Here is a 57,671-nt window from a genome sequence, read left to right as displayed (position 1 = left end):
TATCCAGCTCCAGCGGCTAGAACAGTCGGCCATTTCGCGCCTTCCTGTGAGGCAAAAAGCGCCTCTTCGTCAGGAGCTCCAATGACCTCCTGTTCTGAACGAGCCGCTTCCGCTTTTAATTAAAATACTTGTTCTACTTCGATAACGCCTGGTACTTCTTCAAGTAACGCGCGCTCGATACCAGCTTTTAGTGTGATTGTAGAACTTGGGCAGCTTCCGCATGCACCCATAAGGCGTAGTTTTACGATACCTTCTTCAATGTCTACTAATTCAACGTCTCCGCCATCGCGAAGTAAGAATGGACGTAATTTATCTAATACTTCTAATACTTGTTCTTCCATATGTGGGTTTTCCATTTTTATCGACTCCTTTCATCAGTTTTATTATAATCAAGATAGAGGGGAAAATCTATTTTTTCTCTTCTTGTTTTATTGTCGAAATTTTGTATCGTGTTTTTTCAGTATAGGGGTATGGAATAAGTTTGTAAAATGATGTGCTTATGTAATAAGACATCTGAATATACTGTTGGGACAAGAAGTGGGGGAGAAGAAATGGTTAATGTTCAAGTGTATGGAACGAAAGTAATTTGTGCGAGCTGCGTTGGAATGCCATCTTCAACAGAAACGTTTGAATGGTTACAAGCGGCAATTGGTCGTAAATATGAAGGACAAGAAGATAAATTTAATTTCGAGTATATTGATTTCCAGGAAGAACAAGAAGATGCGGATAAAAAAGCATTCGCAGAGCGCGTAGTGGAAGAAGATTTATTTTATCCGGTCGTTCTTGTAAATGGAGAAATTGTTGGAGAAGGAAATCCTCGTTTGAAGGATGTTTACGAAGAAATCGAGAAATATTTATAAAACAAGAAGTCTTTGCGAATTTGCAAAGGCTTTTTTTATTGGAGGGATAGATATGAAAAATGGAGTGAAGCATGCGTTACCAACGGAAGTAGAGCAGTTAATGGAGCGGTACACAGTAGAATTAAAAGAAATTTTTTTGGATGAAAAAATAGTCGGGGTATATATTTACGGATCCATCGCACTAGGTGCATTTCATAAGGAAACGAGCGATGTTGATTTTGTTACAGTGATAAATGATTCCGTGAATGAAGCTGAAAAACAGCAGCTTGTGGAACTACATAAGAAACTTAGTGATAATACGCTAGGTAAAAGAATGGACGGTATGTATATTTCGCTTGCTGACTTAGGGAAATACAATGATGAAATGAACGAGTATGTGTATTGTGCAGATGGTAAAGCTAATGTTGGTCATTGGGACATTAATGCGGTCACATGGTGGACGTTGAAAAATCAAGGCATTACAGTTACCGGAAAAGAAGCAGAAGATCTTCCACTGCAAATACAATGGAATGATGTAGTAAATACGATGAAATATAACGTAGAACAGTACTGGAGTGAAAAGGCGAAGAAGCCATATTTATTTTTTATAGAAGAGTGGGTAGAATCAGCTGTCGTTACGATGGGACGTATTTTATATACACTGGATCATAAAACAATCGTTTCAAAAGATAGAGGATTGCAATACTTGTCAGAACGTTCAGCGGAAGAATGGGAGATTTTATTAAAAGAAGTAGCGAGAATACGACAGAGTCCAAAAGAAAAGCGAATGCTCTCAAGGTGGGGAAGGGCAGATATGACGAAGAGGTACTTACTGCATTTAATTGAGATGTGTAGAGAGAAATGGTAGGGAAGAAAATGGACAATACAGTGGGGTGTATTGTCTTTTTTTATGTTAAATTTGGTATATAATGGTTTAAAAAGTTTAATTATACTGGAGGGGATAGGATGAATATAGAATTAGCTACATATGAAGAAAAGAATGAACAAATGAGTATGCGCCAAGTAATTAGCATTCTATTAATTATTTTTGGGGTCATGCATGGAATTGGTTTTTTGAACCTTTTATATGATTCTTCCTTATACCCATGGTATGTAGATCATCTTATTCCACCTTTAACATTTCTTACTATTATTTTTATATATTCACCAGCAAGAAATCACTGTGTACAGTTAGTAAAATCAATACAGTTCAATAATTTTAAACATTATGTAACGATAGTAATGACGATGATCGTACTGCTTATATATCTTGCAGTATTAAATTTAGTTTTACCACATGGGCTTCGTGTGGATGAACCTAATATAGCAATAGAGCCTACTAAAAATGAAATTATTTTATACGTAGTTGTACTCACGATTTTCGCACCGGTTTGGGAAGAGCTTGTATTCCGAGGTATGTTTTTTATGAAATTATCTCAGCGCTTCTCTATACTTAGTAGTGCCGTTATAAGTGCTTCTATATTTACTTTAGGGCATCCCCTTACAGTAGGGAGTGTTTTATATATTTTTGGTGGCGGTATATGTTTAGCTTATACGTATAAGAAAACAAATAACTTACTCGTCCCATGGGGGATTCATTTATTAAATAATGCATTTTTTATATTAGTAAATTTTCAATTGTAAAAAGACGCCTTTTTGAAAATGGCGTCTTTCGTATTTTGTAGCAGATAGAAAAGACTTTACAAGTATTATGTAGAGGAAAGATAATAGAAAAAATATGTGTATGGGGGAAGATTATGAGTAAATATAAATTACATATAAATAGAGAACAATTATGGAAAGGATGCGTTTTAAATTCGATTGCCCATGCAATTAATGTAGCGCATTGTCCAGATTTCTCACATGAAAGTTCATGGGACGGATTTAACTATAGTATGCAAGATACTCAAGGCGGACGAGGGACAATTACGTTTCATCCGAATTATACGATTGTATGTCTGCAAGATGTGAATAGCGAGAGAATAGATGAGTGGATTGATGCGGAAAATTACTTTGAAGGAGCACCTTCGGAAGTGATACATATTGCGAAAGAAGAAACTCTTCAATACATATTAGAAGAAGTAGAAGGTGAGACTGTACCTTTCATTACAACAGCATTTTGGATTGAGGATAGCGGTGCATATTCAATCGATTCATTTGAAGAGATGGAAGAGCATGGCGGATTTTTATTAGAAATCCCACTACTTGACCTGCAATCAGCAATAGAAAGATTAGAAGAAGAATATGAGCTGACAGAAGAGCAAATAGAGCTTTTACAACTCGTGTATGAGAGAAAAATTAAAAATCCAAACGAGGAAATTATGTTGTCTAAAGAAGAAGTGGCGATGATCGGAACGGATGATAGTGAAGGATTGGAAGTTAGTAAGGATTCTTTTGAAGAGATGAATATTACTTGGGCTTTGTAGGAGAGGATAAAATGTTTCCGATTGGTGAGCAGCCGAGGATTATAAAGGACTTGGAAAATGTTACTGCTAATTTAGAAGAATTAGCGATTGAGGGGAAAACAAAAAATATAGAACGACTAGCATCTTTACAAGTTAAGAAATTATGGATTTTCGCAGTAAATCAAAAACAGTTTGAACATATTCTTTCGTATGCTCGTCCCGATATATTATATGTTTACGAAATGCGGGTAGAGGATTTAAGTGGCCTTCAGAAGTTATCAGATTTACAACAGTTGTATATGTGCTGGAATACAAAAGCGAAGACGTTATGGGATATCGCGTATAATAAAAAACTCAAATCCTTATTAATTGATGATTTTTCTAAGCTAGAAGATTTAAGTGCTTTAAGTAAGTGTCCGCAACTCAATACCTTTTACATGGGCGGTGGGATAAATACAGCAATGAAAGTACAAACTTTACAACCACTCGCTGCATTACAGAATTTAAAAAAACTTACTCTTATGAACTTAAAGGTTAAAGATGATTCGTTAGAACCTTTAATCCAATTGAAAAATTTACGAGAGTTAAGTTTATCTAATCAATTTAAGGTGGAAGAGTATGCAAAATTATCTGTAGCATTGCCATATACGAAATGTGAATTTTTCAGACCTTACGTATATATGAACGATGCAATAGAGGGAAAGAATATAATGGTGATTGGGAGAAGAAGACCAATCCTTAATTCGAAAACGGATATGGTAAAGATGCAAAAGTATGAAGAACAATTTAAAAAGTTACAAGAGGAATATAAAGCACTAGTAGAAAGCACAATGTGAAATTACATTGTGCTTTCTACTAGTTTTTTCATAGACATATCAACTTCGTGAAAGAATACTTGCTCTTTTTCCTCGGTATTAAGATTTACAGCACAATGCAAATATTGCTGTAAATAGCGGTTAGCTTGTTCGTACTGTTTTAATTTGTAGAAAGAGAAACAAGTAAGAAGCAAGAATGCTTTTTCTTGTAATATTGGAACGACAGCTAGCACCGGAGTAATAGCGTGTATATTTGTTTTTGCTAAATTTTCATAAGACGCCCACACTTGAAACCAGTCGAAAATAGTAGAAAGGTAATTCGGAATGTTGATAGTTTCATGTGAAACATTATGCAATAACTGGTTCTGGTTCATATGTATAGGCTCTATTCTCGTTTGTAGAATGCAATCGAATATTGAAATGTTTTCTTGTATTTGTAACTGGTCTGTAATAAGCTGCGGGAGACCGATCGGGTGAACTCCGATGTTTATATAAAAACTATCTTCAAACTGGCTTTTTTGTATGTTAATGAGCTTATAAAATCCGTTTTCAGCTTTGCAAAATGTATGTCTTTTTTTCTTAAATCCAAGTGGTTTTAAAGCAGCGTGCAAATTTGTAATGAAATTTTTCTCCTCTTTAGAGTGAGGCTTACTCTTCGTCATATTCGTACGTAGTTAAGTTTTGTAAGAAACTCTCGAAATTAGGTGCTAATTCAATAATTTGCTCCATCTCATTATCGATAAATATAACTGGAGGATTTTCAGCAGTATTGCGATAGTCTAATGCAATCCACGTATGTCCGTCCCCAGATAAAAGTACGAGATTCTCAGGCATTTCCCATTCCTGAATTAAATAACGGCTCTCTAAAATACTAGATTCATTTTCATCAAAAGAAATGCCATATAAGCCAGAAACATTAACGTGATCGTCTGCCCAAGAATTCGGCTCTGAAGTAGGGTGAGCATCAAGGCGCAGTGTTCCTCCGTTTTGTTCTTTTAGCAGGTTTATGTACGATTCTGGAAGCTTTACGTTCAGTGCATCTTCTGCTTTTTTTATTAGTTCGTCGTTTATAGGTGCTAGTTTTAAATAATCATCTTCTGTCCAAATTGTAGTCTTCATATCGGAACTCCTCAAATAATAGTTTTAAGAATCTTATGTCATATATTATAGTTAGTTTAAATGCCGAGCGATAGAGGGAGAAATAAAATATGGATGTATTTGAATACCTTGATCATGTAAATTCTAAAGAAGACTTATTGAAATTTCTTGTACACCTTCAAAAAGATTTTAAAGTGAATAAAGATGAATGGGAGAACATAGAGGTAGAGAATTATTTAGATGCATTACACGGTTGGTTAGGTGCTTATGAAGGTGTTTATATAAATCAAGGGGAGAAGCTTCCAGAAAATATTCCATGGAAGTTTATTGCCCAGATGTTGTTCGTAGCAGCTTATTATGAATAAAATGGAATTTCCGAAAAATGGAATGGAGAAACTATTATGATGAACCACAATAAAATTAAACAACTTTTAGAACATGTAGATCGTGCTGAGGATAATGAAATTGAGTTAGAGTGTGAATTTGAATCAATCACAATAGAACTATTTAATAGTGAAGAGATAGAAGAAGGACAACTTGGTTATAGCGTGGATGGTGAAGGACAAAGTTTAATCGGAAATGAAGAAGGAGATTGGAAAGAAGGATGGATTGTAATTGGACTAGATTCATATCTTGGGGATCCAATCTTTGTAGATAGTAACACAGCTATGCATGGTGAGGGAGATTGGGAGCTGGAATGTATAGCGAAGCGTATAGAAGATATTATTGAGAAAGTGAAGGGGAATGTGCGAGAAATAAAATAGTATTTCAAAGTGATTAAGAGGGAGGAAATGTAGTATATATTCACTAAAAAAGATGTATAAAAATGATTTTGATGCATCCTTTTTAGTGAATATATAAAATAATTAACTTAGTGTATTAAAGATATGATACATGATTATTTTAATATATTTAAAAGTAAAATGAAATAAGAAACGGATAATTGTCGGAATATATTCGATTTCCGTTCATTTTTATGAAATATGTGTACTTTTTGTTAGATTCCTTCATTTTGTGCATATACAATAAATGTATATAGAAATAAGAAAAGGATGATGTACGTGAAGGACACTGTTTTACAAGAAACGATTTCTCCACAAGAATTACATAAAGTTGTTCAAAAGAATACAGCTTATTATGACTTTAAGTGGGGTAAAGTAGAAAATCCAGCGCAAGGGAATACATGGAATTGGGTAGCCTTTTTCTTCCCAACTTTTTGGTTAGCTTATCGAAAAATGTATAAGTTATTTATTATATTTGCGTTATTGGCTATACCTAGTATAGTTATACCCCCTTTTATAGATATTCCAGATGGGATTTATGTAACATTTAATTTAGCTCTTCAATTAGGAATGATGATATTTACTGGATGGCAAGGAAACCGTTTATATTACAAGCATGCTGTTCGTGTTTTTCGTAAGGGAGAAGATTCGTCTGATCATGAGAAGGCGTATTTCTTACAATCAAAGGGTGGCGTGAGTATTGCTGGTATGATTGGTTTACAGGTTATAGTCGGGATTGTGTTTGGGTTAGCTGCGTTCGGGCTGTCCTTTTTACCAACTGAACCGAATATTAAAAACGTTGTTCGTTCAAGCGGTGAAGGGGTTACTTTAGAGATTATGACTGATAATCCAACTTGGAAGTTTGTTAAGAAAGAAAAAGATTATGACGTAGTAGAGTTTACTGGTTATGATTATACAGAGAAGAAAAACGTGAAAATTAAATTTGCTGTTTATTTCGATGAAGATTATTTCGAGTGGCAAGAGATATATGAAAATAATAAGAAGTTAAGTGAAGAAGAATTAGAAGAATATCAAATTTACATTGAAGAAAATAATTGGGGGTTCTAGAGGGAACTCGTTCATTTTGAAAAGAAGAATCTTGCGAAGGTTCTTCTTTTGTTTATTAGGGGGAGAGAAATGATTTCAGCATTAATAGAAGCTCTAATAGGATCTATTAGTTTAAGTACGGGTTTACACACGAAAAAGATTGATGTTAACATACGTTACTTGCAGCAGTATGAATGGTTTCGAATGACATATGAAGACGAGAAGTATCGAAAGTTATTTATTACGAACTACAAAGTTCGCTAAGGGTTTGATTGCTCGTAAAAAAATAAAAATGCACAACGAAGATTTTTAAAATTAGTGGAAGAGCAAATAGAAAAACGGCATACGAATTGAAATTTTGTAAAATACAATAAAAAATGAGAATTTGAGGTAGGGTTGTCAATAACGTGAGACTATGGCACTATAAAGAAATGCTATACAAATTTTATTTATCGAGATGTAAACATCAATTTTGATTTTTACGTATAAATAATGAACGGAGGAAATAAATTTATGGCTACTTTACCAAATTGTCCAAAATGTAATTCAGAATATACGTATGAGGATGGCGTTCTTTTCGTATGTCCAGAATGTGCTCATGAGTGGGGCCAAGAAGCAGAAGCTGAAAATAATGATGGTGCAAAAGTTGTAAAAGATGCGAACGGAAACGTTCTTCAAGATGGCGACGCTGTTACTGTTATTAAAGATTTAAAAGTAAAAGGAACTTCTTCAGTTGTGAAGATCGGTACGAAAGTAAAGAGTATCCGTCTAGTTGATGGCGATCACGATATCGATTGCAAAATCGACGGTTTCGGAGCTATGAAGTTAAAATCACAGTTCGTTAAGAAGGCATAAGTAAATAGAAGAGGAGGCGAATAGCCTCCTCTTTTTATTATGTCACTTTTTGTCGGTAAGTCGATATTTCGTACAAAATCGTTGATATATTCTGAGTTATGATAGATATATTGAAAAAATCGTTAATATAATTTCATTCACCGTGAACTACGCACTATTTACCTCGCACCATAGTCAATTTCTTTCAATTGACATCGCTTATTAAAGAACGTTTTATATCCAAGCTGTAAAAAGATAATGACAGCAAAGGCAGTACTTCCAGAAATACCGAGTATGATGGCGATTTGATATTGAATGGCTGTGAATGGTGATACACCGGATAATATTTGACCAGTCATCATGCCTGGTAAGCTTATAATTCCCATTCCGACCATAGAATTAATTGTTGGTAAAATAGCAGAGTCAAAAGCGTCTCGAATGAGCGGAGCAGCAGCTTCTTTCGGTGTTGCGCCGAGCATAAGTGCACCTTCAATTTGACCTCTTTGCGATTTCATATTGTTTAAGAACGTATTTGCACCAAGAGAAACACCAGTCATGGCATTCCCAACTAACATTCCTGTAATAGGGACGATATATTGCGGAGCATACCAAGGGTCATGACCGATAATAACAAAGATAAATAGTAGAAGTGGCCCAATTGATCCGGCGACCATGGAAAGGGCGGCTACTCGTTTTAATTCTTTAGACATTGGGATGTTAACCCGTTTATAAATATTAAAAATTGCAAAGGTAGTAATAGAAGTGATGAGAGCGATTGTATAAAATGGATTACTGTTTTCAAATACGTATGTAAGGACATATGCAACAAGTACGAGCTGAATCGTCATACGGAATGTTGCGAGCGCGATTTGTTTTTCGCGAGGTATTCCTTTTAATTTTACAAGTCCAATTAAAATAAGAATGAAAATATAGGCAGCTGCAAGTTGCCAAATTTGGAGTTCAATAATGCCCTTCAACTGAGAGCACTTCCTTTCTAGTTGCACCCTTTGTTTTGCTAATTTCAATAATATCGTCTGCAATTTCTTTTGGAAGTTGTTGCGAGTGTGTGATGAAGATAACTGTTTTTTTCTTTTTTCGTGCTAGTTCAGTAAATTGTTTCATAACGCGGCGTTCTGTATCACTGTCTAATGCTGAAGTGGGTTCATCTAATAAATAGACAGGCGGATCCATAAGTACGATACGTGCAAAGGCAAGTCTTTGTTTTTCACCGCCGGATAATGAGGAGGTGCTATCTTCTAATTGCTTGTCTAAGCTAACGGTTTGTAATGCACTCCGCAGGGCATCATCATTTGGAAATGGTTTTTCAGAAAGACGAAGTCCCATTAATAGGTTGTCTTTAACGGTTCCATCAAAAATAGGTGGAGTTTGCCCAAGCATAACTACGTCACGACGTAATTGAATAGGGTGATAATCAGAAATTAACTTTCCGTTATATTCAATTGTACCGGATGTTGGGGATTGTAAATCGTTTAACATGCGAAGTAATGTGCTTTTTCCGCTTCCGCTTTCACCGATAATACAAGTAATCTTTTCTTTTTGAATCTGTAAATAAGGAATGTGTAGTATATCTTTATATATAACGTCTTTTAATATAAACATAAATCGCTCCTTTCTGATTCTAGTTATATCGTATCAAAAAAAGAGGGGAAAATGGTTATAACGAACAACGTTTTTTCTTCGTCTTGAGTTTTATTAATAAGTTAAGTAAACGATCTAATTCTTGGCTGAAAGAAATCACTTTATCATGAGTGAATCCGTATCGTTCAACGAGATAGATTAACTCTTTCTTTTTCGCTTCTATTCGATTGTTTAGTTTCGATAAGTTCATAAGTGGAATGTAATGCCTCCTACAAAAGTATTTATCACATAAAAAATAAGACCGAATGAATTCGGTCTTAAAGGAAATAATAAAACAACTTACAAATAGCATACAATGTTTATCAATATTTTTTAATATGAAAATGAAAAATAAATCATTATAAATATTGAGAAAGATGTGTCTGATAATTTTTAAAAACTGATGCAAAGAGGCTGCCTACATAGTAGACAGCCTGTAAAGTATTAACCTTTATGATATTTGTACATCCAAAGAAGACCAGATTTTAATAATCTCGGTACACGTCCCATTAATGGTTGGTTTGCTAGTAAACCAAAGCCGTGCTTCTTACCAAGAGATCCTAGAACACCTTTTAATTTAATAACAGGTAGTTCATCCGGGAGTGGTTCATTATTCCAACGTTTTAATAATATTTGGACAATTTGTTCTCCTTGACCTTCAGCCAGTTGGGCAGATGGTGCATGTGGAAGTGCTGCGCAATCTCCTACAACGTAAACATGATCGTTATTTGGAATATTATGATATTTAGTTAAGACAACCCGTCCGCTACCATCTTGTTCAACTGGAAGGTTTCGAACAACTTCATTTGCTTGAATACCAGCTGTCCAGACGATTGCATCACATTCAAGTGGTTCATCGTGGTTGTAGACAATATTTGGTTCTACTTTTGTAATGTTAGAGTTTCGTATAATGTTAACTTTATGCTTTACAAACCATTCTTCTACGTATCTACTTAATTTCTCTGGATATGGGAATAAAATTCTATCTTTTCGATCAAATAAATAGATTTTTAAATCAGAACGGCTTTCACGAAGTTCACTTGCTACTTCAACGCCACTTAAGCCAGCACCAACGACAGCTACTGTTGCATTTGGTTCTAGACTATTTAATTGTTCATATGTCTTACGTGTTTGTTCAATTGATTGTAGACTATGTGTATATTCTCTAGCTCCAGGAACGTTATGATATTTATCTTCACAGCCAAGTCCGATAATTAAATCATCATATTGGATCGCTTCGCCGCCATCAAGATGAACAGCTTTTTCTTCGAGGTCAATATTTGTTACTGTGCCGTATTGAATATTGAGGCGTGGGTGTTCAGGAAACGGTATACGAATATGCGTTTCTGAAATAGTACCCGCAACTAATGCATAATATTCAGTTTTGAAGCAATGATATGGTACTTTGTCGATTAATGTCACTTGTACATCATCTGGAAGTTGGTTGCTTGGAAGTAGCCTTTGCAGAATTCTCATTCCACCGTAGCCGCCACCTAGTATTACGAGGTGTTTCATGATGGATTACCCCTTTTCTGTTGAAATATCCCCTAATCATAAAATTTTATATTAATAAAATATTTTGACTTTACTCAATCAAATTATATCGAATTTGTGAACAAATAACAATGCATGAATGAATACTCTGTTGTACAATAAGAAGAAAAGTAAACTGTTATTCTTTTTAAGTTACTCTTTCATTGTAAGTAGCATGTTATATAGAAGAAATCATCTACTTTGAAGTGAAGTAATGAAGTAACTAAATAGTTTAGACTGTGTAACGAAAACAACAAGAAACAGCTTAGTTTTCTTCTTATAGATAAAGTGAAAAGGTAATTTGTTTTGTAGTACAGGGGGGAGAATTTTGATTAAACCATTAATTGAATTTTGTGTAGGTAACCTTGCAAGTGGTTCACAAGCAGCTCTAGAAAAATTAGAAAAAGATCCGAATTTAGATGTAATGGAGTATGGTTGTTTAGGATATTGTGGCATTTGTTTTGAAGGACCATTTGCACTTGTAAATGGTGAAGTTGTACAAGGTGCAACAGTAGAAGAGCTTGTTAATAATGTATATGAGTATTTGGATGAAAATCCAATGTTTTAAGGTGTTGCGAATTAGCAGCACCTTTTTCATTAGATAAAACTTTATTTCGTGGGGAAGACTAATACTGAGTATTAGTCTTCCCCAATCGAAAATAGTAGGATAAATAAAAAAAGGCCCTTTTTAGAAGGGCTTTTTTCTTACACAAATTGTGTAAGAGTGGCTCATCGCCAAACGTTGTCAAATATGAGAAACGGGGGACATTCATATTGTGTTCTAAAAGCATGCATTTTATACTTAACATAACAAATTATTTTTGGAGTGAATATAAATGAGCCAATTTTCTTTTACAAAAATGCATGGTCTTGGCAATAGTTATATATATGTAAATATGTTTGAAGAGCAAATTCCTGAAGAAGATTTAGCCCTTGTGGCCGAAAAGGTTTCAAATATTAATACTGGTATTGGAGCAGACGGGATGATTTTAATTTGCCCTTCAGACGTAGCTCCGGTGAAGATGCGTATGTTTAATAATGATGGTTCTGAAGGAAAGAGCTGTGGTAACGGTTTACGCTGCGTAGCGAAATATGCGTATGAGCATAAACTAGTAGAAGAAACAGTTTTCACAATTGAAACGTTAGCTGGTATTGTAACGGCTGAAGTAACAGTAGAAGCTGGTGTCGTGACATTAGCAAAAATCGATATGGGAGCACCGCGTCTAACACGTGCAGAAATACCGATGCTTGGTGAAGGTGAAACACCATTTATCCGTGAAAACTTCTTATACAATAATCATCGTTATGCATTTACAGCTGTTTCAATGGGAAATCCGCATGCGGTTATTTTTGTTGATGATGTAGAAAAAGCACCTCTTACAACACTTGGACCAGTTCTCGAGACACATGAAATGTTCCCAGAGCGAGTAAATGTTGAGTTTATCGAAATTTTGAATGATGACGAGATGAACTTCCGCGTTTGGGAACGTGGATCTGGTGTAACGCAAGCTTGCGGAACAGGAGCGTGCGCTGCAGTTGTAGCTGCTATTTTAAATGGAAAGATGGAACGTGGTAAGGAAATTACAGTCCATTTAGCTGGCGGCGATTTAATGATTGCGTGGACTGAAGAAGGAAACGTGTTGATGAAAGGACCTGCGGAAGTAATTTGCCGCGGAGTGTATGAGTACAAGATAGAAGCGTAAAGATGTATAATGGACTAAGAACAGAAAGGAAGGTGTATTTCATGATTGAAGTAACAGAACAAGCAGCTTTTCAAATTAAAGATATGTTAAAAGATGCTGAAGATGGAGAGAAGTATGTGCGCCTTGCTGTACACGGCGGCGGATGTAGCGGTCTTTCTTACGGCTTAGGATTTGAAGTAGAACCAAAAGAAGACGACACAGTTCTTGAGTTTTTCGGTGTTGAATTTGTTATCGATACAGAAAGTGCTCCAATTGTTAAAGGAGTAAAAATTGACTATAAACAATCTATGCTTGGCGGCGGATTCACAATCGACAATCCAAACGCAATCGCATCATGCGGATGTGGATCATCTTTCCGTACAGCATCGAATGCTGGTAAGCCAGAAGAGTGCTAAGTTTTTAGCCAAAAAAGAAAAGACCTTTTTAGCGATGGAATAAAATCGTTAGAAAGGTCTTTTCTTTTTGCGTTAAAACAGAAAATGCATGTAAAGTTACTTTGGATTTTAATTTAAATGTTATTATATATGGTATATATGATTAATGCTGTGAATTCGAGATTCATATTGTTCATTTTAAGATAAGATTATGTAGAAAAAATGTAAATGATTAGCAAAAATATACTATTTATTAGTTATATTTAATTTTAATATTTGTAACGAAGATGATTGGGGATTATGTTCGGACTAGTTGTAAATGCATCGGTTATTACTAATAGGTAGATTTATGCAGCACGATTGGTTCAACTAATAATCAGTGGGGAAGAAGAAAACCCCCCACTGATTAAAGTTTCACTTTATACAAAAAAGGTGCATGAGCGAGAAGGCTATAGCAAATTGTATAGAACTGAATAGTTCCGTATTAATTAAAATACGTTGATTACTAGATATAAAAAAACACCGGGGGGATTAGAGTGAAGTCATTTAAGAGAGTACTTATAGTAGGGATGGCGTTGACTACAGTATCGATTTTGGGAGCTTGTTCTAGCGATACAGACGTATTAACAAAAGCAGGAGCAAAGCAACCAGCGAAGGCGGAAGGTGAAGTACTAAAAGATCAGAAGAAAACACCTATGACTACGAGCAAACGTGAAAGTATTAAAAATGAGGATGCACCATCATCACAAAAGCGTTATATTTCTCATGATGAATTTCAACAGATTGAGGAAGGTATGACGTATACGGATATTCTTAATACGATTGACTATGGTGGTGAGAACATAAAACATTATAATAACCATGAAAAACGCGTATTTTATACTGAAAAAGATACGGATGGTACATATGAAATTATGGTTGAATTAAATACATATGGTTATGTTGTAAATATTGAACGTACTGCTATAAAGGATGAAGATAAAGATACAGATAAAGAGAATCAGGTATTTACGAAACGTAGTGAAGAGCCTGTAAAGGAATATGAAGAAAAAAACGATCGTGTACCGTGGTATAAAGATGTAAATAACAATTCGGCAGCAGTAAGTTACAATCATTATTTGAAAATCAAAAAAGGTATGGCCGCGAATCAGGTAAAAGCTGCAATTGGACAGCCACATGTGATTGAGAAATATAAATCTTATTCAGTATATGACTATACTGGTTATGGTGGAGAAGGATCATTACGTGTAATCTTTGAACCGAATGGAACTGTTACGGATGTAGTGGAAGACGGTTTACCACGATAATAAATTAGTTACGGGAAGAATTGTAGTAAAGTTGTCTTTGATTTTATAAAGTTTTTGGGAGCATCTCCGAATATAGGTGAAAAAATAATTCTCTTAGCTATGTTAACTACAGTATTAGTATTTACCGAAGTTTCTTCCAAATTCAATAGCGTTATCGTGGATGTTGTTGTCGTATTATCTTTGTTGATATATACCGCAGTAGGGCAGCAATTGTAACTGGACGTAAAAGGACACGGAGGAGTAGCAGCCTCCTTTTGAAAGAAGGAGGAAAATATGATGGAGGATATTCTTGAATTCATAAGGAGATACGTAATTAAACCTATTATTAGTTTAGTAAGATATCTTGTAATAGAGATTATAATTGAAGGCATAATAGAAGGCGTAATAAACGGTATAAGGAAATTACGTGATAAGTGGCAGAATTGGCGTGAAAGACGTTATTGGCGGTAGTGTAGCTGATGAGCGTGCGAAACAAAAACGTTATACAGAAATTTAATGTAATGACAATTTCTAAAGTGAAGAAATAATTATTATCTTACAAAAGTGTAATGTTCATGTCATGTTTTTGAATTTCTTCTTTAAGCTCCGGGCTTTAAGATAAGAATATAAGAAAAAACATATGAGGTGAAGGAAATGAAAAGATATATTGCACTGTTTAGTATTTTAGTTGTATTCGCAAGCCTTTTAGTTGGTTGTGATATTAATCGTTTAGGAAAAGATGAGTATTACGTTCAAGTTACAGCTGATGGAATTGAAAAAAATGAGAAGTTTGATAACGGAGAGCCACATAAATATTTCGAGTATAAATTAAAAGGATTCGATAAAGACGGTAAAGAGAAAGAATTAGAATTCATAGCTCAAAAAAATCTTCGTAAAGAAGCATTCCTACGCGTATACCACTCAGATAAAAAAGGTGTAACAGCTTGGGAAGAAGTGAAAAAAGACGAGCTCCCAGCGAAAGTGAAAGAAAAACTAAGTGTGAAATAAGACAGATAAAAAGGAATTGACGAACAGGGTCAATTCCTTTTTTTGTTTTCAAATTCTTCTTCTGAAATGACTTTAAATCCGTGTCTTTTAAATAAAGCAGTTGTCACTCCGAAACCAGTTTGCTTATTACCGTTAAATTCTCCAGTGTAAATCGTAGAACTACCACAAGATGGGCTGCGTTCTTTTAAAATAATATATTCTGGGTGTAAATCTTTAATTTGTTCTAATGCTTTATAAGCACCATTTACGAAAGCTGCTGTGACATCTTCACCATTTTTTGTTATCACTTTCGCTTTTCCGTCTAAAACGTCGTCGCCATTCCCGCCAATAATTTCAGCGGAAGGACGAGGTGTTGGTAGTCCTCCTAATACTTCAGGGCAAATGAGGACTGTATCTTCTTTTTGCAGAAGCTCCTCTATTTTTGAAACGAGATTGTCATTCCCGTCATAACGGCAAGCAATCCCACCTAAACAAGCGCTAATTACGATCATATTTTCATCTCCATTAAAAAATATTAACTATCACGCCAATTTCGCTTCCTGCCTCTTACTTATAAATGAGGTGATATAAATGGGAAGCTTATATAATTTAATGAAACCATATAGTGAATTTCGAAGTAAAGAAGAGTTTAATACATATCAAAAACAAGTTTTGAAGTGCTACCGATTTCAATTGAATAAAACTGATTCTATCATTATTCATTTTTTAGGAAAATATGCGGTGAATGAGAAACAAAAAACAGTAGGGGTTGCTTGTCCATTAATGGGGACGATTGCGACGAATGTTGGAAAGAGTATTCGTACAGTACGCCGTTCAATTGCAAAGTTAGAGGAACTAGGAATTATAAAGCGTGTTGCAACAAAAGAAAGGCATAAACGCGGCGGGTATAGTGCAAACTTATATGTATTTCTTACATCTGCGATTGACCGCATGGATGACCGTATGAAAATGTCCGCTTGTAAAACTGAGGATAATGCAACTGGCTGTAGTAAAAATGAGCAAAAAATTGCTGGGGAAACAATTCTTTCTAAAAACATTTCGCAAATAAAAGAGAAAAGAAAAGGAACGTATGAGCTTGATGAGACGTATTCCCGTCATGATATACCGAAGCCTTTTATATACGCACTGGTGCCGATGACGAGTAATCCGAAGAAAATTAATATATTTTGGAGTAAGGTCGAGCTTGCGTATAAAAAGAGTGGGTTATTAGAACAAGGTGTTTTACTAGAGCAAATATTAGCTGACGAAGAAGTGTATGGAAATTTAATTTGGCGCGTGAAAAGTGTTGTAAGAGCATATAAATATGGGGAAATTCGTAAAGACATTGGGGCACTTTTATACAGTACAGTGCGAGATTTATTTTTAGAGGTTGGATTAGAATGGGGAGCAGCATTAAGGAGAAGTAAGGGAATATCACTATTTGATCCATTCAAAAAAGAGCCATGCGTATAATACATGACTCTAAGTGGCTAATCGAACTTCCTTACAACTGGAACACGAATCGCTACAAATAGTACGAAGACGATAACAGCTATTGCACCACTTTTCATAACGGTTACGATTGGAATTCCCATTGCAAGTGCAAGTGATGTGAATGCATAAGAGAGCGGGATAAAGCCCATTGATGATAGCATAAGTAAACTCATTACGCGTCCCATCATTTCTTCTTTTACTGTCGATTGAATCATTGCCATAAGCGGTACAATCGCCATTGCGATTGTAATACCATAAAACATGCCGGCTAATAGTGCTTGCCAAAGTACGGTGCTAAAGTTGATGGCTAAGAAGAATACACCAGACAATAGCATCATGATAATACAAAATAGACCGCGTCTACGATTAATATTTTTTAAACCTACAATGATAGCACCGATTGCCATTCCGCCGCCTACAGATGCTTCTAAGTAACTAAACTGGAGCGAATCACCATGCAGAACGTTTTTAACAAAAAGCGGGAAACCAACTTGCATCGGGCCGATTAAAAATAAGTTTAAAAAAGCGCTACAAATAAGGAAAGTTGAAAGGAATGGCGATTCCTTTACATATAAGATTCCTTCTTTAATGGAAGTGAACATACCTTTATCTGTATCTTTTTGTTCTGGTATCGTAAATTGTATTTTTTGAACGAGTATGGCAGCGAAAATTAGTAATAAAATCGTAATGGAAAAGATTGTCTCATAGTTCGTAAATTTAATGAGAATACCACCAAGTACAGGGCCTAAGATGACCGATGCTTGGTTCGTCATTTGTGTAAGTGAATTTGCTTGTGTTAACCGGCTTTTTTCTACCAATTCCGGTAAGATAGATCCATCTGCTGACCAGAAGAAAGCATCAGCAAGTCCAAAGAATAAAGCGAATAAAGCAAATGTATATAGTGTTACATCACCGACAATGAACCATGTGAGAATGGTTGCGACAAGAATCGCTCGAATGATATTGGAGTAAAACATAATGTTTTTTTTCGGGAATTTATCAGCTACAGCGCCGCCGACAATCATAAAAATAAGCCTTGGAACACTAAGGGCTACGAAAACAACACCGAGTGAAGCTTCAAGGTTTAATGTTTTTGCTATGTACCACGTTTGTGAAAAAGTAAAAAAGGCTAAAGCAAAGCTTGAAAAAAGAGTAGCTGCCCAAAGAAAAAGGAAATTCGTATTTTTTAATAACGGTTTTCCGCTTCCTTCTAAAGCAGTTTTATTTTGTTGTAGTTCCTCCATATTGCTTCCTTTCTATGTGACGAATTTAAACTAAAAAACTTATTAACAATCGTTTTATACAGTTTCTAATATTTCTATACTGCACTTTCTCATTGTAGACAATAATAATGAATTTGCCCAGTAGCTATTTAACGACAAAAAAAGATGCCGAATGGGCATCTTTTTTTAGGCTAACGCAATATAAATATCCAATTGAACGTTGTTTGGATCTAACGCTCTTTCATCGTAAAGCTCAAAGTCTGTTGTGAAGGCACGTTTATTTTCTTTCGACCATTTCCAAATATATTCCCAAGCTTCACAAACGACTTCGGCAACTGGTCCCTTTCTTGTTGTAAATACCGCATATGTAGCGGCAGGTATTGTTAAAGTTGTCATATTTTCAGGAACGTCTTTTAGTGAAGAAACTGGCATACCGATTGTAAATGTATATGTACCAGTTTCATCTGATTCGTAGTTTGAGTAGAAAGCGAATGTTTCTTTCGTTTGTTGATTTGGGATGTGATGCATCATTTGTTCTTGAAAGTATCGGTTCCAAAGTTGTGGAATGTTTCCTTCAGTAGATGCCTCTTTTTCATTAGTCGTCGTAACCGAAACGCCGATTGCGTGGAAAGCTTCTTTTTTTACGATAATAGGTTCGTGTAGCATAAAAAATTCCTCCTTCTTTTAAAAAAAGAACATTTGTTCTTGTTTTAATATAACATATTTTTACATGTAACGGTTGTTATTTTTAGAAAATTTTAATCATAAAAAACAAACTGAAAATAACTAAAAAATGGTAAATTTTCTATTGTATGTATAAATAGGATGAGGAGTATGTTAAAATTTTTAAGTATCCTTTAACTGTTATATAAACCTATACAGCACGGTGTTTTTACTATATTAAAAGTATGGTAAAGGTTTGTATAAGTGTCCGGTATATATGCTATTTTTGATAAATTAAAATAGTAATATTCTATGAGATTTATATTGTTGACATTGGGATTTCAACGATACATTTTCGTAGGTCGGATTGTTGCGAGTGGATATATATTGCTATGTATTCGGCTACTAAATGAAAGGGTTGCTGCAATTTAGTAGCCGGATAGCAAGTATATAGAAAGGAGAAAGGTAGAAAATATGAAGCAAGTATTGAAGTGTTTTAATGTCGTAACAATGATTACACTTCTCCTATCCATCATATTGCCTTCGCCCAGTGCTTTTGCTACAGAGATAAATAAAAAAAGCTGGGATGAGTTACAAGGAAATGATGTGAAAATTAAGGCAGAGAAAGTGAATGCTGAAATGTATAGGGGAGAAGTAGCTGAGAGGGAGCACGTATTTCAATATAAGATTGAAAATACGGGAGATACACCAATCCGAGAATTAGTAATTAAACAAAATAATGACAATGGAATTGAGTTTCTTTCGCAATCTGTGAAAGTAAACGGAGAGAAGTTACTTGAAAATAAGGTAGCGGATTTCTATGTAGAGGAAAAAGATAATGGAGGAAAGGTTCTTTCTTCTAATCTTAAAATTCAAGATTTAAAATCACATGAAAAAATGACTGTATTAATAAAAGCTCGTCGTGCGCAACATTTTAATAAAGAGTATAAGCAAAAAATTAGTGTGCAAAAGGATCAACTACAGATAGGAAACATGTCTGTAGATGTTGAAGGGCTTCCTTCTGAAGAGAAGTTAGAAGCTAATACCGATGATGAGGCTGACAGTAGTAAGAAAGCTATCGGATCAACAACTGATTCAAAAACTAAAGAAGTGGATGGAAAATTAAAAGTATCTGTAGAAGATAAAAATACATCTGCACAAAAAACAGAAATAGAGAAGATAAAACAACCTGAAGCTGAGAAGCAACTAGAAAAAGAGAAAAAGCAATCACCTTTAGCAGTAAAGCAGAGTGATGCAGAAGTACAAGCTGCATCAGAAAATGCTTCGAAGGTTCAAATCCAAACAGGAGATAAACAAGGATTTGGAGACCCGTTGTATTCTACAATTGCTCCTGGTAATTTAGTACAGACTGGTAATGTGACGCTTGGTTTGACATCTGATCATTATGGCAGACAAAGTATGGGTTATAAAACGAATAAAATGACGGTTGATGTTGATAACGATGATAGTACTTTTAATTCGTCAACAGGTGCATTTCCTAACATTCCTGCTGGAAGTAAAGTGAAAAAGGCGTATTTGTTTTGGACAGCTGCTATGGGGACTCCGAGTGATGCAAGGACAGATTATAGAGTTAGCGATGAAGATGTAAGACAACCCGTTAAAATGAAGATGGGAAATAAGCAATACGCTGAAGTAAGTGCTGATAGTATACGAAAAGCGGATTCTTTACCGTATATTGCAAATCACTATGGCAGTGGTGCAGGATACGTAGCGTATGCAGATGTAACAAATGTAATTGCACAGCAAGGTATTTCTCAAACGGTGACAGTTGCAAATGTGCCACAAATTAAATTTGAAAAAGGTAGTGGCTATTACTGGGGTAACTGGAATCTTATATTAGTTTATGAAAACTATAAAGAAACAGTAAAAGACATGAAGATTTGGGAAGGGCTAGTCTCTCAAAAAAGTACAGCTTGGACAGATATTAGTGTTAATAAAATAAACACACCAAAAGAAGGCGCTTTTAAGGCGAAATTTAGTTATTTTTCATCGCAAGGTGATCCAGCTGATAATGATGGATATGCCTATGATTATGGAGAGTATGATTTTGGGTTAGGGTATCAAAAGTTTAAAAATATTAAAGGTAAAGATAATGATGTTAATGACTCATCTATGACAGAAGTACAAGTAGATGGTACTAACGAATTTGTTACGAAAAAATACCCAGGATATAATCCAGATTGGACAAATTCTTTCAGTACAGATATTCATACGTATCACCTTGAAGGACCCACTCAAGTGAAAAATGATTTAAAAGAAGCAAAAATGCGTTTTAGAGCATATGGTGGTGGCGGTGATATTTACGTATTAAATAACGCTACATTCGTTACAGAACATAATGCTCCAAACTTACAAGTTGATAAAAAGGCATTAGATAGTGCCGGAAAAGAAATTAAGGACGTTAAAGCTGGTGAAGAGTTTACGTATCAAATTGAAGTGAAAAATGATACGAAAAATAACCAAGCGCCGGTATCAAATGTAAAAGGTTTTGATAAATTAGATGATCGTTTAGAGTATGTTCCAGGGTCTATTCAATATGTTTCTGGAAGTAATAAAGGAAATAAAACAGATAATGCAAGCGATGATGAAGCAGAGTTTGTAAATAATCAAATTGATTTCCGTGTTGGTGAAGGTGCAGATGCTAAAAACGGTGGTGTTTTAAAGCCGGGTGAAAGTACCGTTATTACATTCAAAGTAAAAGTGAAAGATTCTGTACAATCAGATACAACAGTAAAAAATGTCGTTGTTGTAAAGGGACAAGATAGTGCCGAGATAAAGTATGAAACTGAGGACGATGCAAATGTTACGGTTACTACCCCAAAAGAAGTTCCAGGGGAAATAGAGGCGAGAAAAATAGCTTCTAATAAAACACCGAAGTTAGGTGATGAGGTAGAGTATCGTATTACATTTAAAAATAAGATAAAAGATGGACGTCTAGATGTATTGACGATTGAAGACGAATTACCAAGTAGTCTTGAATACGTGAAAGATAGTTTGAAAGCCGAAGGTGTAAAACCAGAGCCAGTAGAGCTGAAGTTTGAAAATGGCAAAGTAATTGCAAAGTATCCAGAAATTATGGATATGGAAGAAAGAAGTATCGTCTTTAAAACAAAAGTAAAAGAAACTGCAAAAATTGGTGAAGAAATTGTTAACAAAGCAACCGTTAGTGATAAAACAAATCCACCAAAGGATCTAGAAGAGAAGATTACACCACAGCATAAGGCCGGTAAAATTGATGCAAAGAAAAAAGCAACAAATAAGAAGCCGAAGCTAGGAGAAGAATTTGAATATCAAATTAGCTTTAAAAATACGGTGGAAAACGGAAAACTAGATGCAATTACAATAGAAGATGAAATTCCAGCTAACTTAGAATTTGTTCAAGGCAGTGAGAGAGCTGAAGGTACTGAACCAAATCCAGTAGAGTTAAAAGTAGAGAATGGTAAGGTAATCGCAAAATATCCAGAAATTACGGATACAAAAGAGCGAAGCATCGCCTTTAAAGTGAAAGTAAAAGAAGAGGCAAAAGCGGGAGAAACGATTGTTAATAAAGCGGTTGTGAGTGAGCCAAATGGACAGTCTGAGCATCCAGAAGAAAAGATTACGCCGGATTATAAATACGGTAAAGTGGATGTAGAAAAAAACGTAACGAATCAAACACCAAAACTAGGAGAAGAAGTGGAATACCGAATTACATTTTATAATACGGTAGAAAACGGAAAACTAGAAACGGTGTTAGTAGAAGATACACTACCTAAAGGTGTTGAATACGTGAAAGATAGTTTGAAAGCTGAAGGTATAAAACCAGAGCCAGTAGAACTAAAAGTGGAAGATGGCAAAGTAATGGCAAAGTATCCAGAGATTATGGATACAGAAAAAAGAAGTATTGTTTTTAAAGTGAAAGTAAAAGATTCGGCAAAGGTAGGGGAGGCAATTGTAAATAAAGCAATTGCAAAAGATCCGAAAAATGAGCCTGTTGAATCGAAGGTTGTTATTACACCGCAAAGTAAAAAAGGTGAAATTGCTGCTACAAAGGTAGTTAATAATAAGAAGCCGAAGTTAGGTGAAGAAATCGAGTACCGCATTAGTTTTCATAATACGGTTGAGAACGGAAAACTAGAAACGGTGCGAGTGGAAGATACAATTCCAAAAGGTCTTGAATATGTAGAAAATAGCATCAAGGCCGAAGGAGAAGCACCTGGACCAGTAGAATTAGCTGTTGAAAATGGGATAGTCAAAGCTAAGTATATCGATATTATGGATATGAAAGAAAGAAGTATCGTCTTTAAAGTAAAGGTGAAGGAAGAAGTAAAAGTAGATAAAGAGATTGTCAATAAAGCAATTGTTGATGATACGAAAAATCCACCGATTGAACCGGAGGAAAGAATTACTCCGCAACATAAGGATGGAATAATTGATTCGAAGAAGACAGTAGATAATCCATCACCAAAACTAGGAGAAGAAGTAGAATACCGAATTAGCTTTAAGAACACGGTAGAAAACGGAAAACTAGAAAAGGTAATAATAGAGGATACAATTCCTAACGGTTTAGAGTATGTAAAAGGCAGTGAAAAGGCTGAAGGTGATAAACCAGCTCCATTAAAGTTAAGTGTGAAAGATGGAAAAGTTATTGCTGAATACGACAATATTACGGATATGAAAGAAAGAAGTATTGTCTTTAAGGTAAAGGTGAAGGAAGAAGCGGAAGTGGGGAAGGAAATCATCAATAAGGCAATTGTTGATGATATGAAAGATCCGAAAGAACCAGAAGCGAAAATTACACCATTACACAAAGATGGAAAAATTAAAGCGAAGAAAATCGTAAATAATGAAACACCGAAGTTAGGAGAAGAAGTAGAATACCGAATTAGTATGAAAAATACGGTAAAGAACGGAAAGCTAACAGACGTGACAGTAGAGGATACTTTACCAGAAGGTTTAGAGTATGTAGAAAATAGTTTGAAAGCAGAAGGTGCCGGAATAGATTCAGTAGAGCTGAAATTTGAAAACGGTAAAGTAATGGCAAAATATCCAGAAATTACGGATACAGAAGAAAGAAGTATCGTTTTTAAAGTGAAAGTAAAAGAAGAAGTAAAAGTCGGTAAAAAAATCATTAATAAAGCAACTATTGATGATTCGCAAAATAAGCCAGTTAATCCGACAGCGGAAATTACTCCTCAGTATAAAGATGGAAAACTTGAAGCAAAAAAGATAGTAAATAATGAAACGCCGAAGTTAGGAGAAGAAGTGGAATACCGAATTAGCTTTAAAAATACGGTAGAACATGGAAAGCTAACAGAGGTAAAAATAGAAGATGATTTACCAAATGGATTAGAGTATGTGAAAGATAGTTTAAAAGTAGAAGGTACTAAGCCAGATCCAGTGGAATTAAAATTTGAAAACGGTAAGGTAATGGCAAAGTATCCTGAGATTACAGATACAAAAGAGAGAAGTATTACCTTTAAAGTGAAAGTAAAAGGTAAAGTGAGCGATTCAATTGTTAATGAAGCGATTGTGAGCGATACGAAACATCCGCCAGAAACACCGACAGCAGAAATTATTCCGCAACATAAAGACGGAAAAGTGAAAGCGAAGAAGACGGTAAATAATGAAACGCCGAAGTTAGGAGAAGAAGTAGAATACCGAATTAGTTTTAAAAACACGGTAGAAGACGGAAAACTAGCAGAGGTAAAAATAGAAGATACTTTACCAGAAGGTTTAGAGTATGTAGAAAACAGTGTGAAAGCAGAAGGTACTAAGCCGGATCCAGTAGAATTGAAAATGGAAAATGGTAAGGTAATGGCGAAGTATCCAGAGATTACGGACACAGAAGAAAGAAGTATCACTTTTAAAGTGAAAGTAAAGGAAGAAGTGAAAGTCGGTAAAAAAATCGTTAACAAAGCAATTGTTGATGATACGAAAAATGAACCAGAAACACCGATGGCAGAAATTACTCCGCAGCATAAAGACGGAAAAGTGGAAGCGAAGAAGACGGTAAATAATGAAACGCCGAAGTTAGGAGAAGAAGTAGAATACCGAATTAGTTTTAAAAACACGGTAGAAAACGGAAAGCTAGCAGAGGTAAAAATAGAAGATAATTTACCAAATGGATTAGAGTATGTGAAAGATAGTTTACGAGCGGAAGGTACTAAGCCGGATCCAGTAGAACTGAAAGTGAAAGATGGAAAAGTAATCGCCAAATATCCAGAGATTACGGATACAGAAGAAAGAAGTATCGTCTTTAAAGCGAAAGTAAAAGAAGAATTTAAAGTTGGTGAAGGCCTTGTCAATAAAGTAGTTGTTGATGATACAAAAGATCCAACAACTTCAGAAGTAACAATTATGCCAGAATATAAAGACGGTAAGCTTAAAGCAGAGAAATTTGTAAACAATAAAAAACCGAAATTAGGAGAAGAAATAGAATACCGAATTAGTTTTAAAAATACGGTAGAAAACGGAAAACTAGTAGAGGTTAAAGTAGAAGATGAAATTCCAGCTGGATTAGAGTATGTAGAGAACAGTTTACAAGCAGAAGGATCTAAGCCTAGTCCGGTAGAATTGAAATTTGAAAACGGTAAGGTAATGGCAAAGTATCTAGAAATTATGGATACAAAAGAAAGAAGTATTATCTTTAAAGTGAGAGTAAAAGAAGAGGCAGAAATAGACAAGGAGATTGTTAATAAAGCAATCGTAGTAGATACAAAAAATGAGCCCGAAGAGCCTCATGTGGAAATTACTTCGCAATATAAAGATGGTAAAATTGCTGCGCAGAAAGTGGCGAATAATCATAAACCGAAACTAGGAGAAGAAGTAGAATACCGAATTAGTTTTAAAAACACGGTAGAAAACGGAAAACTAGCAGAGGTAAATATAAAGGATGCATTACCAAATGGTTTAGAGTATGTGGAAGGCAGTATCACGGCAGAAGGTTCTAAACCGAAACCAGTAGAGCTACATGTGAAAAATAATAAGGTAATGGCAAAATATCCAGCTATTACAGATACAGAGGAAAGAAGCATTGTCTTTAAAGCGAAGGTAAAAGAAAGCGCAAAAGTGGGGGAAGAAATCGTAAATGAGGCAATTGTGGATGATACAAAGAATCTGCCAGAAGAGCCTTATGTACCGATTACACCACAGTATAAAGATGGTAAAATTGAGGCAAGAAAAGAAGTAAGTAACCATGAACCGAAGTTAGGTGAGGAAATCGAATATCGAATTATTTTTAATAACACGGTGAAAGATGGAAAACTAGCAGAGGTAAAAATAGAAGATGAAATTCCAGCTGGATTAGAGTTTGTAGAAGGAAGCGAAAAAGCTGAAGGTGAAGAGCCAAAACCAGTGGAGTTGAAAGTAGAAAATGGCAAGGTAATGGCAAAGTATTCAGAGATTATGGATACGCAAGAAAGAAGTATTGTCTTTAAAGTGAATGTAAAAGATTCGGTTACAATAGGGAAGGACATTACAAATAAAGCGATTATCCATGTTGATGATCCGAACCATCCAGTAATTGATCCGACAGCAAAAATTACACCACAATATAAAGATGGTAAAATTGCTGCTCATAAAAAGGTGAATAATCATAAACCGAAGCTAGGTGAAGAAATCGAATATCGAATTTCATTTAATAATACGGTGAAAGATGGAAAACTGGCAGAGGTTAAAATTGAGGATGAAATTCCGTTTGGTTTAGAGTATGTGAAAGATAGTCTAAAAGCAGAAGGTGATAAGCCGTCCCCAGTAGAGTTGAAAGAAGAAGCTGGTAAGGTTAGTGCGAAGTATGAAAATATCACTGACATGAAAGAAAGAAGCATTATCTTTAAAGTGAAGGTGAAAGATTCCGTTGAAGTGGACAAGGCAATTGTAAATAAAGCAATTGTTGATGATACAAAAAATCCACCAGAGCGACCAGAAGTAGATATTACACCGCAGCATAAAGATGGTAAATTTAAAGCTAATAAAAAGGTAAGTAAAAAAGATCCAAAGCTAGGAGAAGAAGTAGAGTACCGAATTAGTTTTAAAAATACGGTAGAAAACGGAAAACTAGCAGAAGTGAAAATTGAGGATCAACTACCAAATGGATTAGAGTATGTGAAGGATAGTTTAAAAGCAGAAGGTAATGAACCAAATCCGGTAGAGTTAAAAGAAGAAGCTGGAAAAATTACAGCGAAGTATGAAAATATTACTGATACAGCTGAGCGTAGCATTATCTTTAAGGTAAAAGTAACAGAAGCAGTAAAAGTCGGGAAGAAAATCGTGAATACGGCAATTGTGGATGATGATAATCCGAAGAATCCTCCGCAAAAACCAGAAGCGATTATTACACCGGAGTATAAGAATGGAAAAATAAAAGCTGAGAAAACAGTAAATAACCCAGCTCCAAAATTAGGAGAAGAAGTAGAGTATCGAATTACGTTCCGTAACGTAGTTGAGCACGGAAAATTAGCGAAGGTGAAAATTAAGGATGAATTACCAAACAGTTTAGAGTTTGTAGAAGGTAGCGAAAGAGCTGAGGGGGATAATCCAAAACCGTTGCATGTAAAAGTGAAAAACGGCACAGTACTCGCAGAATATCCAGAAATTACGGATACGAAAGAAAGAAGTATCGTCTTTAAAGCGAAAGTGAAAGAAAAAGCTAAAATTGGCGAAGCGATTGTGAATACGGCGGTTGTGGAAGATACTATAAATCCACCAGAGAAACCGAATGTCGCGATACAACCTCAACATAAAGAGGGTGTATTACAAGCTGAAAAGACTGTGAGTAACCATGAACCGAAGTTAGGAGAAGAAGTAGAATATCGAATTAGTTTTGAAAATACGGTAGAAAACGGCAAACTAACTGAGGTAAAAGTAGAGGACGAAATTCCAGCTGGTTTAGAATACGTACAGGATAGTATAAAGTCTGATGGGCCGGAACCAAATCCAGTAGAACTTAAAGTTGAGAATGGAAAAGTAATAGCAAAGTATCCAGAAATTACGGATACGAAAAAAAGAAGTATCATCTTTAAAGTGAAAGTACAAGAAACGGTACAAGTAGGAAAAGAAATTATAAACAAGGCGGTTGTGGATGATAATAATCCGACAAATCCACCAGTTGAGTCACTTATACCAATTACACCTCAATATAAAGATGGGAAACTAGAGGCAAGGAAAGAAGTAAGTAACCATGAACCAAAGCTAGGGGAAGAAATCGAATATCGAATTACTTTTAACGGCACAGTAGATGGCGGGAAGTTAGTTGATGTAAAGATTGAAGATGAAATTCCGTCTGGTTTAGAGTATGTGAAAGAAAGTCTGGAGGCCGTAGGTGATAAGCCTGTACCAACAGAACTTAAAGTCGAGAATGGAAAAGTAACAGTGAAGTATCCAGAAATTACGGATACGAAAGAAAGAAGTATCATCTTTAAAGTAAAGGTAAAAGAATCAGTAAAAGTTGGAGAGGAAATAACAAATAAAGCGATCATTCATGTAGATGATCCAAATCATCCAGTTATGGAACCGACAGCGACAATAAAGCCAGAATATAAAGATGGTAAGTTAAAAGCGACGAAGACAGTAAATAATAAAGAACCGAAGCTAGGAGAAGAAGTAGAATACCGAATTAGTTTCAAAAATACGGTAGAAAACGGTAAACTAGCAGAGGTAAAGGTAGAAGATGAAATTCCAGCCGGTTTAGAGTACGTGCAAGATAGCATTAGATTTGAAGGGGCTGAACCAAATCCAATAGAGTTAAAAATGGAGTTTGGAAAAGTAATAGCAAAGTATCTAGAAATTACAGATACGAAAGAACGTAGTATTATTTTTAAAGTGAAGGTAAAAGCAGCACCAAGTAAAGGGATAACAAATAGAGCGGTAGTGGACGATAAAATAAATCCACCACTTGAGCCTACAGTTACAATTTTACCGAAAACAAAAGAAGATCTTAAGATACCAGAAGAACCGAAGGAACCAGAAGTGAAGCCGGAAGAGCCGAAAGAACCGAAGGAACCAGAAGTGAAGCCGGAAGAGCCGAAAGAACCGAAGGAACCAGAAGTGAAGCCGGAAGAGCCGAAAGAACCGAAGGAACCAGAAGTGAAGCCGGAAGAGCCGAAAGAACCGAAGGAACCAGAAGTGAAGCCGGAAGAGCCGAAAGAACCGAAGGAACCAGAAGTGAAGCCGGAAGAGCCGAAAGAACCGAAAGAACCGAAGGAACCAGAAGTGAAACCGGAAGAGCCGAAAGAACCAGAAGTGAAACCGGAGGATCCGAAAGAACCAAAAGAACCAGAAGTGAAGCCGGAAGAACCGAAAGAGCCGAAGGAACCAGAAGTGAAACCGGAGGAACCGAAAGAGCCGAAGGAACCAGAAGTGAAACCGGAGGAACCGAAAGAGCCGAAGGAACCAGAAGTGAAGCCGGAAGAGCCGAAAGAGCCGAAGGAACCAGAAGTGAAACCGGAGGAACCGAAAGAGCCGAAGGAACCAGAAGTGAAACCGGAGGAACCGAAAGAGCCGAAGGAACCAGAAGTGAAGCCGGAAGAGCCGAAAGAACCAGAAGTGAAACCGGAGGATCCGAAAGAACCAAAAGAACCAGAAGTGAAGCCGGAAGAGCCGAAAGATCTGAAGAAACCAGAAGTGAAACCGGAGAAACCGGAAGTAAGACTGGAAAAGTTAATTAAAGAACCGCAAGTAAAAGTAGAAAAAGAATTACCGAAAACAGGGGCAGCACATTCATGGATGATGTCAGTTGGTGCGGGAATTTCATTCTTAGTTGGCGGAGTATTATTCGTATTAGGTAGAAGAAGAAAACAATAATTTTTTAGACGAAAAGCACACTGAGTTCGATAGTTTATTGGACTCAGTGTGCTTTTATGTTATATAAAAGGAAAGCTCCTTCCACGTATGGAAGGAGCTTTATTTTTGCATATTAAAACATACTTGAGCTATGCATCGGTTGAAGTTTTGCATTTGGATCGAAGTAAGCTTTTGCATTGTTTACTGCTGTCGGTGCTTCGCCAAATCCACAAGCGATAAGTTTTACTTTTCCTTCATATGTACAAATGTCACCAGCAGCGTAAATGCCAGGAATATTTGTTTCCATTTTTGAATTTACAAGGATGCTGTTTTTTTGTATATCTAGGCCCCAGTTTTTAATTGGGCCAAGAGAAGAAACGAAGCCGTAGTTTACGATTACGTCATCAACATCGATGATAATTTTTTCCTCCGTTTTTACATGTTGAAGAACGACTTGTTCAATCTTATCATCACCAATGAGTTCTACTGGAACGTATGGTGTACTTACTTCTGCACGAGAATTCATTAAGCTTTCTACGCTATGTTCATGCGCACGGAATTTATCACGACGATGAACGATTGTAACTTTTTCAGCGATCGGTTCTAACATCATTGTCCAGTCTACTGCTGAGTCGCCACCGCCAAATACTACGACGCGCTTACCAGCAAATTTATTCATATCATCAACGAAATAATGTAAGTTTTTCTTTTCGTATTTCGCTGTACCTTCTAATTCTAAGCGGCGTGGTTGGAAAGCACCATTGCCAGCAGTAATAATAACTGATTTAGAATAGTGAGTTTGCTTATTCGTAACAAGTTTAAATATACCGTCAGCTTGTTTCTCAAGCGTATCGACAGCTTCTTCTAAACAAACAGTTGGGTCAAATTTCTTCATTTGCTCTTTTAAGTTATCAACTAATTCTTGTGCGCGCACTTTTGGAAATCCAGCCACATCATAAATGTATTTTTCAGGGTAGAGTGCGGATAATTGTCCGCCAAGTTGAGGTAAGCTTTCAATGATTTTTACACTTGCTTGTCTCATACCGCCATAAAATGCTGTGAACAGTCCCGTTGGACCACCACCAATAATTGTTATGTCGTAAACTTTTTGATTTTCTGCCACTTTCATTCCCCCTATAGATGGAATTTTGATATTGATTTCATATATTGTTCATATGTACACGAAAATCCTGCAAATGATGATACTTTCAAATAAATGATAGCATATTTGAGTTCATAATACTTCTGAAAACGACTGAATTGTGTGTAAGTTTTCGCATAGGTTCTTTTTTATTGTATAAAATATACAGAAAGGAAAATACATGAAAAAAAGGCTAAAAAACCCTTGAAAACGCTATGTTATTTTAAAATATTGATAATTCTCCAGACGCTTGAATTCTGGAATAAAACCGACTAATATAGGGAAGTATTATGTTAAATTTCTATGACAAAATTCGTACGATTTTTTGACTGCGTTTTGTTATGATATAGAATGTGATAAATTCCACATTCTTGACAAATAGAGTTTTTAGTACTTGGTATTATTTTTCATTACTATTATATAAAGAAAAGGGTTGTGATTTGGTGAAGACTCCAAAAATCGTAGTTTTAGGTGCAGGTTATGGCGGGATGATTACGACTGTTCGTCTGCAAAAAGCATTATCTGTAAATGAAGCTGAAATTACGCTAGTAAACAACAACAGCTATCACTACCAAGCGACTTGGTTACATGAGAGCGCAGCTGGTACATTACAAGATGAAAAAATCTGTCTAGATATTCAAGACGTTATTGATACAAATAAAGTGAACTTTGTACAAGACACAGTAGTAGAAATTAAAGCTGCTGAAAAACGCATTATCTTAAAAGATGGCGAGTTAGAGTATGATTACTTAGTAATTGGTCTTGGTTTCGAATCAGAAACATTCGGAATTACAGGATTAAAAGAGCATGCATTCTCAATTGCTAACATTAATGCAACTCGTGAAATTCGTGAGCATATGGAAGCTAGTTTCTCTAAATATGCAACTGAACAACGCGATGAGTTAGTAACAATCGTTGTTGGTGGTGCTGGATTTACTGGTATCGAGTACGTAGGTGAGCTTGCAAACCGTGTTCCTGAACTTTGCAAAGAGTATAATGTACCACGTGAAAAAGCACGTATCATCTGTGTAGAAGCTGCTCCAACAGCACTTCCAGGTTTCGATCCAGCGTTAGTAGAATACGCTGTAAAACAACTTGAGAAAAAAGGTGTAGAATTCCGCATCGGTACAGCAATTAAAGAAGCAACTGAAGAAGGTATTATCGTTGCGAATGGCGATGACACTGAATTAATTAAGTCTGAAACAGTAGTTTGGGCTGCAGGTGTTCGTGGTAATGGTATTGTGGAAGAGTCTGGCTTTGAAGCAATGCGCGGACGTGTAAAAGTTGATGAGTACATGCACGCTCCAGGATACGAAGATGTATTCATGGTTGGTGACGCAGCGTTAATCATTAATGAAGAAATTAATCGTCCTTACCCACCAACAGCACAAATTGCAATTCAACAAGGTTACAATATTGCACACAACTTAACTGTATTAGTTCGTGGCAAGGGCGAAATGAAGAAATTCGCATTCGATAATAAAGGATCTGTATGTTCTTTAGGTCATGACGATGCAATGGGCGTTGTTATGGGTAAAAAGTTAACAGGTTGGAAAGCTTCCTTCATGAAGAAAGTAATCGATAACCGTTACCTATTCTTATTAGGTGGACCTTTATTAGTTCTTAAAAAAGGTAAATTAAAGTTCTTTTAATATATAGTAGAAAAAGCAGAAACGGCTAAGAGCTGTTTCTGCTTTTTTCATATTAAAAATATAGTATAATATATAAAAAAAGAAAGAATATTCTGTCCGTTCTGATGGAGGAGGTTATTACATCATGGAGAAACGAGGGAAGGTATGGCTAGCTGTTAGTGGTTTAGTAGCTACAAAAGATGGTAGGTGGCTATTTGTTAAGAAGAAATACAGTGGATTAAAAGGGAAATGGTCTTTACCGGCTGGTTTTGTAAATGAAGGTGAGACGGTTGATGAAGCTGTGAAACGCGAAGTGTTAGAAGAGACAGGCATTGTCGCTCATGTGAAGGGGATTATTGGTGTTCGATCGGGTGTTATTCGTAATGAGATTAGTGATAATATGATTATTTTCCTTTTGGAACCTGAAGGAGAAAATATTATTGTACAGGAGAAAGAATTGTCTGAAGTGGCGTTCTTACATCCGGATAAGATTGTAGACGATCCGAATACGTCTGTGCTTATTAAATATTTGTTAGAAGGAAGATCAGAACTACATCTTGAAGTGGACAAAACATTAAATCCAGGTGAACCATTTGGTTATACAGCTTATCACGTATTTACGGCACGTGCGAAGGAGAGGGGAAAAGAGTGAGTATACCGGTACTACTTATTTCAATGATGTTATTCTTTATTTTGTTCTTTGGAATTGGATTTTTACTCAACATGATTTTGCGAGCTACTTGGGTAATGGTTATTGTGTATCCGATTGTTTGTATGCTTATTATTAATAAAGCGAGTATGTGGGATTATTTTTCAAAACCGAAAGAAACATTTTCTTCATTTGGGACAAGTGTATCGCACTTAGGACAAGCAGACGTATTTATTCTATCTACTGGATTAGTAGGGGCTGCTTTAGCAGGAGTCGTAATCAAGAAACTTCGGAAAAGCGGATATCAAATGTTTTAATCTCCAATTAAGTTGGAGATTATTTTTTTTGCATATTCCTTCATCGTATAGGGAATGATTAACGATGAAGGAGTGTGGAATATAAAAATGTTAAAACGATATTGTATTCGCATTATGATGACTTGTTTACTTGCAATTGCATTATGCGTAACATGGAATGCTTTCACAGGAGTTTCTTTATTAGAGATTGTAAAGATATATGAAGGAATGAGTGCAAAAGAAGTACATGCAGCAGAAGTTAAGAGAAATGTTGCTCCGAGTAAAGAAGTGATAAATGCTTTAGAGCAGGCAAACGACTGGTCTAAATATCGTTCAATTGAAATGACTGCAACAGGTTATACATCGGGGATTGAGTCAACTGGTAAGAGGCCAGGGCATCCAGAGTATGGTATTACATATTCAGGTGTCAAAGTGAAAAGGGATTTATATTCCACAATTGCTGCGGACTTACGCGTATTCCCGATTGGAACAATTCTCTTCGTGCCAGGTTACGGGTATGGTGTAGTAGCTGATAAGGGCGGCGCAATAAAAGGAAACCGTCTTGATCTATATTATGATACGGTGAAAGATGTTTATAGCCAATGGGGTAAGAAAAAAGTAAATGTGTACGTAGTAAAAGTAGGAAATGGTAAGTTTACAGAAGAAGAGTTAACGATGTTAAATCAAGACGAAACGATGCAAGTGTTTCGTGGTCAATATTTAAATCAAAGATAGTCTAGTCGTAATTACGCTAGACTTTTTTCTTGGCTTATTTCATGATAGAGGAGATTTTGGATCTGCGATTTTACACGCCATATAACTGTAGTTAGAATTATCGCATTTTATCGAAAATAAAGTTATAATGGTGGTAGAGAAATTTAGGGGGTCTGAACATGTTTCAAGTACAAAAAGAATTAGCAGGTCATGAAGCGGTAATTGTTGCTTTATTTGAAGAAGAGAAAATGAGTAGTTTTGTACAAGAACTGGACAAAGCGTTTGAAGGGCAATTACAAGTTTTACTAGAAGAGAAAGAATTATCTACGAAGAAAAAGGCCATTTCGAAAGTATATAGCTTAGGGAAAACAAATGTGAAACGTTATTACTTTGTTGGTTTAGGAAAGAAAGAATCTTACGCGACAGAAACGTTACGTGCGGCTCTTGGTAAGGCGTTTAAAACACTGCAAGCAGCAAAAGTACAAGATGCAGCAATCTTACTTGATTCTTTCGTAACAGAGAAATTAGACGCGATTGATGTCGCTCATATTGCGGCAGAGGTACAAGGCCTTGGTACATATGAGTTACAAACGTATAAATCAGATAAAAAGGATCGTGTAGAGTTAGAGAAGTTCACGGCTATTACAGCGGAAGATGCACAAGAAATTGAAGCAGCATTAACAGTTGGCTACGTACATGGACGTGCAACAAATTCAGCTCGTACACTTGTAAATATGCCGCCAAACGTATTAACAGCGACAAAGCTTGCTGAGTATGCTGTTGAATTAGCGGAGAAGTATGATATGGACTATAAAGTTCTTGAGAAAGAAGAGATGGAAGACCTTGGTATGGGTGCGTTACTTGCAGTAAACCAAGGTAGTGTAGAGCCACCAAAAATGATCGCTCTTATTTATAAAGGAAAAGAAGAGTGGAGAGATGTCATTGGGTTCGTTGGAAAAGGTATTACATACGATACAGGTGGTTATTCTTTAAAACCACGTGAAGGCATGGTTGGTATGAAAGGTGATATGGGCGGTGCAGCTGCTGTATTAGGTGCGATGGAAATTATCGGTGAACTTCGCCCAGAACAAAATGTGATCGCTGTTATTCCTTCAACTGATAACGTTGTAAGTGGTACGGCATTTAAGCCAGACGATGTAATCACATCTATGAGCGGAAAAACAATTGAAGTATTAAATACGGATGCAGAAGGTCGTCTAGCTTTAGCTGACGGTATTACGTATGCGAAAAAACTTGGTGCAAACTACCTTGTTGATGTTGCAACATTAACAGGCGGTGTAATTGTTGCACTTGGAAACTATACGACAGGCGCAATGACAAATAATGAAGAGTTATTTGAGCAAGTGCTAGAGGCTTCTATGGAAACAGATGAGCCAATTTGGCAACTACCGATTTTTGATCGTGATAAAGAACGTGTGAGAAACAGTAAGTTTGCTGATTTAAATAACTCACCAGGCCGTGAAGGACATGCGGTTATGGCAGGTACATTCCTAGGCGAATTCGCTGAAGATACACCATGGGTACACTTAGATATCGCTGGAACATCAGAAACAAAAGGTGCGCACGACTTAGGTCCAGCTGGAGCAACTGGCGCAATGGTACGTACACTTGCAACACTTGTGGAGCGTTTTGGAGAAGAATAATTTTTTGAAGAAAAGGCTGTCTCAAATTTTTGAGGCAGCCTTTTTTTATTGGTATAGTAGAACCATTTGTTGGTAATTGGATATAACTTCGTTTGTCACTACGCTGTTGAAAAATGTGTTTATAAAGAAATCGTATACAAAACCCCATTTAAAGCAAAAGAAGTACGGCCCGTTTCTTCAGAGACAACTAATATAAGTGCATCACTCTTTTCTGATAAGCCAATTGCAGCTCTGTGACGTGTTCCTAGCTCAGGATCAACTTCTGTACTTTTCGTTAAAGGAAGAATATTAGCAGCTGAGACAATATGATTATTTTTTACGAGAACGGCACCGTCATGAAGAGGATTACCTGGATAAAATATTGATTCGAGTAATGGCGCAGTTAAATGAGCGTTTAATGTCGTTCCAGTTTGAATGAGAGCTTCAAGCGTCTCGTTTCGTTCCACGACGATAAGAGCACCATGTTTTCTGGCGCTTAAATGTTGGATAGCTGTCGTAATAAAAGATGAACTTTCCGTATAAGGTGATAAATATGCCTGAATATAGTATGTAGCTGCCAATGTTTGTACATTTGCTAACATATGATGAATATCTTCCATTTTGCATAAAATACATTCGTCTTCTTTATCGATTGCGTTCCTCATAATCGATAGTTCTTTTTCAGCAATTTCAATCATTTGCTTTGTTTGTATTTTGAGCTCTTCTGACAAGCCCCATTCGTGCATAATCCTCATTCCCTTTAGTGGAGTATTTAACAATAGTGTATACAAATATTCCTAGTAAAATCCTGTTAGATTTTATAAAATATTGAGATACAGCATGTTTTTTTCATATAATAAAGGTATGACGAGCGAGAGGAGAGAGAAGAATGAATTGGAAACAAGAATTTAGTCGCTGGCTTTCTTACGCACAATTAGATGCAGAATTAAAAGAACAGCTAGAAAATATGAAGCAAGATGAGAAGAAAATCGAGGATAGCTTTTATAAAAATCTAGAGTTTGGCACAGGTGGTATGCGTGGTGAACTTGGTGCTGGTACGAACCGTTTAAATGTATATACAGTTCGTAAAGCAACAAAAGGATTAGCAAGCTTTATCGAAAAGTTAGGTGAGGAAGCGAAAAAACGCGGTGTTGTTGTAGCCTATGATTCTCGTCATAAATCACCTGAGTTTGCAATGGAAGTTGCTGCTACACTTGGTGCACGTGGTATCACAACATATGTGTTTGAAAGCTTACGTCCAACGCCAGTACTTTCTTTCGCAGTTCGTCATTTACATACAGTAAGTGGAATCGTTCTTACGGCAAGCCATAATCCGCCTGAATATAACGGATACAAAGTATACGGTGAAGATGGTGGACAGTTACCTCCAAAAGAGGCAGATGAGTTAATTAGCTACGTAAATGCAGTAGAAGATGAATTAACAGTTGAAGTCGCTGATGTAGAGCAATTAAAAACTGACGGTTTATTACATATTATTGGACAAGAAGTAGATGATGCATATGCTGCAGAATTGAACAATGTCATCATTAATAAAGAAATGGTGGAAAAGGTCGGCAAAGACTTAAAAATCGTCTTTACACCATTACACGGAACATCAAATATTTCTGTACGCCGTGGTTTAAAAGAAGTTGGATTTACAGATGTAACAGTTGTAAAAGAACAAGAGTTACCAGATCCAAACTTCTCTACAGTAAAATCACCGAACCCAGAAGAGCACGCAGCGTTTGAGTATGCAATACGTGACGGTGAAAAGGTAGGCGCAGATGTATTAATCGCAACTGATCCTGACGCAGACCGCCTTGGTGTAGCAGTGCGTAATCATAATGGTGAGTTCCAAGTATTAACAGGAAACCAAACAGGTGCATTAATGCTTGATTACTTACTATCTCAAAAGAAAGAAAACGGAACGCTTCCAGAGAACGGTGTCGTATTAAAAACAATCGTAACGTCTGAAATTGGTCGTACAATTGCAAAAGCATACGGTTTAGATACAGTTGATACGCTAACTGGATTTAAATTTATCGGTGAGAAAATTAGACAGTATGAAGAAAGTGGACAATATGAATTCCAATTCGGTTATGAGGAAAGCTATGGTTATTTAATCCGCCCATTCTGCCGTGATAAAGATGCAGTACAATCTGTTCTATTTGCATGTGAAGTAGCTGCATACTACAAATCACAAGGGAAAACGTTATATGACGGTCTATTAGAAGTATTTGAGAAGTACGGCTTCTTCCGTGAAGACCTTGTATCGTTAACGTTAAAAGGAAAAGATGGAGCGGAAAAAATCCAAGAGATGATGGCAAAGTTCCGTGAGAATCCTCCGAAAGAAGTGGCGGGCTTAACAGTCGTAGCAGTTGAAGACTATAAAGCGAGCGTTGTTACATCTTTACAAGATGGACATAAAGAAGAGATTCACTTACCGAAATCAAATGTGTTAAAATATCAATTAGAGGATGGTTCATGGTTCTGCCTACGTCCATCTGGAACTGAGCCGAAGATTAAGTTTTACTTTGGTGTGAAAGATAGTTCTTTACAAAATAGTGAACAAAAGTTACTTACTATTAAAGAAGACATTATGAATCGTTTATAATACAAAGTAATTTTAAGTAGTAAGGAACAAAAGGGAGCGAAATCTCCCTTTTGTTTTATGTAGGAAATGCTTGCTATTGATTCCGACAGGAGAGAGGGTATTTTGTGATGAAAAAAGTAAGAAAAGCGATAATCCCAGCAGCTGGATTAGGAACACGTTTTTTACCAGCAACGAAAGCAATGCCGAAAGAAATGTTACCGATAGTAGATAAACCAACGATTCAATACATTGTAGAAGAAGCAGTGAAATCGGGAATCGAAGATATTATTATTGTTACTGGTAAAACAAAGCGCTCTATCGAAGATCATTTTGATAACGCATTTGAACTAGAACAAAACTTATTAGAGAAGAAAAAATATGAGTTGCTTGAAAAAGTACAAGCTTCTTCAAAAATGGTAGATATTCATTACATCCGTCAAAAAGAGCCGAAGGGACTAGGACATGCTGTTTGGTGTGCACGTAAATTCATTGGTGATGAGCCATTTGCAGTGTTACTAGGTGATGATATTGTCCAAGCTGAGAAACCATGTTTACGTCAATTAATGGATGAGTATGAAAAAACACTTTCTTCTGTTATTGGTGTACAAACTGTTCCAGAGTCGGAAACACATCGCTATGGAATTATCGATCCATTAGAACAAGAAGGTCGTCGTTACCAAGTTCGCAATTTCGTTGAGAAACCAGCACAAGGTACAGCTCCTTCAAACTTAGCAATTATGGGGCGCTACATTTTAACGCCTGAAATCTTTATGTTCTTAGAACAGCAACATGTCGGTGCTGGTGGTGAAATTCAGTTAACAGATGCAATCCAAAGCTTAAATGAAATCCAACGTGTATTTGCCTACGATTTCGAAGGAAAGCGCTACGACGTAGGTGAAAAGCTAGGATTCGTTCAAACGACAATCGAAATGGCTCTGCAACACCCAGAATTACGTGATGACATGGTTGCGATGATGAAGAAAATTTTAGAAGAACAAGCGAATCAAGAGTCATAATAAAAAATGAGTTATTTCAGTATACTGAAATAACTCATTTTTTTATTATGAAATCGTCGAATGAGAATGCTGATAAGCAGAACGACGCACAGCATAATATATGCGAGGTGCGATAATAGCACCGATAATTGTAAATGCAATATCTTTTACTGCGAACCACATCATAATCATCCAAGCAGCTTTATAGCTCATATTACCGCCCATAAAGAGATTGACTGCCCCGTACATGTAAGTAGTACCGATTATATAAGTTAAAATAATTCCTGTGAAAGAGGCAACTGCAAATGTAATGAATGTTGGTCTTTCTTTTTGTTCTACTAGTTTTCCGGATACGTAAGCAACGATAATAAATGCGATAATAAAACCACCAGTAGGATCTAAAAGTGCTCCAAATCCAGCTTTGAAGTTAGCGAAGATTGGTGCGCTGGCTACGCCAACGAGCATATATACAGTCATGGATAAGGCACCAAGTCTACTTCCAAGAAGAAGACCTGCTAAAATTGCGAAAAATGGTTGCATAGATAATGGGATGCCTGCTACTTGAAGGAATGGTGCCCAAGATACAATATTTGCACCGATTGCCATAAGAGCAACGAACATGGCAGCTAATGCTAAATCTAAAACATGAAATCTTCTCATAATGTTAACCTCCTGTTGTTTTTAGGTTAACATTATCGTAGCGAAAATATTTACTTGTTGTCAATCAAAATATTTTGATAAGAAGGCTTTAAATAGTCTCTTAGCAACGTATATGGAATACGAAATTGCGGAATTCCACTTGAATAGGGAGCAATCTCATATAAAGGGAAATAAATGACGAGATTGTCTGGCTCTAAAAAGAAGTGGAATTTTTTCATACTCATTACTTTTTCAGTTGCATCAGGAAAATAAATGCTTTCATTTTGTTTAATTTGTCGTACAATCTCCGCACGGATTACATCTTTATATTTATCCTTTTGTTGAAATAAATCGTCTAAGTGCAGTACCTTTTTTTCGTTTAAATCGAATGTATTTGCCTTCCACGTATAAAGACCGTGTGCTCCGCCAGTATATTGATAGTAATTCACATATAGGCTAAGAAAAGGTGGTTTGTTTAAAGAGACTTTATAATCAACATTTGCTACGTACGGATGAAATGGTGTACTAGATCCTTCTGTCTCTTTATAATATTTTTTTGCTTCTTTTTCTAATTTGTTTTTAAATTTGTCAGTGGATTTTTTGTAGTATAAATTGAGTTTATTTTGAAATTTAGAGTCAGAAAAGTTGTGAAAAGAAGGCCTATTTATTTGATATTCTATATAAGGTTTCTTACCTTTTTGTGTTACAGTCTTAACATCGATTGTCAGGTTAGATGCTTTGGCTGTTATTGCACAATTTGGTACAATAGTCAGCAAGGAGAACATAAGCAGTAATATACAAAGTTTCTGTTTCATTTAGGTGAAGCCTCCTTATATATGTGTTATAAGTAGTTTGAAAATAAATAGGTAAAATTATACATTTAATTAAAGTAAGAGAAGGGGGAAGCGATATGGCAAAAACTTTAATGGATTCACTTGGAATTGAGTTGTTAGAGATGACAGAAGACAAGGTGGTTGCTACGATGCCCGTTGATGAGCGTACGCATCAGCCATTTGGATTTTTACATGGTGGTGCATCGGTTGCATTAGCAGAAACAGTGGCAAGTGTTGGTTCATATAATTTAATTGATCAAGAAAAATGTATTTGTTTCGGATTAGAAATTAATGCGAACCACATTCGCTCAAAGAAAGATGGAATTGTAACAGCGATTGGAACACCAATACATAGAGGACAATCGACAATGGTTTGGGATATTCGCATTATTGATGAAAATGATGATTTACTATGTATATCAAGATGTACAGTAGCAATTAAAGAAAAACGTGAAAAATAAAAAAGAGGCGCTCTTATGAGCAGCCTCTTTTTCTTATAATTAGAACTGAATTTTCTTCTCTAAGAAACCTTTTAGTTCGCTAATTGGCATACGAACTTGTTCCATTGTGTCACGGTCACGTACTGTAACAGCTTTGTCTTCAACTGAGTCGAAGTCGTATGTGATACAGAATGGTGTACCGATTTCGTCTTGACGACGGTAACGTTTACCGATAGAACCAGTTTCATCAAAGTCTACCATGAAGTCTTTAGCTAATTCTGCGAATACTTCAGTAGCACCTTCAGATAGCTTTTTAGATAATGGTAAGATAGCTGCTTTGTATGGTGCTAAAGCAGGGTGGAAACGAAGAACTGTACGAGAATCGTTTTCTAATTGCTCTTCTTCATATGCATCACATAAGAATGCTAATGTTACGCGGTCTGCGCCTAAAGATGGCTCGATGCAGTATGGTACGTAACGCTCATTCGTTTGTGGATCGATATAGTTAAAGTCTTCGTTTGAGTGTTCCATGTGACGTTTTAAGTCGAAGTCTGTACGAGATGCAACGCCCCAAAGTTCGCCCCAACCGAATGGGAATTTGAATTCAATGTCAGTTGTTGCATTACTGTAGTGAGATAACTCTTCTTCACCGTGGTCACGAAGACGTATGCTCTCTTCAGACATACCAAGTGAAAGTAACCAGTTTTTACAAGTTTCACGCCAGAATGCGAACCACTCTAAATCTTCACCAGGCTTACAGAAGAATTCAAGTTCCATTTGTTCGAATTCACGTGTACGGAATGTGAAGTTACCAGGCGTGATTTCGTTACGGAAACTCTTACCGATTTGGCCGATACCAAATGGAAGCTTTTTACGCATAGAGCGTTGAACGTTTTTGAAGTTTACGAAAATACCTTGTGCTGTTTCAGGACGAAGGAAGATTTCGTTTGTGCTAGACTCTGTAACACCTTGGAATGTTTTAAACATTAAGTTGAACTGACGGATTTCAGTAAATTCTTCACTACCGCAATCAGGACATTTTACTTCATGTTCTTTCATTAAGTCAGCCATTTGGTCGAAAGTAAGACCGTCAACAACCATTTCGATGCCTTTTGCATCTAAAGCATCCTCAATTAATTTGTCAGCACGGTGACGAGCTTTACATTTTTTACAGTCGATCATTGGATCGTTGAAGTTACCAACGTGACCAGAAGCGATCCAAGTTTTAGGGTTCATTAAAATAGCTGCGTCTAAACCAACGTTGTGTGGAGATTCTTGAATGAATTTTTTCCACCAAGCTTTTTTAACATTATTTTTTAATTCGATTCCAAGTGGACCGTAATCCCAAGTGTTTGCAAGACCACCGTAAATTTCAGAACCAGGGAAAACAAAACCGCGATGTTTCGCTAAGTTTACAACTTGTTCCATTGAATACATAAGAAAATCCTCCTTTTGAAAGTTAACGTATTGGCGATGACATACTCTGATACTTTGGAAACGAGCAGTATATGCTAAAAAGAACATAAAAAAACGCTCATCCCAAGGCTTATTTGCCTAGGGACGAGCGTTTGCCCGCGGTTCCACCCTAGTTGATACACAAAAGGTGCATCCACTTTATCATGTATTGCTCAGGACTGCCGTTTCCTTGCGGCTTCAGGCTTTCACTATCCCTGAATCGCTTTTTATGCAAGTACTTATAAGTCCGTCATCGCTACTTATATTAATAATAATGAACATATTCTAACACGTTCTTTTTTAAATCTCAATAGAGGAACGCGTCTATCTATGATAGAGTCTCGCCTATTTTTTCGTTATTTATTCGGTAATTTTGTTTAATATGCTTAATTGCTTCGCGCTTACTTAATGGAGCGAGCTCATTGTTTTGCACGTATTCCCAAACTACATCCGGATTTGTTTTTGCATATTCACGAAGGACCCAGCCAATTGCTTTTTGAATGAAAAATTCTTTTGAAGAATGTAGTTGTCCAATAATCCAGAAAAGAAGTTCTTCATCCATCTTTTGTTTATATTTGAGTTGGAATAAAATAGTGGCACGTTGTAACCAAATGTTATCTGATGCAATCCATTTTGGGATATAGGCAGAAATCAATTCTGGATGTTGTAAAAAGATATTACCTAAAAATGTAGGTACGATGCTATCGACAGTGTCCCACCAAGATTTTGTTACAATCAATTCTTCTAAGAAGGGGATATGTGTTTCGTTTATATGCTTTTTATATTTTTGCATAATATCAAGTGCAGCCGCTTGGAATTCACGTTCTGGTAAGTCCCAAAGTTCACGTACGATAATTTGGAAGTCTCTTTTATCTGGGAGAGTATGTATTTGAATGATGTCTTTTAATAATTGGCGTCTTTCCGGTGTTTGAATACCTAGAAATGGGAAGTGATTTTTCATATAACGAGCCATAGGTTCTGCTTTTTCAAGATTTTGATGAGCTGTAAAATGCTCTTGTAATGCTTTTACAAATGGATGCATACGTGTTTCTCCTCTCTTATTCTCTTTCTTCTCTTATTATACAAAGAGTTTGGATAAATTTTAAAACATAACTTGCAATGTAATGAAATATGTTGAAAGTAGAGAGGAGAGGATAAGATGGAGGATCAAGGCGTACTAGCAGGTTTCTTTGCTCTTAGTTTTGCGTTTATTCTTGTTATATTGATTTGGGCAATTATTTCATATTTGTTAACGGCTTTTGCACTTTATTCGATGGCGAAAAATGATGGTGCAACGGACGGGGTGCTTGCGTTTATTCCGTTTTTGAATAGTAAGACGTGGGGGGACTTAGCGAAAGATAAATTACCAGATTTTTTGAAAGAAGAAGCAGGGTGGAAAGTATTCGGCATATATGTTGCATGTTTCATTTTTAATTTCGTACCAATTATAAGTTTACTAGCAACAGCTGTATCGATTGTATTGTCCATTTATCTTATCTACGCTATTTTAGACAGATACGGAACGAACTCTATATTATTTACGATTATTCATGTAATCACATTTTCGGTGTTCTTACCGATTCACTTATTTATTATTCGAAATGAACCGGTGAGATATAAAGAGTAGATTTTTCATTTTTGTTGATAAGTAGCTATAAGTAAAAAAGCGCCCTGATTATCAGAGCGCTTTTTCTACTACATAAGGTAGCGTAAATAAATATAAATGTGAGAAATGATTAATGAAACGATCATAATTGGGAAACCGACTTTTAGGAAGTCCATGTAACTAAATTTATGTCCTTCGCGGCTCGCGATACCTGCAACGATTACGTTAGCAGAAGCTCCGATTAATGTTCCGTTTCCGCCCAGACAAGCACCTAGTGCTAATGCCCACCATAATACATCGATTTGTGCGTCAGATGGTGATAAGCCTAGCCCAACTGCCATATCGTTAATAAGTGGAATCATTGTTGCGACGAATGGGATGTTATCAATTGTTGCAGAGGCGATACCAGATACCCATAAAATAAGGATGGATGCGTAAGAAATATCTCCGCCTGTTATACCAATTACTTTTTGAGCTAACATTTTGATAAGACCGATATCGATAAGTCCTCCAACAAGTACGAATAACCCTGCGAAGAAGAAGATTGTTACCCACTCTACGCTTGCAAATACTTCTTCAATTTCATGCTCTTTCACACCAATTAACATAAGTACAGTAGCACCAGTTAAGGCGATAATAGCGGCATCGATATGGAAAATAGAATGAGTCATGAAACCTACAATCGTAAGTCCAAGTACCGTTAAAGATTTTTTCATTAATACTGGGTCTTTAATGTATTGTTTTTCATCTAAGCTCATTAATTTTTTAACTTGTACAGGATCGGCAATTAATTGTTTGCGATACATGAAGTAAAGTATTATCGCTGTAACTGCAATAATAATAATTACAATTGGTGCTAGATTCAATAGGAAAGCATTGAAGTCTAAATGCTTATTTGCAGAACCAATCATAATGTTAGGTGGATCACCAATTAATGTTGCTGTTCCTCCAATGTTTGAAAAAATAATTTCAGAAAGTAAATAAGGAACAGGATTTACTTGCAGTATGCGCGTAATAGATAAAGTAACTGGAACAACAAGAAGTACAGTTGTAACGTTATCTAAAAATGCGGAGCCAAGCGCGGTAAGTAAGGAAAGTGAAATTAAAATTTTAATTGGATTTCCTTGCGCTCCTTTTGCCGCTTTAATGGCAACGTATTGGAAGACACCTGATTTACTCGTAATGTTCACCAAAATCATCATACCGATGAGTAGCGTAATCGTTCCCCATTCAATATGTTTCGTAAAGGCGTTATGTAAATCGACGACCCCCACAATTACCATGAGTGCTGCACCAAGAAGTGCGATGACAGCGCGATTAATTTTTTCAGAAATAATAATGGCATATGTAATTAAAAAGACTGCGATAGCAAAATAATACTGCCAGTTAGCGAGTTCTTGCGTTGTTTCGTGCAAAAATCTCATCTCCTTTCATTCACTTTTTCTTAGTGTGTCAAAAATGCTCTAGAAGAAACACACATAACGTCATTATAAAGTAGGAAAATGGCGGATGTAAATGAAAGGAGAGATTTTGTCATATTTTCTGCATAGGTCATTTTTTCTTATTTTTTAAAATATTTGTGGGCATTTGACATATATATAAGATACATCCAATCTGAATATTTAAAATGGAATTAGCATTCGAGCTTGTTCGTGTAGGAGTGTCAAATAGAAAGGAATGACAAAAATGATAAGGAAGGGATCGTATGGATGAACAACGATTTTTATTTTTAGACTTTGAGTTTACGATGCCCCAGCATAGAAAGAAACCGAAAGGATTTTTTCCAGAGATTATTGAGGTAGGACTCGTTTCAGTTGCTGGCTGTAAGGTAGAAGATACGTATTCATCACATGTCAGGCCGAAAACATTTCCCTCTTTAACGGATCGATGTAAGAAGTTTTTAGGAATAAAACAAGAAGTCGTGGATAAAGGGATTTCATTTCCTGAACTCGTTAAGAAGCTTTCAGAATACGAAACGAAATGTAAACCGACAATTGTAACGTGGGGAAATATGGATATGAAAGTGCTGAAGCATAATTGTGAAATGGCAGGGATAGCTTTTCCATTCTTCGGACAGTGTCGTGATTTATCGCTTGAGTATAAGAAGTTTTTTGGAGAAAGAAATCAAACAGGATTATGGAAAGCAATTGAGGCGTATGGAAAAGTAGGGACAGGGAAGCATCATTGTGCGCTTGATGATGCAATGACGACGTACAACATTTTTAAACTAGTAGAAAAAGATAAAGAGTATTTAGTAAAACCAGCACCTCCAACATTAGGAGAACTTGTTGATTTTTCAAAAGTGTTAAAGAAAGTGAGCACACAGTAACGACCAAATTGCACATTATGTAATTTGGTCGTTTTGTTTTTTAGAGTTTGTAGTCTTTCTTTAATTGCTCTAATGTGTCTAGACTACGAACCGCAAAAGGTGAATCATCTTCAGAAAATGAATTCATTTGAGTTTCTAATGCTAATTTTAGTGAATCTGTATAATCCGGAATTTCTCCTTCATATTTCTTCACCATTTGTTCTGGAATGTTCGTTTGCTCACGAAAAGCTAAAGCGCGTCTTTCGTGGAAAAATGGTACGTCAGCTTGTTTTACGTTATGTAAGTCACCTTGCACCGGATGTTTTAAAACAGCTAATACTTTTACGACGTAACTGCCAGGGCGGCTATTTGTAACCTCGCCAATGTATTTTCCTGTTTTATAAATACCAGTAACGATTTCACCAATTTCAAATGTTTCTCTCATATTTTTCACCTCAAGTTTATAGTAAGGAAAGTGAGGGAAGGAGTCAAAGAAATCCTTCGTTTTCAGAACGCCCCTTGAGAATATGGGGAGGTTGCACTATAATTTAAAATTATATAACAGAAAATTCTGATGTTTTATAAATCCTATAATAAGGAGTGTTCTATATGATGCCTTTATATTTTCCGGAAGATAAAACAGAATATATTATTCCAGGGATTGTTTGTGTTCTATTTATTATCGGTGCTATTGCTACGTGGCGCATGTTTATTCGTATATCAAAAAGAGAAGCAGACCGATTACAGAAAGTTGAAGAAAAACTATTAGCTGAAAAGAAACAGTAACGCATTTTTGTATGTTTCCCTCTATGCTCGGACAATCTAAGGGCAGAATATATTTTGGAGGGAATAGAATGAAGAAACGGCTTTTTTTCAGTTGTTGTTTATTATTTCTGATGGCAGGTTGTGACCAAGGAAAGCCGAAAGAAATTGACGTGAAATTACATAATGCTTCAGGTGATGAAGTAGGGACTGCGAAAGTAGTTCAGCAAACAAGTGGGGTGAAAATTACGATTAAAGGGGAAGGTTTCACGCCAGGACCACACGGACTACATGTACATGAAATCGGAGAGTGTAAGGCACCTCGTTTTGAATCATCTGGGAATCATTTTAATCCTGATGATAAAAAACATGGTCTTCTTAATCCGAAGGGCGCAGAAAACGGTGATTTACCGAACGTAGTTGCAGATGGTTCTGGAAAGATTAAAGCGGAAATCGATGCACCCCACATTACACTTGAAGAAGGGAAAACGACGATTCATAGAAAAGATGGAGCGTCTATTATTATTACAGAAAACCCTGATGATGGTATGACACAACCGACAGGTAAATCAGGGGATCGAATTGCTTGTGGCGTAATTGTAAAAAAAGCATCGGATATGAAGAAAAAGTAAAAGCTACCGTGAATGGTAGCTTTATTTGTGAAATGTAATTGAAAATATATCAGCGATTATTGGAATATATCGACTGTAACTCAAATTATATCGGCGATTATTGGAATATATCGACCGTAACTTGAAATATATCAGCGATTATTGAAATATATCGACTTACCGACAAAATATGACAAAGGAGTCTGCCCAAGAATGATTCGGGACAGACTCCTTTCTTATTATGAAAACGTATGACGCAGTCTGTTTAAAATTTCTTCTAAAACAGATCGTGGACAGCCGATGTTAATTCGAATATGTTCTTCGCCACCTAACCCGTATTTCTCACCAGGTTCAACGATGATTTTTCCTTTTTCCTCAAGTAGTGCGGTACGCTCGTTTTGAGAAAGCTTTAGACGTGAACAATCAATCCATAATAAAAAGCTACCTTCTGGCTTCGTTACGGAAAGAGCAGGTATGTGAGTTTTAATATATTCACAAGCAAATTGAGCATTATCTTCTATATATAATCGAATTTCGTTTAGCCAATCATTACATTCTGTATAGGCGCTTTGCATCGCTGTATAAGCGAAGATATTTAACCCGTGGAAGCCTTGTCTATACTGGATAGCTGTAAAGGCATGACGGAGCTTTTCGTTTGGAATGATAATGATCGACGCTTGTAATCCAGCGATATTAAATGTTTTACTTGGAGCCATGCAAGTGATAGTGCGCTCTGCTAATTCTTCAGATAAGGAAGCGAACGGTGTATGTGTATGGTCTGCATAAATGATATCGGAATGAATTTCATCCGCCACAACGATTACGTCATATTTAGTACATAACGATCCGAGCTGCACAAGTTCCTCTTTCGTCCAAACGCGTCCGATTGGGTTATGAGGGCTACAAAGAAGCATGAGTTTGATGCCTTGCTGAAAGTGCTTTTCTAAATGCTTGAAGTCTATCACATATGTATCATTTTGTTTCTGTAATGGACTCACGCATAACTGCCTGTTGTTTGTTGTGACCATTTCGAAAAATGGAGGATAAATAGGTGGTTGTACGAGAACAGATTCGTTTTCTTTGGTGAAAGCCTGTATGCTCGTACTAAGAGCTGGAACGATTCCGGCGCTAAAGACAATCCATTCTTTTTGAATATCCCAGTTGTATTGTTGTTTTGTCCAGTTACAAATAATATCTCCAATATTTTCGGGAGGAAGTGTATAGCCAAAAATCGGATGTTCGATTCGTTGTTTTAAGGCAGTTTGAATTGGTTTTGGTACTTCAAAATCCATATCAGCAATCCAAGCATGGATAAGTTCTTCGTTTTTATATGTATCCCATTTTATACTATGCGTTCCACGTCGATTGATTGCTTTATGAAATAGTTGCATAAGTTTGCTCCCTTCTTCTGTAAAACCAATAAGTTATGAAAGTTCTCTCTCTTCTTATAGAATAGCTGATGTGATAGGATAAAGAAAAGTATTAAAAAGTGAAAAGGCGGGAAGCGAATGGGTACATATGAAAAGATGATAGAGGTTGTGAAGAATTGGGATCCGTTTCAAATGGGACCGGAGTTTTATGAAACAGAAGCGAGCGATGTTGTGAGCGTCATAAGTGTGTTTGACGATCCAAAATATATCGCAAAGAAGATTCAACATATATACTTTATGTCTTTTGAGGAAGTACCTGCGCTTGAAAAATGTGAGAAATTAGCTGTGGAATTACTTGTAATAAAAGAAGGCGGAAGCTGTTCATTATAGGCTGTCGGGATTTCCGACAGCCTTTTTTATATTATCCCGCTATCTGCTGGGTAGTAAGACCTTCACCTCAAAATTTAGCGGAAGCAAAGAAGTTAGGTGGAGGCTGATTAAAGTTTCATTTTATTGCGCGGAAAAAGCGATAATTTCTTCATAAACATGTTCAGGCTTTTCTTCAGGTAGTAAATGTCCTGTATTTTCGTAAGAAATAAATTTTGAATTCGGTAAATCTTTGTGTAGACGATGACCTACATGTACAGGGACGACGCGGTCTTTTTCACCCCAAATGAGTAGGATAGGTGTTTCGATTTTTTGTAATTCAGTTGAAGATAAGTCACCTTCACGGTCTCGTATCATGCGAGTTAAAGCGGGAAATATACGGTCGTCATAAAAAGGAGCGGAGTAACCTTTTTTCATTTCATCGTCAATTAATGAGTGATCATGAACGACATTCATTAAGTTATGAACAATGCCGCGCCTTATAATCCAGTTCTTTACGTATAAATGAAAGAACGGTAAATAAGAAGAGTATAGTAAAGGTAAGGTTGCGCGCGCTAAATAGCTCGAGCTACATAGTAAAATCGTCTTTGAAATGAGTTCAGGACGTATACGGTTTACATAGAGAGAAATTTGCCCACCCATAGAATGCCCAACTAATACAATGTTTGAGAGAGATAAATGTTCAATTAAATCAATAATAATCGTTGCTAAATTGTGATAAGAATACTTAAACAGATGAGATTTATCACTTTTTCCGAACGGTGGCAAATCAAGAGCAATGACTGTTCCTTCCTTCGATAGTAAAGGAATGAGACGGCGGTAGCTGAATGAGGAAGATAAAAAGCCGTGAACGAGTATGAAAGTAGGACGTTCTGTTTTATTATCATGTTCATACAATTCGTAATGAACAGTAGTGCCGCGAGTGGAAAAAGTGAAATAAGGACAAGTATATTTATGATTCATTTTTTGTCACTCCATTGATTTTTGTTCATATCATCTCCAAGGAAGAAGAAAATATGTTAACAAAAAAAGGCAAGATGACGATGTCATCTTGCCTTTCGTTTATTCAGTATTACCCGCGAACAATATTAGGCGGTGTTTTTCCTTGTAACCCTGCAACTAAATTTTCAGCGGCGGTCATGGCCATTTGCTGACGAGTTTTTAATGTTGCAGATCCGATATGTGGTAAAGTCACAACATTTTGTAATGATAAGAGTGGATTATCTTTTTGAATCGGCTCTTGTGTAAATGTATCGATACCTGCTGCAAAGATTTTCTTTTCTGTTAAAGCATGGATTAACGCTTTTTCATCTACTGTTTTGCCGCGAGAAGCATTAATGAAGATTGCTGTGTCTTTCATTAATGAAAATTCCTTTTCTCCGATAAGGTGATATGTTTCATCTGTTAATGGAGTAAGAAGAACAATAAAGTCAGACTGCTTCAGTAGCGTCTGTAAATCACAATATGTAGCATCGAATTTTTGTTCAGCTTCTTCTTTACGACGGCGGTTATAGTAAAGAACATTCATATCAAATCCGAATTTTGCTCGTTTTGCAACGGCTTCTCCAATTCGGCCCATACCGATAATACCAATTGTGCTATGGTGTACATCTAGTCCGAAGTGTTCTTTTCCGATTTCAGCGTTCCATTCACCATTTTTCACGTAAGAATCGAGTTCGCAAACGCGGCGCCCAGCTGATAGCATAAGGGCGAAAACGAGATCAGCTACTGTATCATCTAATACGTATGGTGTATTCGTTCCGATAACATTTCGGTTTTTCATCGCTTGTAAATCAAAATTATCGTAACCGACAGAAATGTTGCTCACTACTTTTAAGTTAGGAGCTACTGTCAGTAATTCTTCATTAATAGCAGATCCGAAATTTAATAACCCATCTTTATCTTGTATTTTCTTTAATAGAATATCACGAGGTACTTTCTCATTTTGATCCCATTTTTCATAATCACAGTGTTCTGATAAATAGTTTTCTACAAATGTTGGAACTGGTTCAGCAATATAAACTTTTGGTTTCACGGTTCCATCCCCTTTCGTTTTATCACGTATTTTTCCGCTGATTAAAGTTTCACTTTACCCCACATTAACGGACAGTAAGTCTCCCACCTCAAAAAGCAGCTCAAGTAAAGAGGTTAGGTGGGAGAGCAACTGTCCGTAAAAGCCCGATTGGTGCGGGCTAATAGTCAGCGGGGTAAAGCATTTCGCTGATTAAAGTTTCACTTTATTTTGACATAATTCAATAGAAAAATCTTCTTTTCAAACTGGAAAGGGTATTTGTATAATTTAGACACAAACGAAAAGGAAGGATGATTTATATGGTGACAGAAAAAGAATTAGAATTATTAGCTTGTCTTGAAAAGAGTAGTCGATTATCTGTAGATACATTAGCGAAGCTGTTAAATATAGAAGTAGAAGAAGTAAAGAAGATGGTTGCGAGATTAGAAAATGAAAAGATTATTGTGGATTATGTAACACATATCGATTGGACGAAAGTGAAAGAACATACAGGTTTAACGGCAATGATCGATGTGAAAGTTACGCCAAAGCACGGCGTTGGGTTTGATGCGGTTGCTGAACAAATTTATCGTTATTCAGAAGTGAAATCCGTTTATTTAATGTCAGGGACATATGATCTTTCTATTACATTAGAAGGGAAAACGATGGGGGAAGTAGCGATGTTTGTTTCTGAGAAATTAGCAACAATTGAATCTGTCGTTTCTACAACTACTCATTTCATTTTGAAGAAGTATAAACATGAGGGCGTTATTTATGAAAAAGACGATGATGATAAGCGAATTGTGGTGACACCATGAAGCAATTTGAACTATCTAGATCAGCAGAATCTTTAAAACCATCTGGTATTCGAAAATTTTTTGATTTAGCAGCAAATATGAAAGGTGTTATTTCCCTCGGGGTAGGAGAGCCAGATTTTGTTACCCCTTGGAATGTAAGGCAAGCATGTATTCGTTCTTTGGAACAAGGGTATACGTCATATACAGCAAATGCAGGATTATTGGAGCTCCGTCAAGAAATAGCAAAGTATCTAAAAAAACAATTTGCAGTATCTTATGACCCAAGTGATGAAATCATTGTTACAGTTGGAGCGAGCCAGGCGTTAGATGTAGCGATGCGCGCCATTATAAATCCTGATGATGAAGTGCTCATTATTGAACCAAGCTTCGTTTCTTATGCACCACTTGTGACATTAGCTGGAGGAGTTCCGGTTCCTGTGGCGACTACTTTAGAAAATGAGTTTAAAGTACTACCAGAACAAATTGAAGCAGCTATTACAGCGAAAACAAAGGCGATTTTGCTTTGTTCACCAAATAACCCGACAGGTGCAATGCTAAATAAATCCGAGCTTGAAGAAATAGCAGTGATTGTTGAGAAGTACAATCTAATTGTATTATCTGATGAAATTTATGCAGAGCTTGTATACGACGAAGTATATACAAGTTTCGCGAGTATTAAAAATATGCGTGAGCATACGATTTTAATTTCGGGATTTTCAAAAGGGTTTGCGATGACAGGATGGCGTCTCGGTATGATTGCAGCTCCTGTTCAATTTTCAGAATTAATGCTCAGAATCCATCAGTATTCAATGATGTGTGCACCGACGATGTCTCAGTTTGCAGCACTTGAGGCGTTACGGGCAGGGAACGATGAAGTGATTCGAATGAGAGATAGTTATAAGAAGCGTCGTAACTTCATGACGAAATCTTTCAATGAAATGGGCTTAACGTGTCATGTGCCAGGCGGAGCATTTTATGTTTTCCCTTCTATATCTTCAACAGGATTATCTTCAGCGGAATTTGCAGAACAGTTATTGCTGGAAGAAAAAGTGGCTGTTGTCCCTGGTAGCGTATTTGGCGAAAGTGGTGAAGGTTTTATTCGTTGTTCTTATGCAACGTCGCTTGAACAACTTATGGAAGCAATGAAGAGAATGGAACGGTTTGTAGAGAATAAAAAAAGGACAAAACGTAATACGTTTTGTCCATAAAAGGGGGGGAATACTAGAAAGCCATGTGTTAGTAGTCTATCCCAATATTGGATAATTATACTTCTTTAAGGGAAATTTTTCATGAATTTTGAATGAGTTCTGTCATAGTGGTATAATTTACTAATATAAGGTATACGCATTCTAGATAACGTTATCTAGAATGCGTACTAACCAATCGGATATTTAAAATAAATATATCTGCTTTGCTCTCTATAATTGTAGAGAGAATGGTAAACGTATGGGAGTGTTTCATATGTCAGAACAATATACAACAGGAGTGGTTGTAACAGGGAAAGTGACTGGAATTCAAGATTACGGTGCGTTTGTAGCGTTAGATGCAGAAACACAAGGGCTTGTGCATATATCTGAAATTACAAATGGATATGTAAAGGATATTCATGACTTTTTAAAGGTCGGCGATACAGTAGAAGTAAAGGTACTTTCAATTGATGAAGAGCACAGAAAAATGAGTTTATCGTTAAAAGCGGCGAAAAGAAAACAAGGAAGGATTCTTATACCGAACCCATCTGAAAACGGATTTAATACGCTGCGAGAAAAGTTGGCAGAATGGATTGAAGAGTCCGAGTTAACAAAGTAAAAGAGGAACGCATATGAGCGTTCCTCTTTTACTTTATCTTATGATATATATTTGCAAATATGATTGCATGCAATCATATTCGTATGTCGGAGGTGAAAGGACATACTGATTATCGAATTTCGTTTGTTTCTGGGTGCGTACCAAGATTTTCAGATGGTTTAAACAGTAAACCAAGGTTGATAAGCCCAGATATACCAACGATGCCGTAAATAATACGTGCAAGAGCTGAATTTTGTCCACCGAAAATGGCTGCTACTAAGTCAAACTGGAAAAACCCGATTAGTCCCCAGTTTACAGCGCCAATTACAGTAAAGACTAATGCGATACGTTGTAAAGTACTCATGAAAAAGCCCCCCTTAATTGTGAAGCATGAGCAAGCGATGAGTTAATTAACTCTTTTATAGAATGGGGTAGTTATGTTGTTTTTATACATAAAAAATGTTTGAAAGAGGATGTATATACATCTATACCGAAAAATGCGAATTTTTATGCAAAAAATGAACTTTTTCTAAAAAATATATATTGGTTACGTTTACAATGTTTGAATCGCTTGATTTACAACTTCAGTTTCGCTAAAGTGAATACAGAAATACATATCCATAATTGGAGGGAAAAAGATGAGTACACATGTAACGTTCGACTATTCTAAAGCGTTATCCTTCATCGGTGAACATGAAATCACTTATTTACGTGATGCAGTGAAAGTAACACATCACGCAATCCACGAAAAAACTGGAGCTGGGAACGATTTCCTTGGGTGGGTAGACCTTCCGCTTCAATATGACAAAGAAGAATTTGCTCGCATTCAAAAATGCGCAGAAAAAATTAAAAATGACTCTGACATTTTACTTGTTGTAGGTATCGGTGGTTCTTACTTAGGAGCACGTGCAGCAATCGAAATGTTAAACCATTCTTTCTACAACACGCTTTCTAAAGAACAACGTAAAACTCCACAAGTGCTATTTGTTGGACAAAACATTAGCTCCACTTACATGAAAGATTTAATGGACGTATTAGAAGGTAAAGACTTCTCTATTAACGTTATTTCCAAATCAGGTACAACAACAGAGCCAGCACTAGCATTCCGTATCTTCCGTAAGTTATTAGAAGAAAAGTATGGAAAAGAAGAAGCTCGCAAACGTATTTATGCAACTACAGATAAAGCGCGTGGTGCATTAAAAACATTAGCTGATAACGAAGGTTACGAAACATTTGTTATTCCAGATGATGTTGGAGGTCGTTTCTCTGTATTAACGCCAGTTGGTTTATTACCAATCGCAGTAAGTGGCTTAAATATTGAAGAGATGATGAAAGGTGCAGCTGCTGGTCGTGATGACTTCGGAACATCAGAACTAGAAGAAAATCCAGCTTACCAATATGCAGTAGTTCGTAACGCTTTATACAATAAAGGAAAAACAATTGAAATGCTTGTTAACTATGAACCAGCACTTCAATACTTCGCTGAGTGGTGGAAACAGTTATTTGGTGAAAGTGAAGGGAAAGATCAAAAAGGTATTTTCCCATCTTCAGCAAACTTCTCAACTGATTTACACTCATTAGGTCAATACGTTCAAGAAGGTCGTCGTGACTTATTTGAAACAGTTCTTAAAGTAGGTAAATCTACACATGAACTAACAATCGAATCAGAAGAAAACGATTTAGACGGATTAAACTACCTTGCTGGTGAAACTGTAGACTTCGTAAACACAAAAGCATACGAAGGTACATTACTTGCACATAGCGACGGGGGAGTACCAAACTTAATCGTCAATATTCCTCAATTAAATGAGTACACATTCGGTTACCTTGTATACTTCTTCGAAAAAGCATGTGCGATGAGCGGCTACTTATTAGGCGTGAATCCATTTGACCAACCTGGAGTAGAAGCATATAAGAAAAACATGTTTGCTTTACTTGGTAAACCAGGATTTGAAGAATTAAAAGCAGAATTAGAAGAGCGTTTAAAATAATAAAAAGCGACCGGATTCCGGTCGCTTTTTATTATTTTATCGAAAAGTCCATCAGTATATTCAAACTAAAGTGGGTATGCTAAAGGAAAAGTCTAGGAGGGATGGGCTTGATTCCGATTCAATCAAATTTAGAAGGACGTACATATGCGTTATATAAGTTAGAAGAGATTATGAAACCACTTGGATATAGCATTGGTGGTAATTGGGATTATGATAAAGGATGCTTTGATTACAAAATCGATGAAGAAGATGGGTATCAATTTTTACGAGTTCCATTTACAGCCATTGATGGAGAACTAGATGTACCAGGCGTAATAGTTCGTCTTGGAACGCCGTATATTCTTTCGCACGTATATCAAGACGAACTAGATGATAATGTGAATACTTTAACAGCTGGAACAAGTGGAATGGATCAATTTGCTGAGCCGAAAGATCCAGATGGAGATGTGAAAAGAAAATATATCAATATTGGGAAAGTGCTCATGCAAGAATTAGAGCGTCATTTTACTAATGGTGAATAACAATGAGTATGTCGCTTTCAATGAGAACAAAGGAATGAACTGGATTAATCATATATTGTTCGTCGCGCTTTATACCTAGTAAGAGAATGTTTTGCTTTAAAAGAGTATAGCTACAATTGGCAAAAGTTTGTCCGGTGCAGGACGATGGAAGCTCCATCAGTTGTAATTTATTATCAGAGATTTCGTCGTAAAGTGAAAATAGTACACCTGAAATGGAAGGGAATAAAAGAGAAGCGGTAAATACATAGCTCGTTAATTTATTTCCTTCTATAATTTCTGACACGCCAGCTCTCGTTGCATTTTGTATTTGTTCAGAAGTAAGAAGTTCAGCGATGCAGTGAATGTTTGGGTTGAGCCCTTTTGCAGTTAAAATATTTAAAATGGACTGTGTATCCGCTAAGCTTTCGTTTTTTTCTTTATCAGCTGTTATTAATATGGTGTGTGCCGTTGCAATATTAGCCTTTAATAAAGTTTGATCGTGATGCGGACAACCTTTTATAAATTCTAAATGATGAAATGGTTTTGGGAGTAAAGAAAGTGTTTCATCAATTAAAACGATATCAAGGTTTGGTTGTAATACGTGCATTTGCTTTACAACATGTTTTGCGCGCTCATTCCAGCCAACGATAATCATATGACCGTTAGAAGTAGCGGCTTCTTCACCTTTAATTTTCATATATTGTTTATTAATCATTTCAGTAGCAAACAGCACCATATAATAAGAACAAAAGCCAGTTCCTAATAAAATAATACTTATACCTATTAGTTTTCCTAGCGTCGTATGGGGAGCAAAGTCGCCATATCCAACTGTAAAAATGGTAACGATTGACCACCAAATTCCGTCAAACCATGTAGTGAAATGAAAAGGTTCTAATCTATGTATAAGAAAACCGGAAAAAGCAGTCAGTACAATAATAAAACAAATTAAACGGAAAATAATGGAATCGCGAAATGTATCTACTAAATTCGGACGGGATTTCAATTGCCTAT

57 protein-coding genes and 2 pseudogenes are annotated in these 57,671 nt (G+C 36.3%); 36 read left to right on the top strand and 23 right to left on the bottom strand.

All coding sequences use genetic code 11. The annotated features are described in order from the left end of the window. Positions 1-119 precede the first annotated feature (119 nt). Positions 120-356 (bottom strand): NifU family protein, encoded by a 237-nt coding sequence (locus tag MHB52_RS25600; RefSeq protein ID WP_000431158.1) that lies wholly within the window; start codon positions 354-356, stop codon positions 120-122. Between the two features lie 195 nt (positions 357-551). Here MHB52_RS25600 and MHB52_RS25595 point away from each other — a divergent pair, with 195 nt between their 5' ends. The 5 genes from MHB52_RS25595 to MHB52_RS25575 all read left to right on the top strand — a co-directional run bounded on the left by MHB52_RS25595 (position 552) and on the right by MHB52_RS25575 (position 4,080). Further along, positions 552-860: a YuzD family protein gene (locus MHB52_RS25595; protein WP_016118826.1), complete on the top strand. Its 309-nt coding sequence runs from the start codon at positions 552-554 to the stop codon at positions 858-860. A 52-nt stretch (positions 861-912) separates the two neighbouring features. Next, complete coding sequence (locus tag MHB52_RS25590) at positions 913-1,707, top strand: nucleotidyltransferase domain-containing protein (RefSeq protein ID WP_016118825.1); 795 nt, start codon at positions 913-915, stop codon at positions 1,705-1,707. A 98-nt stretch (positions 1,708-1,805) separates the two neighbouring features. Next, positions 1,806-2,483: a CPBP family intramembrane glutamic endopeptidase gene (locus MHB52_RS25585; RefSeq protein WP_044794983.1), complete on the top strand. Its 678-nt coding sequence runs from the start codon at positions 1,806-1,808 to the stop codon at positions 2,481-2,483. Between the two features lie 113 nt (positions 2,484-2,596). Beyond that, on the top strand, positions 2,597-3,265 hold the full coding sequence (locus tag MHB52_RS25580) for a hypothetical protein (RefSeq protein ID WP_016118823.1): 669 nt from the start codon (positions 2,597-2,599) through the stop codon (positions 3,263-3,265). 11 nt (positions 3,266-3,276) lie between these two features. Next, positions 3,277-4,080, top strand: a complete 804-nt coding sequence (locus MHB52_RS25575; RefSeq protein ID WP_000483952.1) for a hypothetical protein — start codon at positions 3,277-3,279, stop codon at positions 4,078-4,080. 2 nt (positions 4,081-4,082) lie between these two features. Here MHB52_RS25575 and MHB52_RS25570 read toward each other — a convergent pair whose 3' ends face one another. After that, complete coding sequence (locus tag MHB52_RS25570; protein ID WP_016118822.1) at positions 4,083-4,721, bottom strand: DUF4304 domain-containing protein; 639 nt, start codon at positions 4,719-4,721, stop codon at positions 4,083-4,085. After that, positions 4,708-5,178, bottom strand: coding sequence for an SMI1/KNR4 family protein (locus MHB52_RS25565; protein ID WP_002001370.1), 471 nt, complete (start codon positions 5,176-5,178; stop codon positions 4,708-4,710). The genes MHB52_RS25570 and MHB52_RS25565 overlap by 14 nt, the downstream gene beginning before the upstream one ends. Positions 5,179-5,267: 89 nt before the next feature. Between MHB52_RS25565 and MHB52_RS25560 the strand changes: the two genes are divergently transcribed. The 5 genes and pseudogenes from MHB52_RS25560 (at position 5,268) to phnA (ending at position 7,841) form a co-directional block, all read left to right on the top strand. Next, entirely contained in the window at positions 5,268-5,522 is a 255-nt protein-coding gene (locus MHB52_RS25560; protein WP_061663191.1) for a DUF7660 family protein, read from the top strand. A gap of 36 nt (positions 5,523-5,558) precedes the next feature. After that, the gene (locus tag MHB52_RS25555; protein ID WP_061663192.1) at positions 5,559-5,921 is read left to right on the top strand and encodes a hypothetical protein; all 363 of its coding nucleotides are present in this window, start codon (positions 5,559-5,561) and stop codon (positions 5,919-5,921) included. A gap of 288 nt (positions 5,922-6,209) precedes the next feature. After that, entirely contained in the window at positions 6,210-7,007 is a 798-nt protein-coding gene (locus tag MHB52_RS25550; protein ID WP_002001368.1) for a DUF2628 domain-containing protein, read from the top strand. A gap of 69 nt (positions 7,008-7,076) precedes the next feature. Continuing rightward, positions 7,077-7,340 (top strand): annotated as a pseudogene (locus MHB52_RS25545) (hypothetical protein). 159 nt (positions 7,341-7,499) lie between these two features. Beyond that, on the top strand, positions 7,500-7,841 hold the full coding sequence (gene phnA, locus MHB52_RS25540; protein WP_000212737.1) for an alkylphosphonate utilization operon protein PhnA: 342 nt from the start codon (positions 7,500-7,502) through the stop codon (positions 7,839-7,841). A 158-nt stretch (positions 7,842-7,999) separates the two neighbouring features. On the opposite strand, the gene MHB52_RS25535 is transcribed toward phnA, so the two are convergent. The 4 genes from MHB52_RS25535 to MHB52_RS25520 form a co-directional block, all read right to left on the bottom strand. Further along, positions 8,000-8,797: an ABC transporter permease gene (locus tag MHB52_RS25535; protein WP_044794978.1), complete on the bottom strand. Its 798-nt coding sequence runs from the start codon at positions 8,795-8,797 to the stop codon at positions 8,000-8,002. Beyond that, positions 8,781-9,440: an ABC transporter ATP-binding protein gene (locus MHB52_RS25530; protein WP_000470262.1), complete on the bottom strand. Its 660-nt coding sequence runs from the start codon at positions 9,438-9,440 to the stop codon at positions 8,781-8,783. The genes MHB52_RS25535 and MHB52_RS25530 overlap by 17 nt, the downstream gene beginning before the upstream one ends. A gap of 55 nt (positions 9,441-9,495) precedes the next feature. Further along, positions 9,496-9,669 (bottom strand): aspartyl-phosphate phosphatase Spo0E family protein, encoded by a 174-nt coding sequence (locus MHB52_RS25525; RefSeq protein WP_001054089.1) that lies wholly within the window; start codon positions 9,667-9,669, stop codon positions 9,496-9,498. 233 nt (positions 9,670-9,902) lie between these two features. Beyond that, a complete protein-coding gene (locus tag MHB52_RS25520; protein ID WP_000682077.1) occupies positions 9,903-10,973 on the bottom strand; it encodes an NAD(P)/FAD-dependent oxidoreductase in 1,071 nt (356 codons plus the stop codon). A 346-nt stretch (positions 10,974-11,319) separates the two neighbouring features. On the opposite strand from MHB52_RS25520, the gene MHB52_RS25515 reads away from it, so the two are divergent. The 6 genes and pseudogenes from MHB52_RS25515 to MHB52_RS25490 all read left to right on the top strand — a co-directional run bounded on the left by MHB52_RS25515 (position 11,320) and on the right by MHB52_RS25490 (position 15,362). Then, on the top strand, positions 11,320-11,559 hold the full coding sequence (locus MHB52_RS25515; RefSeq protein WP_000595026.1) for a YuzB family protein: 240 nt from the start codon (positions 11,320-11,322) through the stop codon (positions 11,557-11,559). Positions 11,560-11,827: 268 nt separating this feature from the next. Further along, positions 11,828-12,694 (top strand): diaminopimelate epimerase, encoded by an 867-nt coding sequence (gene dapF / locus MHB52_RS25510; RefSeq protein WP_000077391.1) that lies wholly within the window; start codon positions 11,828-11,830, stop codon positions 12,692-12,694. A 41-nt stretch (positions 12,695-12,735) separates the two neighbouring features. Continuing rightward, positions 12,736-13,089 carry a HesB/IscA family protein gene (locus MHB52_RS25505; protein WP_000573825.1) on the top strand — a complete coding sequence of 118 codons (354 nt, stop codon included), beginning with the start codon at positions 12,736-12,738 and terminating at the stop codon, positions 13,087-13,089. 515 nt (positions 13,090-13,604) lie between these two features. Next, positions 13,605-14,375 (top strand): hypothetical protein, encoded by a 771-nt coding sequence (locus tag MHB52_RS25500; RefSeq protein WP_000834601.1) that lies wholly within the window; start codon positions 13,605-13,607, stop codon positions 14,373-14,375. A 409-nt stretch (positions 14,376-14,784) separates the two neighbouring features. Continuing rightward, a pseudogene (locus MHB52_RS25495) lies at positions 14,785-14,868 on the top strand (methyltransferase); the annotation flags it as partial. Positions 14,869-15,008: 140 nt separating this feature from the next. Then, entirely contained in the window at positions 15,009-15,362 is a 354-nt protein-coding gene (locus MHB52_RS25490) for a YxeA family protein (protein WP_000833122.1), read from the top strand. Positions 15,363-15,391: 29 nt separating this feature from the next. Here the strand turns inward: MHB52_RS25490 and MHB52_RS25485 are convergent, their stop codons facing one another. After that, positions 15,392-15,853, bottom strand: a complete 462-nt coding sequence (locus MHB52_RS25485) for a DUF523 domain-containing protein (protein WP_000635484.1) — start codon at positions 15,851-15,853, stop codon at positions 15,392-15,394. Positions 15,854-15,932: 79 nt separating this feature from the next. On the opposite strand from MHB52_RS25485, the gene MHB52_RS25480 reads away from it, so the two are divergent. After that, complete coding sequence (locus MHB52_RS25480) at positions 15,933-16,814, top strand: helix-turn-helix domain-containing protein (RefSeq protein ID WP_044797485.1); 882 nt, start codon at positions 15,933-15,935, stop codon at positions 16,812-16,814. Between the two features lie 17 nt (positions 16,815-16,831). Here MHB52_RS25480 and MHB52_RS25475 read toward each other — a convergent pair whose 3' ends face one another. Then, positions 16,832-18,079 carry an MFS transporter gene (locus tag MHB52_RS25475; RefSeq protein WP_061663193.1) on the bottom strand — a complete coding sequence of 416 codons (1,248 nt, stop codon included), beginning with the start codon at positions 18,077-18,079 and terminating at the stop codon, positions 16,832-16,834. A gap of 165 nt (positions 18,080-18,244) precedes the next feature. After that, entirely contained in the window at positions 18,245-18,724 is a 480-nt protein-coding gene (locus tag MHB52_RS25470; RefSeq protein WP_044797484.1) for a GyrI-like domain-containing protein, read from the bottom strand. 471 nt (positions 18,725-19,195) lie between these two features. Between MHB52_RS25470 and MHB52_RS25465 the strand changes: the two genes are divergently transcribed. Beyond that, positions 19,196-29,524, top strand: coding sequence for an isopeptide-forming domain-containing fimbrial protein (locus tag MHB52_RS25465; protein ID WP_340767930.1), 10,329 nt, complete (start codon positions 19,196-19,198; stop codon positions 29,522-29,524). Positions 29,525-29,636: 112 nt separating this feature from the next. On the opposite strand, the gene MHB52_RS25460 is transcribed toward MHB52_RS25465, so the two are convergent. After that, entirely contained in the window at positions 29,637-30,626 is a 990-nt protein-coding gene (locus MHB52_RS25460) for an NAD(P)/FAD-dependent oxidoreductase (RefSeq protein WP_000829788.1), read from the bottom strand. 461 nt (positions 30,627-31,087) lie between these two features. Here MHB52_RS25460 and MHB52_RS25455 point away from each other — a divergent pair, with 461 nt between their 5' ends. The 5 genes from MHB52_RS25455 to pepA all read left to right on the top strand — a co-directional run bounded on the left by MHB52_RS25455 (position 31,088) and on the right by pepA (position 35,598). After that, a complete protein-coding gene (locus MHB52_RS25455) occupies positions 31,088-32,296 on the top strand; it encodes an NAD(P)/FAD-dependent oxidoreductase (RefSeq protein ID WP_000856612.1) in 1,209 nt (402 codons plus the stop codon). Between the two features lie 124 nt (positions 32,297-32,420). Next, positions 32,421-32,927, top strand: a complete 507-nt coding sequence (locus MHB52_RS25450) for an NUDIX hydrolase (protein ID WP_000415321.1) — start codon at positions 32,421-32,423, stop codon at positions 32,925-32,927. Further along, on the top strand, positions 32,924-33,241 hold the full coding sequence (locus MHB52_RS25445; protein WP_000027016.1) for a YuiB family protein: 318 nt from the start codon (positions 32,924-32,926) through the stop codon (positions 33,239-33,241). The genes MHB52_RS25450 and MHB52_RS25445 overlap by 4 nt, the downstream gene beginning before the upstream one ends. Positions 33,242-33,328: 87 nt before the next feature. Continuing rightward, entirely contained in the window at positions 33,329-33,955 is a 627-nt protein-coding gene (locus MHB52_RS25440) for a 3D domain-containing protein (protein ID WP_000920099.1), read from the top strand. Positions 33,956-34,113: 158 nt separating this feature from the next. Next, positions 34,114-35,598, top strand: coding sequence for a cytosol aminopeptidase (gene pepA, locus MHB52_RS25435; protein ID WP_061664370.1), 1,485 nt, complete (start codon positions 34,114-34,116; stop codon positions 35,596-35,598). Positions 35,599-35,717: 119 nt separating this feature from the next. On the opposite strand, the gene cdaS is transcribed toward pepA, so the two are convergent. Next, positions 35,718-36,323 (bottom strand): sporulation-specific diadenylate cyclase CdaS, encoded by a 606-nt coding sequence (gene cdaS / locus MHB52_RS25430; protein WP_000545253.1) that lies wholly within the window; start codon positions 36,321-36,323, stop codon positions 35,718-35,720. 143 nt (positions 36,324-36,466) lie between these two features. On the opposite strand from cdaS, the gene MHB52_RS25425 reads away from it, so the two are divergent. Together MHB52_RS25425 and galU are read left to right on the top strand one after the other, a co-directional pair. Continuing rightward, positions 36,467-38,191, top strand: a complete 1,725-nt coding sequence (locus MHB52_RS25425) for a phospho-sugar mutase (RefSeq protein WP_016118808.1) — start codon at positions 36,467-36,469, stop codon at positions 38,189-38,191. A gap of 107 nt (positions 38,192-38,298) precedes the next feature. Next, a complete protein-coding gene (gene galU / locus MHB52_RS25420) occupies positions 38,299-39,186 on the top strand; it encodes a UTP--glucose-1-phosphate uridylyltransferase GalU (protein ID WP_002097988.1) in 888 nt (295 codons plus the stop codon). 45 nt (positions 39,187-39,231) lie between these two features. Here galU and MHB52_RS25415 read toward each other — a convergent pair whose 3' ends face one another. Together MHB52_RS25415 and MHB52_RS25410 are read right to left on the bottom strand one after the other, a co-directional pair. Continuing rightward, positions 39,232-39,825, bottom strand: a complete 594-nt coding sequence (locus tag MHB52_RS25415; protein WP_061664371.1) for a biotin transporter BioY — start codon at positions 39,823-39,825, stop codon at positions 39,232-39,234. A gap of 50 nt (positions 39,826-39,875) precedes the next feature. Further along, positions 39,876-40,619 (bottom strand): DUF3298 and DUF4163 domain-containing protein, encoded by a 744-nt coding sequence (locus tag MHB52_RS25410; RefSeq protein WP_061664372.1) that lies wholly within the window; start codon positions 40,617-40,619, stop codon positions 39,876-39,878. 95 nt (positions 40,620-40,714) lie between these two features. Here MHB52_RS25410 and MHB52_RS25405 point away from each other — a divergent pair, with 95 nt between their 5' ends. Continuing rightward, the gene (locus tag MHB52_RS25405; RefSeq protein ID WP_016079885.1) at positions 40,715-41,098 is read left to right on the top strand and encodes a hotdog fold thioesterase; all 384 of its coding nucleotides are present in this window, start codon (positions 40,715-40,717) and stop codon (positions 41,096-41,098) included. Positions 41,099-41,137: 39 nt separating this feature from the next. On the opposite strand, the gene MHB52_RS25400 is transcribed toward MHB52_RS25405, so the two are convergent. Together MHB52_RS25400 and MHB52_RS25395 are read right to left on the bottom strand one after the other, a co-directional pair. After that, positions 41,138-42,514: a glycine--tRNA ligase gene (locus MHB52_RS25400; RefSeq protein ID WP_061664373.1), complete on the bottom strand. Its 1,377-nt coding sequence runs from the start codon at positions 42,512-42,514 to the stop codon at positions 41,138-41,140. A gap of 346 nt (positions 42,515-42,860) precedes the next feature. After that, on the bottom strand, positions 42,861-43,574 hold the full coding sequence (locus MHB52_RS25395; protein ID WP_016110874.1) for a DNA alkylation repair protein: 714 nt from the start codon (positions 43,572-43,574) through the stop codon (positions 42,861-42,863). A gap of 117 nt (positions 43,575-43,691) precedes the next feature. Between MHB52_RS25395 and MHB52_RS25390 the strand changes: the two genes are divergently transcribed. Beyond that, a complete protein-coding gene (locus tag MHB52_RS25390) occupies positions 43,692-44,159 on the top strand; it encodes a hypothetical protein (RefSeq protein ID WP_000390061.1) in 468 nt (155 codons plus the stop codon). A 68-nt stretch (positions 44,160-44,227) separates the two neighbouring features. Here the strand turns inward: MHB52_RS25390 and MHB52_RS25385 are convergent, their stop codons facing one another. Next, positions 44,228-45,553 carry an ArsB/NhaD family transporter gene (locus MHB52_RS25385; protein WP_000545231.1) on the bottom strand — a complete coding sequence of 442 codons (1,326 nt, stop codon included), beginning with the start codon at positions 45,551-45,553 and terminating at the stop codon, positions 44,228-44,230. A gap of 290 nt (positions 45,554-45,843) precedes the next feature. On the opposite strand from MHB52_RS25385, the gene kapD reads away from it, so the two are divergent. Then, the gene (gene kapD, locus MHB52_RS25380) at positions 45,844-46,467 is read left to right on the top strand and encodes a 3'-5' exonuclease KapD (RefSeq protein ID WP_000344358.1); all 624 of its coding nucleotides are present in this window, start codon (positions 45,844-45,846) and stop codon (positions 46,465-46,467) included. 40 nt (positions 46,468-46,507) lie between these two features. On the opposite strand, the gene MHB52_RS25375 is transcribed toward kapD, so the two are convergent. Further along, positions 46,508-46,891 carry a kinase-associated lipoprotein B gene (locus MHB52_RS25375; RefSeq protein ID WP_016118805.1) on the bottom strand — a complete coding sequence of 128 codons (384 nt, stop codon included), beginning with the start codon at positions 46,889-46,891 and terminating at the stop codon, positions 46,508-46,510. 164 nt (positions 46,892-47,055) lie between these two features. Between MHB52_RS25375 and MHB52_RS25370 the strand changes: the two genes are divergently transcribed. Beyond that, positions 47,056-47,232 (top strand): hypothetical protein, encoded by a 177-nt coding sequence (locus MHB52_RS25370; RefSeq protein ID WP_000982755.1) that lies wholly within the window; start codon positions 47,056-47,058, stop codon positions 47,230-47,232. Positions 47,233-47,300: 68 nt separating this feature from the next. After that, positions 47,301-47,840 carry a superoxide dismutase [Cu-Zn] gene (gene sodC, locus MHB52_RS25365; RefSeq protein WP_061664374.1) on the top strand — a complete coding sequence of 180 codons (540 nt, stop codon included), beginning with the start codon at positions 47,301-47,303 and terminating at the stop codon, positions 47,838-47,840. Between the two features lie 218 nt (positions 47,841-48,058). Here sodC and MHB52_RS25360 read toward each other — a convergent pair whose 3' ends face one another. Next, positions 48,059-49,210 (bottom strand): MalY/PatB family protein, encoded by a 1,152-nt coding sequence (locus MHB52_RS25360; protein WP_061664375.1) that lies wholly within the window; start codon positions 49,208-49,210, stop codon positions 48,059-48,061. A gap of 117 nt (positions 49,211-49,327) precedes the next feature. Between MHB52_RS25360 and MHB52_RS25355 the strand changes: the two genes are divergently transcribed. Beyond that, positions 49,328-49,579: a YugE family protein gene (locus MHB52_RS25355; RefSeq protein WP_000537645.1), complete on the top strand. Its 252-nt coding sequence runs from the start codon at positions 49,328-49,330 to the stop codon at positions 49,577-49,579. 120 nt (positions 49,580-49,699) lie between these two features. On the opposite strand, the gene MHB52_RS25350 is transcribed toward MHB52_RS25355, so the two are convergent. Both MHB52_RS25350 and MHB52_RS25345 read right to left on the bottom strand, forming a co-directional pair. Then, positions 49,700-50,539: an alpha/beta fold hydrolase gene (locus MHB52_RS25350; protein ID WP_001015858.1), complete on the bottom strand. Its 840-nt coding sequence runs from the start codon at positions 50,537-50,539 to the stop codon at positions 49,700-49,702. A gap of 109 nt (positions 50,540-50,648) precedes the next feature. Continuing rightward, positions 50,649-51,641, bottom strand: coding sequence for a 2-hydroxyacid dehydrogenase (locus MHB52_RS25345; RefSeq protein WP_061664376.1), 993 nt, complete (start codon positions 51,639-51,641; stop codon positions 50,649-50,651). Between the two features lie 266 nt (positions 51,642-51,907). Between MHB52_RS25345 and MHB52_RS25340 the strand changes: the two genes are divergently transcribed. The 3 genes from MHB52_RS25340 (at position 51,908) to yugI (ending at position 54,190) form a co-directional block, all read left to right on the top strand. Continuing rightward, on the top strand, positions 51,908-52,405 hold the full coding sequence (locus MHB52_RS25340) for an Lrp/AsnC family transcriptional regulator (protein WP_000255696.1): 498 nt from the start codon (positions 51,908-51,910) through the stop codon (positions 52,403-52,405). Beyond that, the gene (locus MHB52_RS25335; protein ID WP_000808525.1) at positions 52,402-53,592 is read left to right on the top strand and encodes an aminotransferase; all 1,191 of its coding nucleotides are present in this window, start codon (positions 52,402-52,404) and stop codon (positions 53,590-53,592) included. The genes MHB52_RS25340 and MHB52_RS25335 overlap by 4 nt, the downstream gene beginning before the upstream one ends. A gap of 253 nt (positions 53,593-53,845) precedes the next feature. Further along, positions 53,846-54,190: a S1 domain-containing post-transcriptional regulator GSP13 gene (gene yugI / locus MHB52_RS25330; protein ID WP_000003764.1), complete on the top strand. Its 345-nt coding sequence runs from the start codon at positions 53,846-53,848 to the stop codon at positions 54,188-54,190. 109 nt (positions 54,191-54,299) lie between these two features. Here yugI and MHB52_RS25325 read toward each other — a convergent pair whose 3' ends face one another. Beyond that, complete coding sequence (locus MHB52_RS25325) at positions 54,300-54,533, bottom strand: DUF378 domain-containing protein (protein WP_000105788.1); 234 nt, start codon at positions 54,531-54,533, stop codon at positions 54,300-54,302. A 274-nt stretch (positions 54,534-54,807) separates the two neighbouring features. Between MHB52_RS25325 and MHB52_RS25320 the strand changes: the two genes are divergently transcribed. Beyond that, positions 54,808-56,160, top strand: coding sequence for a glucose-6-phosphate isomerase (locus tag MHB52_RS25320; RefSeq protein ID WP_061664377.1), 1,353 nt, complete (start codon positions 54,808-54,810; stop codon positions 56,158-56,160). Positions 56,161-56,267: 107 nt separating this feature from the next. Then, positions 56,268-56,681 carry a YugN-like family protein gene (locus MHB52_RS25315; protein ID WP_000612334.1) on the top strand — a complete coding sequence of 138 codons (414 nt, stop codon included), beginning with the start codon at positions 56,268-56,270 and terminating at the stop codon, positions 56,679-56,681. Here MHB52_RS25315 and MHB52_RS25310 read toward each other — a convergent pair. Next, complete coding sequence (locus MHB52_RS25310; protein WP_016118802.1) at positions 56,668-57,663, bottom strand: potassium channel family protein; 996 nt, start codon at positions 57,661-57,663, stop codon at positions 56,668-56,670. The genes MHB52_RS25315 and MHB52_RS25310 overlap by 14 nt on opposite strands. Between the last annotated feature and the right edge of the window lie 8 nt (positions 57,664-57,671).

It is taken from the genome of Bacillus sp. FSL K6-0073 (assembly GCF_038006085.1).
Lineage (GTDB): Bacteria > Bacillota > Bacilli > Bacillales > Bacillaceae_G > Bacillus_A > Bacillus_A cereus.
Note: the sequence above shows the minus strand (reverse complement) of the source record. Positions and strands in the feature narration are given on the sequence as shown.

Bases quoted from the DNA above. Each gene is read 5' to 3' on its own strand.
- phnA (WP_000212737.1), top strand. From the start codon at position 7,500: ATGGCTACTTTACCAAATTGTCCAAAATGTAATTCAGAATATACGTAT.
- MHB52_RS25440 (WP_000920099.1), top strand. From the start codon at position 33,329: ATGTTAAAACGATATTGTATTCGCATTATGATGACTTGTTTACTTGCA.
- MHB52_RS25565 (WP_002001370.1), bottom strand. From the start codon at position 5,178: ATGAAGACTACAATTTGGACAGAAGATGATTATTTAAAACTAGCACCT.
- dapF (WP_000077391.1), top strand. From the start codon at position 11,828: ATGAGCCAATTTTCTTTTACAAAAATGCATGGTCTTGGCAATAGTTAT.
- kapD (WP_000344358.1), top strand. From the start codon at position 45,844: ATGGATGAACAACGATTTTTATTTTTAGACTTTGAGTTTACGATGCCC.
- pepA (WP_061664370.1), top strand. From the start codon at position 34,114: ATGTTTCAAGTACAAAAAGAATTAGCAGGTCATGAAGCGGTAATTGTT.
- MHB52_RS25335 (WP_000808525.1), top strand. From the start codon at position 52,402: ATGAAGCAATTTGAACTATCTAGATCAGCAGAATCTTTAAAACCATCT.
- MHB52_RS25525 (WP_001054089.1), bottom strand. From the start codon at position 9,669: ATGAACTTATCGAAACTAAACAATCGAATAGAAGCGAAAAAGAAAGAG.
- MHB52_RS25555 (WP_061663192.1), top strand. From the start codon at position 5,559: ATGATGAACCACAATAAAATTAAACAACTTTTAGAACATGTAGATCGT.
- MHB52_RS25485 (WP_000635484.1), bottom strand. From the start codon at position 15,853: ATGATCGTAATTAGCGCTTGTTTAGGTGGGATTGCTTGCCGTTATGAC.
- MHB52_RS25585 (WP_044794983.1), top strand. From the start codon at position 1,806: ATGAATATAGAATTAGCTACATATGAAGAAAAGAATGAACAAATGAGT.
- MHB52_RS25350 (WP_001015858.1), bottom strand. From the start codon at position 50,539: ATGAATCATAAATATACTTGTCCTTATTTCACTTTTTCCACTCGCGGC.
- MHB52_RS25320 (WP_061664377.1), top strand. From the start codon at position 54,808: ATGAGTACACATGTAACGTTCGACTATTCTAAAGCGTTATCCTTCATC.
- galU (WP_002097988.1), top strand. From the start codon at position 38,299: ATGAAAAAAGTAAGAAAAGCGATAATCCCAGCAGCTGGATTAGGAACA.
- MHB52_RS25450 (WP_000415321.1), top strand. From the start codon at position 32,421: ATGGAGAAACGAGGGAAGGTATGGCTAGCTGTTAGTGGTTTAGTAGCT.
- MHB52_RS25425 (WP_016118808.1), top strand. From the start codon at position 36,467: ATGAATTGGAAACAAGAATTTAGTCGCTGGCTTTCTTACGCACAATTA.
- cdaS (WP_000545253.1), bottom strand. From the start codon at position 36,323: ATGCACGAATGGGGCTTGTCAGAAGAGCTCAAAATACAAACAAAGCAA.
- sodC (WP_061664374.1), top strand. From the start codon at position 47,301: ATGAAGAAACGGCTTTTTTTCAGTTGTTGTTTATTATTTCTGATGGCA.
- MHB52_RS25470 (WP_044797484.1), bottom strand. From the start codon at position 18,724: ATGCTACACGAACCTATTATCGTAAAAAAAGAAGCTTTCCACGCAATC.
- MHB52_RS25465 (WP_340767930.1), top strand. From the start codon at position 19,196: ATGAAGCAAGTATTGAAGTGTTTTAATGTCGTAACAATGATTACACTT.
- MHB52_RS25375 (WP_016118805.1), bottom strand. From the start codon at position 46,891: ATGAGAGAAACATTTGAAATTGGTGAAATCGTTACTGGTATTTATAAA.
- MHB52_RS25340 (WP_000255696.1), top strand. From the start codon at position 51,908: ATGGTGACAGAAAAAGAATTAGAATTATTAGCTTGTCTTGAAAAGAGT.
- MHB52_RS25570 (WP_016118822.1), bottom strand. From the start codon at position 4,721: ATGACGAAGAGTAAGCCTCACTCTAAAGAGGAGAAAAATTTCATTACA.
- MHB52_RS25490 (WP_000833122.1), top strand. From the start codon at position 15,009: ATGAAAAGATATATTGCACTGTTTAGTATTTTAGTTGTATTCGCAAGC.
- MHB52_RS25415 (WP_061664371.1), bottom strand. From the start codon at position 39,825: ATGAGAAGATTTCATGTTTTAGATTTAGCATTAGCTGCCATGTTCGTT.
- MHB52_RS25575 (WP_000483952.1), top strand. From the start codon at position 3,277: ATGTTTCCGATTGGTGAGCAGCCGAGGATTATAAAGGACTTGGAAAAT.
- MHB52_RS25480 (WP_044797485.1), top strand. From the start codon at position 15,933: ATGGGAAGCTTATATAATTTAATGAAACCATATAGTGAATTTCGAAGT.
- MHB52_RS25325 (WP_000105788.1), bottom strand. From the start codon at position 54,533: ATGAGTACTTTACAACGTATCGCATTAGTCTTTACTGTAATTGGCGCT.
- MHB52_RS25395 (WP_016110874.1), bottom strand. From the start codon at position 43,574: ATGCATCCATTTGTAAAAGCATTACAAGAGCATTTTACAGCTCATCAA.
- MHB52_RS25370 (WP_000982755.1), top strand. From the start codon at position 47,056: ATGATGCCTTTATATTTTCCGGAAGATAAAACAGAATATATTATTCCA.
- MHB52_RS25505 (WP_000573825.1), top strand. From the start codon at position 12,736: ATGATTGAAGTAACAGAACAAGCAGCTTTTCAAATTAAAGATATGTTA.
- MHB52_RS25475 (WP_061663193.1), bottom strand. From the start codon at position 18,079: ATGGAGGAACTACAACAAAATAAAACTGCTTTAGAAGGAAGCGGAAAA.
- yugI (WP_000003764.1), top strand. From the start codon at position 53,846: ATGTCAGAACAATATACAACAGGAGTGGTTGTAACAGGGAAAGTGACT.
- MHB52_RS25595 (WP_016118826.1), top strand. From the start codon at position 552: ATGGTTAATGTTCAAGTGTATGGAACGAAAGTAATTTGTGCGAGCTGC.
- MHB52_RS25410 (WP_061664372.1), bottom strand. From the start codon at position 40,619: ATGAAACAGAAACTTTGTATATTACTGCTTATGTTCTCCTTGCTGACT.
- MHB52_RS25360 (WP_061664375.1), bottom strand. From the start codon at position 49,210: ATGCAACTATTTCATAAAGCAATCAATCGACGTGGAACGCATAGTATA.
- MHB52_RS25600 (WP_000431158.1), bottom strand. From the start codon at position 356: ATGGAAAACCCACATATGGAAGAACAAGTATTAGAAGTATTAGATAAA.
- MHB52_RS25530 (WP_000470262.1), bottom strand. From the start codon at position 9,440: ATGTTTATATTAAAAGACGTTATATATAAAGATATACTACACATTCCT.
- MHB52_RS25520 (WP_000682077.1), bottom strand. From the start codon at position 10,973: ATGAAACACCTCGTAATACTAGGTGGCGGCTACGGTGGAATGAGAATT.
- MHB52_RS25405 (WP_016079885.1), top strand. From the start codon at position 40,715: ATGGCAAAAACTTTAATGGATTCACTTGGAATTGAGTTGTTAGAGATG.
- MHB52_RS25560 (WP_061663191.1), top strand. From the start codon at position 5,268: ATGGATGTATTTGAATACCTTGATCATGTAAATTCTAAAGAAGACTTA.
- MHB52_RS25550 (WP_002001368.1), top strand. From the start codon at position 6,210: ATGATGTACGTGAAGGACACTGTTTTACAAGAAACGATTTCTCCACAA.
- MHB52_RS25355 (WP_000537645.1), top strand. From the start codon at position 49,328: ATGGGTACATATGAAAAGATGATAGAGGTTGTGAAGAATTGGGATCCG.
- MHB52_RS25580 (WP_016118823.1), top strand. From the start codon at position 2,597: ATGAGTAAATATAAATTACATATAAATAGAGAACAATTATGGAAAGGA.
- MHB52_RS25400 (WP_061664373.1), bottom strand. From the start codon at position 42,514: ATGTATTCAATGGAACAAGTTGTAAACTTAGCGAAACATCGCGGTTTT.
- MHB52_RS25590 (WP_016118825.1), top strand. From the start codon at position 913: ATGAAAAATGGAGTGAAGCATGCGTTACCAACGGAAGTAGAGCAGTTA.
- MHB52_RS25390 (WP_000390061.1), top strand. From the start codon at position 43,692: ATGGAGGATCAAGGCGTACTAGCAGGTTTCTTTGCTCTTAGTTTTGCG.